Here is a 57,671-nt window from a genome sequence, read left to right on the forward strand (position 1 = left end):
CAAGTTGGGAAGTATTTCGGCATCGGTTACGTTAGATAAGCTCAGCTCTGCTGCGACTATTTCGTGGGTGCTAGTATCTACTGCGATATGCAGCTTACGCCAAACCCTACGCTTCCCGTCAGTACCATGCTTCTTGACCTTCCATTCACCTTCGCCATAAACCTTGAGACCTGTTGCATCAATGGCTAGGTGTTGTATCGCACCTCTGGTTTTAGTTTTAAATGAAACCTCAACTTCCTTAGCTCGACGGCTTATACAGGTGTAGTGCGGACAAACTAGCGGGGTGTTAGCCAGCTTAAATACCGAGTCTAGAAATCCTTGCAGTGCTCTCAACGGCATAGAGAATATGCGTTTCACCATCAGTGCCGTGGTAATGGCTAAGTCGCTGAATTGGCGAGGTCTGCCGCGCTTGCCTTGTTTGTTTTGCTTCCACTCAGCTATCGCTTCCTCATCAATCCAAAAGGTCAGAGAACCACGGTTTATTAAAGCTTTGTTGTACTGCGTCCAGTTAGTTGTTTTGTAACGAGGTTTAGGCATGAGGCTACGACGATTAATGGGTGTAGCCGATCAGATCGTAGCTTCTTGATTTAGTTCCATCGATTTAAGCAACAAAGCCCATGTGAGGAACAATATTTACTTCTCCTCCAAGCTAGAATTTACTTCAGCCATCAAAGAGTTTTTCGATGTAACGCTACCAGAAGTTGCAGGATCACTAGCATCCAGAATTACGGACAATTTTCAGATTTTGAAACCTGCATCTTCAAGTTGAACGGGTATATAAATCTAACTTTGAGCCATGCAACTCACATTGCATGGCTTTTCTATACTTTCATATCAACACTTCCTGCCATCACTCTCATATGATTTGTAAACGGTCCAGATTCACAGAAATGAGAAGTCAATATCAAAGTTACCAGTAACGTTATATCGATGTAGAATCTAACAGGCGTTTGAGCAATCTATATATCACCCACTCACAACACCATTAAGTAATACAATAACCTCAAAATTAAAAGAAAAAAACAACTTAAAACAGCATCTTAAATTCAATAACCCAGATAAATTTAAGTTGAAATGTATTATATAAACAGTATTCGACCCTCTCACCGAAACATTTTCTTTTGAGCCACACCACAAAAGCCGACCCCAGTCATAAAAATATAAAACACCCTTTCAAAAAACTGTAAATGTGATTTCGATCTTATATTTTTGTCTTTGTTCCGTCTAAATTACTCATCAAGCAAATGTGAGCAAAAAGTATCCATTAGAGAACGTTGCTCAGCTGGCAATATTTATTGGGAAGTCTATTTACCGACAAATATCAGCCATCATCAATATTGGTTGCCCACAGAGTTATAAGTTCACAAGAAGTTGTAATGTTCAGCGAGAAGGATGCTGTCATTCAACTCAATAAATTCAAATTACGAAATGCTGTCAAAGTATCAAAGGAGTTCAGGATGAATATCGATATGCTCGTGGTGGGCGTTTACTTTATCTTTATGATCGCAATTGGTGTGATCTTCAAACGATTTGCTGGTAGCAGTACCAGTGACTATTTCCGAGGTGGAGGCAAGATGTTGTGGTGGATGGTAGGTGCAACAGCCTTCATGACCCAGTTCAGTGCATGGACCTTTACAGGCGCTGCAGGTAAAGCCTTCACCGATGGCTTCCCTATCATGGTTGTCTTTATGGCCAATGCTTTTGGCTTCCTACTATCATGGGTATTTTTTTCGTACCGCTTCCGTCAAATGCGTGTCGTCACTCCAATTGAGGGTGTCAAACGCCGGTTCGGCACCACAAACGAACAGGTGTTTACATGGGCGACTATGCCAACAAGTATTGTCTACACCGGGATTTGGTTGAATGGCCTTGCGCTATTTGTGAGTGCCGTATTCAAAGTAGACATCGAAACAACGATTGTTGTCACTGGGCTAATTGTTCTGTTTATTTCCATTATTGGGGGTGCTTGGGGAGTGGTAGCATCGGACTTCGTTCAGATGGTAGTGATCATGGCTGTGACCGTCGTGTGTGCAGTCGTGGCATTATTTAAAATTGGCGGACCTAGCAACCTAATTGAACAATTCCCTGCCGAATCAATCATGGGTTCTAATATGAACTACCCTCTGCTGTTCGTCGCATGGTTCATCTTCATGTTTGTTAAGCAGCTGCAAAATATTAACAACATGCAGGACTCTTACCGTTTCCTAACAGCAAAAGATTCGACAAATGCGCGAAAGGCCGCACTACTCGCTTTCGTACTCATGCTGATTGGCCCTGCAATCTGGTTCCTACCACCATGGGTTACAGCCGTCATGTACCCAGAAGCCGCAACCGTGCACAGTGCTGAGCTTGGCAAAAAAGCAGCCGACGCCGTTTACCTTGTTTTTGTTGAGAAAGCGATGCCGGTTGGTATGGTTGGGTTACTCATGTCTGCAGTCTTTGCGGCGACGATGTCTTCCATGGACTCCGGGCTGAATAGAAACTCCGGCATTTTTGTCCGCAACTTCTACGCTCCTATCATTGATAAAAAGGCAGATGACAAAAAACTTTTGCGTGTAAGCCAAATCGTGACCGGATGTTTTGGTATTTTGATTATCTTAGTCGCTCTATTCATTAATTCGCTCAGAGGCTTGAGTCTTTTTGATGCGATGATGTATGTCAGTACGCTGCTTCAAATGCCTATTCTCGTACCTCTATTCTTTGGTGTCTTCATCAAGAAAACACCGGATTGGGCTGCTTGGGCAACACTGCTTGTTGGTGTATTTGTCTCTTACATGGTGAGCTTTGTAATTACGGCAGATGTAATCGCAAACTGGCTAAACCTAGACACGCCATTCACTGGACGTGAAGCGAGTGATCTTAAAGTGCTACTCGGTATCATTGGTCATCTCTTTATTACTGGTGGCTTCTTCTGCCTAACAACCAAGTTCTACAAAGAGCCAGCTAAAGCTCGAAGTGAAGAGTTACAAGCATTTTGGACAGATGTCGATACACCAGTAGTTGAAGAGCCTGGGCAAGATGAATATGACCGCCAACAACGCTTAATGCTTGGAAAGCTAATTCTGGTATTTGGTGTGCTCGTCACTCTAATGGCACTTATACCAAACCCAATGCTTGGCCGTTTAGCCTTTGTCTTCTGTGGAGCCGTTATTGTTACTGTCGGTGGCCTGTTGCTTAAGAGTGCCAGAGAGAACGAGACCTTCAATACCACCATGTCTGCTGGATGATGTTGTGATTCTTAAACACCAAAAATGTTGAGTTAATTCAAATTCACTAGAGCAAAGCCAGTTCTCCAACGCTATTCGCACATGCTGATAGTGCTGGTTTTGCTCGGCCTTAAGAAACACAAACAAGCTAAATACTTTAAATTCGCTGTTAATTTACTGAAGGAAATACAATGAAAATAACAAAGGTTTGTACTGCTATTTCTTTAGCCTTGCTGATTTCTACAGGTGCTCATGCATCGATAGATTTTATCTCATACGACAAAGAAGCACTCTCTTTCAATAAGTCGGAGCTCAGCAGTAAGCAAGGGGCATATGACGCTTTAATTAAAAAAGCAGATAAAGCGCTTAAAGCTGAAATTGATCCAGTGACAAACAAAACACTGTTACCTGCCAGTGGTGACATTCAAGACTATTTTAGCTTTGGCCCCTACTGGTGGCCAAACCCTGATACTGATGATGGTCTTCCATATGTGCGCCGTGATGGTGAGTACAATATGGCAACAAAAACAAAGGCAACGGACAAGCAACGTTTCATTCGCTTCGCCAATGACGTAAAACATCTCGGTCTTGCCTACTACTTTAGCGACAACCAAGACTACGCAGATAAAGCTATCGCTCAGCTTGATGCCTGGTTTGTTAATCCGAAAACTCGCATGAACCCAAACCTTAACCATGCTCAAGCAATCCCTGGAGCTGTTGATGGACGTGGCATTGGCATCATAGAAAGCCGCCTACTCATTCCTGTGTTGGACAGCGTCAATATTCTCAAAGAAAAAATGACGAGCGAGCAATATGACGCTGTCGTTGGTTGGGTCGATGAGTTTAATCACTGGATGCTAACCAGCCAAAATGGCTTTGAAGAAGACAATTGGCATAACAATCATGGTACGTGGTACGACGCACAAGTTGTCGCGTTTTCACTGTTTGTTGATAAACCAGAGATTGCCCAAAAACGTCTTCAGATCACTCAGATGCGCCGAATTGGTAGTCAGTTCAATATCGAAGGTGCACAGCATGGCGAACTGGAGCGAACGCGACCGTGGCACTACTCAAACTTTAATTTGGAAGCCTACAGCCTACTGGGCCATTTTGGCGAAAAAGTAGATGTGGATGTTTGGAATTATGAAGTCGACAAGCATGCACTATCTAACGGGTATCGCTTCGTTGCTAAATACGTAAACAGCCCAGATCAATGGCAATACAACGACCTCAAAGGCTTCGATGGTTCAAAAGCCTACTCCAATATTCTTTATGCCAACCGTGCCTACGATGACGCTCAAATCAAGCAAGCACTGGCGACATTGCAAAATGATGAATCCAACAAAAACAAAGTAGAAAACCTACTCTTTAAATAATGGTAATTAAGATGAAAAAACTAAACAAAAACCTTTTAACTGCTGCAGTGGTTATGTGTGCGAGTGCTTCTGTTTCTGCGGCTTCTCTCGACTTCAGACAAGAATACAAACATGACAGTGAAACCTATGCGAGTAGGGTGAAAATTGGTGGTGGTGTTGGTAACTATTACTTCGGTGTTGAAGCTATGCAAGAAGGCAAGCCGTTTTCAGAGTGGGAGTCTAAAGGCAATGAATTTGATTTTGGTTACAGACATAAAATTGATGACCATTGGTCAATTATTCCAGGCATGCCAATTACTTTCCTCAAGGGTCATGTCACATACAAACCCCAAGTGCGTGTGCAATATAAGTTCGATTCAGGTCTAACCGCTAAACTACGCTACCGTCATGAGTTTAGGGATTTTTCGGATGACCGTTCTAGTGAACAAAAGAGCAAAGTAACGGCAAACCTCGACTATAACTACAACTACTTCCAATTTGGCTTAGAGGGTAACTATGAGAAGGGGCTCGACGACCAGGTATTCTTTGACAACGGTGATTCAAACTGGGATGCCGTGTTTAAACTAGGCTACAAAGGTCAAGATTGGAGCTGGAGACCTTATGTTGAATTTGCCAATGTTTCAGTATCGAGCAAAAGTAGTGACCGCCAACTGAGGAGCCGTATCGGTATCACTTACAGCTGGTAAACATACTTCTGATAATCAAAAGCTAAGACGCGATTTACGCTCTTAGCTTTTTTGTCTCATCACCCAATGTGCTGGATAGACAACGACTTTATCTTCAAAACGCTATGGACATCCCATCAAACACAAACTAAAATGAAACGATGGTTTATTAATTTTATTGACGCATTCATTTTTATATAGCATTGCAATACAAGCAACAAGGTTCTACTCAAAATGACTAATCTTGGTTAATGCGGTAAATGGAGGAGTAGGCTTCCCCCTTTGGTTATTCTTTCATTTGCACCATTGAGGTAACTCAACAGCATTAGACAAAAAATCAGAATATTGCATATGCAATGAGCAATTTAGAGAGTGCAAACAAGAGTAAATACAATGATTCAGTACAAAATTGCCGTGTTAGGCGAATGCATGGTTGAGCTACAAAAGCGCGATGGTGAGCTCAAGCAAACTTTTGGTGGTGATACCCTCAATTCAGCACTTTACCTTTCTCGACTCACCAAAGCACACGACATCAGTGTTAGTTATGTCACTGCGCTTGGTCGTGACCCATTCAGTGTAGAGATGCTTCAAGCATGGCAGGAAGAAGGTATTGATACCAAGACTGTGCTCCAGATTACTGACAAGACTCCTGGCATCTATTACATCGAGACTGATGACACTGGTGAACGCAGCTTCCATTATTGGCGCAGCGATTCAGCGGCAAAATTTGTTTTTGACCAACCAGAATCCGAAGCGCTAATCAACAAGCTTTATGCCTACGACGCTATCTACATGAGTGGCATTACACTAGCTATTCTGACTGAGAATGGTCGTCAAAACCTCTTGTCTTTCCTCGATGCATACAAGGCACAAGGAGGCAAGGTGATTTTTGATAATAACTACCGTCCTAAGCTTTGGAGCAACGTTGATGAAGCTCAATCTTGGTATCTAAAAGTTCTCAAATACACTGATATTGCTTTGCTCACTTATGATGATGACCAACTTCTATTTGGTGATACTCAACTTGAACAATGTGTCGAGCGAACTTCAACCTTAGGTGTAAAAGAAATCATAATTAAACGTGGCAGCGATGCATGTTTAGTTGTTGAAGGCAGCCAACAAAATTACGTTGCCGCCAATAAAATCACTAATGTCATCGATACAACAGCAGCTGGTGATTCATTCAGCGCTGGTTTCATGGCAAAACGTTTCACTGGTGGCTCAGCCCAAGAGGCCGCATCCACTGGTCATCTTGTTGCTGGTACCGTTATCCAGCACAAAGGTGCGATTATCCCACGTGATGTCATGCCTGAACTATAATCCCATAACTTAGAGAGAAAATTTCAATGGCAACACTAAACGAACAACTTGCAAACCTTAAAGTCATTCCTGTTATAGCGATTAGCAAAGTAGAACAGGCTATTCCATTGGGTCGTGCTCTAGTAGAAAACGGCATGCCTTGCGCTGAAATCACGTTGCGTACTGAGTGTGCAATCGAAGCAATCCGCGTAATGCGTAAAGAGTTCCCAGAGATGCTGATTGGGTCAGGTACCGTTCTAACAAATGAACAAGTTGACGCTTCAATTGATGCTGGTGTTGACTTCATCGTAAGTCCAGGCTTTAACCCACGGACAGTTCAGTACTGCCTAGACAAAGGCGTTGCGATCGTTCCTGGCGTAAACAACCCAAGCCTAGTTGAGCAAGCGATGGAAATGGGCCTTCGTACTCTTAAGTTCTTCCCAGCAGAACCTTCAGGCGGCGTGCCTATGCTTAAAGCACTTACTGCAGTATATCCAGTAAACTTTATGCCTACAGGTGGTGTAAGCCTTAAAAATGTTGAGGATTACTTGTCTATACCTTCAGTACTGGCATGTGGTGGTACTTGGATGGTTCCGACCAACCTAATGGACGAAGGCAAATGGGATGAACTGGGGAAACTAGTGCGTGACGCCGTAACTTACGTAGCCTAACGATCCACTATCGATAATGCGTGGCCGACTCTCTTATCAGGCCACGTTTATTTTGGTATATACGTCACTGTCTTTCAGTATGTATTAACTAACCTCAATTTAACTCCCAGATCTTGCCCTACTTTCTCAATGTATTCATACGTATACTTAGATATCAATACACTCATTGCGAGAATGAGCAAAACTCCCATGTTATTCGTTAAAGTAGAGCCAAAATTCATATACTTCACATTGTCTACCACCGGCATAAGTTCTATCAAAGTAAACTCATCCATCACTGTAATAAATGCTCGAAAATATAGCAGTAAAACCCCATGAGTGAGATAAACAGAGTACGACAGAACACCTAAGGTTTGCATCGAACTTTTCATTAACAGGGATGAGAAAAAACCACTCTCAAACGCTAATAATAGTACGGCCAGCATAAACAAAACTGACACACCTATTGAGCGATACTCATATTTTGATTGAATCACAATGACTATCGCGCTCAACAAAGCCAACTCAAGTATTGTAGCCACTTTGTATGACAATCTGATTCGGCTCATTTTTTGATATACGCTGTAAAAAAACGCACCGCCAAAGAAACAAGACAATCCCCTTAACACCTCACCTGGTACTGCTACTGATTTTGTGTACAAAAGATAGAATGACAACAGAGATACAGCGATCCAAACAAAAACTCGATTCATTCGGAAAGCAAAGATTGAGAAAAACAGCAATGCATACATGTAGAACTCGATACTAATGCTCCAAGATGAACCATTGAAGCTGACACTATTGAAGTTCGAAGACCAGGATTGTATGAGTAAAAGATGAGGAGCTATTTCACTAACTGCATATTTCGCGGTGAATGGCTCAATACCAAAACTAATTCCCCAATTATTGACGGCAAGCATATGACAGAACTGGTAAAACACAACCAACATGAACATGGCAAAGTGGAGTGGATACAACCTAAAAAATCGCCCTTTCATAAAGCTAGCGAAACGAGAGGTACCTTTAACCGCAAAACGATGTGCTAGCACAAAGCCACTCAACACAAAGAAAAATTCGACAAACAGGAAGCTACCTCGGAAGAAATCAAGGCTGGTCACTGAATCTAGCCAGTCCATGTGAAAAACTACCACAGCTAATGCACATACACCCCGAAGTCCATCTAGAGCAAAAAATCTTTCTTTCATAAAGAGTTTGATACGACAAAAAGTAATACAAAATGATATTTCAATTGAAAGTATGGGTAAATCTCAATGCTAAAAAGTGTGGTTTAGCTCTAAGCCAGTTTTAATAGCACTTGAGCTAAAAACTTGGCTTTGTATAGAGATACTCATATCGCTGTTTCGACTATTTCACTGCTTGGGTTTGCAATTACACACTGATTCACTAAAACGCCCTTTTCTTTTACTCGCTCACACGCGATTTCTATTGCAGATTGCACTGCTGACACGTCACCGCTCAGCGTAACGACTCCTTTGCCACCAATTGCCATCGCTAATTGAATATCCATCAACACCACATCACTTGCCTTGACTGCAGCATCGGCCGCTTCGATGACAGCAGCCATCGAATAGGTCTCTATCACCCCAAAGGCGCCATGTTTTGTAACATCTGTTGTTCCAGATATGGCCGAAAATACATCGGAATGAATATTTGAGATAACCACATGGTCAATCACTTCACCTCGCCCTGCGACAAGACCATGCTCCACTGATGCACTGACAGCACCGATGTCACCATTAACAACGATTACAAACTTTCCCGGACAAGTGGTGCGGTGAAAAAGTATTTTTACATTTGCAGATTTGACCATCGCATCCGCAACCTCGTACCCTCTTGCGATCGAACTCAGCTCTACACAGCCGATTGCGTTATCCATAAACACTCCCTTTTGATTCTATCCTTAACAAAGGCTCTCAATCACAACCTGATGGTCAACCTTTACCACTTTGCCACTGACACTCGCATGCATCGCCACACTCAAACTATCTGAACAAGCCTGCGCGACAACATCCCCCTTGTTAACATTTTGCCCAACGGAGACGACGGCCTGCGCGGCCCGACCTATATGTTGCTGTAGCGGAATCGCCACGTGTTTAGGCATGGCGATATCGGCTTTATATTCGACCGTTCTATCGTAGTAATCTAGCACCTCAAGTCGGCGCATCAGGCGAGAAGTAGATACTCCACGATAGGGTTTGAGAGGATGAACCTCTTTGGTTTGAGCCTGTAATTGCTCTGCAGTACGGGACAACTTTTGCTCTGCAAGCCCGCGTTTGGCAAGACTGCAAACTCGCTGTGGATCAACACCTTCCGGACAAGACCACATGGTGCAAAGATTACATCCGCAGCACGCTTGCCCAGCAAGTGCATGCTCAGAGTCTGCGACTAAAACCACTCTCATGGTTTTACGTGGATCTACGGGATAGCCCAGCAAAGCCCTCGGGCAAAGTGCACTGCATTGTCCACATTGATCGCAAGCAGAACGGGCCATTTTGATTACTTGCGCGTCGCTACGTTGCTTGATCTTAGCGACTCTACTGTCGGCTTTTAATACCAATAAGCCGCTGGACACCTTCGTTAGCGGTTTATTGATGTCAGTCGTGACACTCCCCATCATCGGTCCGCCTTCAACAATCACAAAGTCATCACAAATTACTCCACCCGCTATTGCTAGTGCATCTGCATAGCTCATTCCTATCGGTAGCTTAGCGGTATAAGGCTGGGTAACTTCACCATGAACCGTCACCATCGTCCCTATCACGGGTTTATCAATACTGGCCCAATAAACATTGATAATTGACTCAACATTGTTCACCACGACACCAATATCTTTTGGCAGCCCACCTGCCGGTATCCGCATACCAGTGGCACGATAGATGAGTTCTGCTTCATCTCCCGCAGGATACGTATCTTCCATCTCTAATATCGAGATAGATTTTGGTAAAAGCGGTTTTAACGTCTGTATGGTCAAACTGTTTTTTTTCTTAATAGCAATGATACCCTGGGTTGCGCCAATGCAGTCCATTGCTATTTCCATACCTTTGATTAGGGCGTCACTTTCATGCTGCATCAGCATTTGGTCTTTATTTAGCAACGGCTCACATTCTGCACCATTCGCGATCAAAATATCGACGCTACAATTGAGCTTCATGTAGACCGGAAATCCAGCACCACCAGCTCCGACAACACCTGCGTCTTGTAACTGTTGCAAAAAAGGGGTCATTGGTTCACTCCCGTTTCGTTGGCTTATAGACAGAAAGCCGATAAAACCGGCTTCCTGTTCTCCTAGTTTCAGAGACTACAGTGACTCTAAATACAGAGCCATTACGTCATCTTCTGTCATGGCAACAGGGTTACCGCCTGCACAAGGATCTGCCATAGCACTTGGTACCCACTGTTTAACATCCTGCTCAGTCACGCCGAATTGACCAAAACCTTCAGGGATACCTACTCTTTTGCTCAAGTCGCGAATCGCTTGTACAGCGGCTTTACTGGCTTGCTCATCATCCATGCTGCTGATATCACACCCTAAGGCAACCGCTAACTTAGCAAACTCTTTAACTCGATGAGGACGGTTAAACTCACAAACAATAGGGAGCAATATGGCATTACATACACCATGAGGAAGATCTTTATACGCGCCACCAGGGTGTGCCATCGCGTGCACCATACCCAACCCAGCACTATTAAAAGCCATACCCGCTAAGAACTGCCCAAGTGCCATCATTTCACGGGCCTCTACATTTGAACCATCCTCTACGGCCATAGGTAGATAGCTCGAAATCAGTCGCACAGATTCATACGCCGAATGGTTAGTGAGGGTATGTGCCCCAACGGATACGTAAGCTTCTACCGCATGAGTTAAAGCATCCATACCCGTTGCAGCCGTCACATCTGCAGGTAAACCAAGCATTATGCTAGGATCATTCACCGAAATCTCAGGGATGATATTGGCATCGATAATCACACATTTCACTTTATTCTCTTCATCGGTGATTACCGCATTGCTAGTGACTTCTGCTGCGGTTCCGGCAGTCGTGTTAATGGCGTATAACGGCACGCCTGTTTTTTTCACCATTCCAATACCGGTATACGCAGTGATCGGTTGAGGATTTGCAGACAAAATCTTCACCGCTTTCGCTGTATCTATGGCACTACCCCCACCAAAACCAATCAAGTAATTTGCACCTGACTTCACGTATAGATCATAGGCTTTATCGACGACAGCAACCGTAGGGTTTGGAATAGTGTCTGTGAAACAGGTATACGCCAGCTCGCTTTGATCCAGTGCTTCACACAAGGGTGCCAACAATCCAAGTTTCTCTAGGGCTGCATCAGCAACAATCAACCCATGTCCGGATGTATCATCAGCAGCAATTCTTGCCACTAGCTCAGTAATTGCATTTTCACCGGAAATATTAATTTTGGGGAACGCTAAGGTAAAAGCCATGACAGCCTCCATTTGTTTTCGTTTAGATTTTAAAATTCATACAATGACGATTAATTAGAATTATTTGGTTCGCTTTGATGGGTGAGCACCCTAACGGTTTCTCTCGCAATCATTAACTCCTCATCTGTATTCACAATGAGTACTTTTATTTGAGAATCTGGTTGACTTAACACGCTATGATTCTGTTCATTACTTGCTTCACAATATCTAATTCCGAGATAACTAAGAGAGTCCAAAACTTGTTGACGAATATAGGCTGAGTTCTCACCGATTCCTCCCGTGAACACCAGTGTGTCCAATCCATCTAATACTGAGCAATAACGCCCTATGGTTTCTTTCACCTTGTTCGCAAACATCCGCAATGCAAGTGCTGCACGCTCATCTCCCTGCTCACTCGCTCTTTGAAGAACACGACAATCATCTGAAAGTTCAGATACCCCCAAAAGACCTGAAGCGTTGTTCATCATATTGGACACATCATTAATGCTCATAGGTGTATTCTGAGCCAGATAAAGTGGCAGTGACGGGTCAATGTCACCACACCGTGTCCCCATCATTAAGCCTGCCAAAGGGGTGTAACCCATCGTTGTTGCAACAGATTTTCCATCTTCAATCGCGCAAATGCTGGCGCCAGATCCCAAATGACAAGAGATTATTCGTTTGCTTTCAATTGGAGAGCATTGCTTTGCGACGACACTATTCACATATTGATGGCTCGTGCCGTGAAAGCCAAACTTACGTATCCCGTACTCCTCATAGAGTGTGTACGGCAATGGATAAAGGTATTGTTCCTGCGGTAGTGTTTGGTGAAAGGCTGTATCAAAGACCGCAACTTGGGGTACGCCAGGCAATCGATCTTCAAAGGCTTCAATACACAGTAGATTGATTGGGTTATGAATCGGGGCGAGCTTGGATAAGGACAGAATCGAGTTTTTTACCTGTTCAGTGATCATCACTGGTTGGGAATACTCTTCACCCCCGTGTGCCACTCGATGACCCACACAGTAAATTTCATCCACACTTTGAATGATTTTTTCCTCTTTCAAATACTGCATGAGAAAGTCGACCGCAGCAGAAAAATCCCAACCACCATTCACTTCAAATTTATGATTTTGCCTTGTGTTCACTTTGAATTTTGTTAATGCGGTTCGTTTACCTTCAAAAAGACCAGACATAATACAACACTCATCAGGCATCAAAATGAGTTGAAACTTAAGCGATGAGCTTCCTGCATTTATAGATAGAACAAACTTGTTCATGATACTCCCTTGTATTACTTACTGTTTTGGTTCACTGCACTTACCTGTGCATGACTTTTTGTTTAAACGCGTTAAGTTCTGGTTATTGGGCAGACAGCAAATTTCATTACATCCGTCAGGACTTCTCTCACATACCCCAAGGCATACTCTACCGACGAAACATCTCCCTTAAGCACAACCGAACCATTGCCCGTATCGACCTGTTGAAGAGATACCGAACCTGATTTCGTAGCGAGGTCCGCAGCAATGATGGCTGCTTCGCCAGGTGAAATGGTCATTAAGCCAATCGCATTCCCTTCAGAACTATAATTAAGACGACTCACAACCTCTGACCCTGGATTCGCGATAATGTGGATCAATGTCACTTCTTTTCCCGGTACATGCTCTTGGACAATACGCTCTTGCGAGGTAGCCGGCAGTGGATTTTGTAAGCGGTTATCTAACATTTTTACCTCCTGAGCGATTGCGCTATATTGCCTGTAATATCTGTGAAACCTCGTCGATACTTGGCTTTACAGGACTTGTTTTTATCGTGATATCTCCCAGTGCTTGCTGAGCCATTGTTTCAATTAAGTTGTGATCATGTTTATGGTTAAGTTGAAGCCTCGCACTCGTTGCTGAAATTCCTACTGATGCGATTAATGCCGCCGTTTCTTTGATTAACGCTTTGGCTCCAGTACGGCAATCTGTATGACGTGGGACAAACCCCAAGCAGCGTGCGATGACAGCATAAGTCTCTTCACTTCGCTTACAGCGACAGTTGTATTCCATCACTTCTGTCAGTAATAACGCGTTCGCAAGTCCATGAGGAATATGCAAAGACGCGCCTAATTGGTGTGCAATCGCATGAGTCAAGCCCAATCCAGCATGATTAAACGCTAAGCCTGCAAGGCATGAGGCGTTGAGCAATTTTTGCCGTGCTTTGAGGTTATTGCCATCTTCATAGGCTGGCTTTAAATACTTGAACACTAACGTAATGGCTTTTTCCGCCAAGGCATTACTAAAGTCGTCACTGTCGACTGAAACCATAGCTTCAATGGCATGCGTCAACACATCTATTCCAGTATTGGCCGTCACTGCGGGTGGAACAGTAACCGTCTGCATCGGGTCTAAAATTGCCACATCAGGCAGTAAAGCATCATCAACCAAAGGGACTTTGACTCCATACTCACTCACTGATATCACACTGATTTGTGTCACTTCAGAACCCGTGCCACTGGTGGTCGGTACAGCAATGAAGCGTGCCACTTCAATACCATGTTCGCGAGCGCAAAAGCGCACTGCTTTACTCAAGTCAATGGCCGATCCGCCACCGTAAGCAATCAGTACATCTGGAGAAAAAGCGGCTAATGCTTCCACCCCTTTAGCAACATCATCAGTACTTGGATCTGGGGTCACATCACAATACAAATCAACCTGATTTTCTAAACATAATTGATCGACTATGCGCTTTAATGCTTCGCTACCTGCAAGAAATTGGTCGCAAATAATGAGTATACGGCTTTGCACAATACTGCTCAGTTCATCTATGCTCGCATTACCACTGTATATCGTGGTTGGTATCGAAAATTTACGCATATCTGCCTCTTATCGAATATTAAATGCTTCGCTAAGCACACAGCGGCGAAGTCGAGCAAATGAACGGGCAGAAGTCGTGCCTTCTCCGGTTGGTGTAGCGATAGTAAAGGTGGTAAAGCCTTCATCCCCTGCACCGATTCCCGCGTAAGACGGGGCATTTTTGACAAAAATACTGGTACGCATTGCACGAGCAGCTCGGTTTAGATGGTCGATATTCTTAGAGTGCATAACCGCGGTATGTAAATTCCCCCCTTCAACTTCAAGGGCGATTTGTAGTGCTTGTTCGAAATCTTCCGCTGTTGCGACTGGAAGAAGTGGCATTAGCTGCTCAACAGTCATTAGTGGATCATTCGCTTCTACAGAGACAACAACAAGTTTGGGCGCACCGTTAAACTGCACTCCGGCGGCCTCTAAAATGGTTGACGGACTCTGGCCAACTAACGCTTTATTGGCTTCACCACTCTCTCCAATCGCGACCAGTCGCAGGCGGTCAATATCCGCTTTGTCTTTCACCCAACATGCCCCATGACTTGCAAAGGCGTTTAACAACTGACTCGCGACTGATTCAACAACCACAACCGCTTTTTCAGCAATGCATGGCAAGTTGAAATCAAACGATGCACCGCAAATAATATCTTGTGACGCTTTATTGATATCAGCAGTTTCATCAACAATCACTGGAGGGTTACCCGCTCCAGCTCCGATCACCTTCTTGCCTGTTTTCATTGCCATATTGACGATACCTGGACCACCTGTTACCACCAACAACGGTACATCAGCATGAGTCATCATTGCTTTTGTCGCATCAAAGCTCGGTTTTGCGACGCTCACCACCAAGTTGCGGATACCACAACAATCATAAATCGCTTGCTCCACCTTATTGATCAGCCAAGTAGATACCTCTTTGGCGCCAGGGTGAGCACTAAAGACGACAGCATTGCCCGCGGCAATCATTCCAATCGCGTTATTAATAATGGTTTCTGTTGGGTTAGTACTCGGTGCAATCGCACCTATAACACCATAAGGTGAATACTCAAACAGGGTCATGCCTCCATCCCCCGTCATGGCAGTTGTCGCTAAGTCCTCTGTACCAGGAGTATTGAAAAGTGCGATGGTGTTTTTCTGAATTTTGTCGGCAACGTTGCCCATCCCCGTCTCGCGCCATGCACGTTCAGCAAGCTCGGGAATGTCATCAGCTAGCACCTTACGAAGGGTACTCACAATTTGTTGGCGCACTGACATTGGCCCTGTATTTAACTGACTAAATGCCTGCTTTGCAGCCGCTACAGCAGCATTAACATGTTCAAAGCGGGCACCGCAGATAGGATCTGATGACGTTTGGTTCGATGTTTGCGCACTTTGCGCTAATATGTCTTTTACTAACAGGTCGATCTCTTGATTATTCATATCCTACTCAATTTCCTTGTATTCATTACAATTGGTCCATCTTCAACTCTCTGTGAACCTAATTAATTATGTTTAAGCAAGCACTCATACTTCACCGTTATCAATCGCAATTTATGCTGTCGACAATGCCGACAATCGCTTCATCGATGCCATTATTGGGTTCGTTAAAATAGATTCGTGCCGCGGTGCCCTGAGAGACAATGACAGTATCTGTTACACCAGCGCCCACTGCATCGACGACAACCTTTTGGAGACCAGATACGGCGGTCCCCTCTGTCGTTATGGGTTCAACCAACATTATTTTTTTTCCCACAAGTGCGGGAATTTTCTGAGGAACGACAGTAGAGCCAATCACTTTTGCTAAATACATATCACCTCCTTAGGCATGCCAGAGACACTTGATGTTCTTGTAAGTGCTCATTGGCTAAATCCGTGAGTCGCACATCTTTCCTGGTTACTAACCAGCAGTTAGCGTACAGCGCGACATCACGATAATTGAGCCACGGTTTGTCACACCAATAGACCTCTAACCCTTTATGATCTCGGATCGTCATTGGTAGTAGCCCTAAACGATCTGCACTGAGCAATGGAATCAACTGCCGGTGCACCACCAACACGGTTTTTAGCCCGATGGACCATGCCTCAAGTACGGTATTAACCGCTTTATGTGTACTATCAAATTCACACAGTGATTTTAGAAACGGCAGGTCAGGTAATACGATCTGTATTTCTTCAACACCACATTCCGGCGCACGGCTAATTACTCCAGACAGTCCGAGCTCTAGGTCACTGTGGTGCAGAGCGACAGCCCGTTGCTCTTGTGATAACGTTTTAGACATAGGCTTTACTTCGGCTTATTAAATACAATCTTTCCGCAGTCCTCTGAACCTTTCAATCCAGCTGCGTTCGCTTCATCTGTATCTAAGTGCATTTCGAGCACTAACGAAGGATCGACTCGAACAATAACGTCTTTAAACAACACTGCTCTTTCCGGCTCACCAGCCATCACATCCACCGTTTGCAAATCCTCTAAACCAAAAAGCAAAGCATCAAGACTGTTCATGTGAATATGGCGCTTAGCGATAATCACGCCTTTAGTTAGATTCACCGTCCCAAACTCACTAATGATTTCAATCCCCGGTGTCCCCTCCAAATCACCTGACATTCGAACAGGCGCTCTTATCCCTAGCTCTCGCGCTTGAGTGGCTGAAACTTCTACCTGACTATAAGAGCGCAGCGGTCCAAGAATACGTACCTTTTCGATTTGACCTTTTGGCCCTTTTAAAGTCACTGTTTGAGTCGCTGCAAAATGTCCTGGCTGCATTAAAGACTTTGCTACACCAATCTGTTGACCCGGAAATAGTTGAGCAAAGTCAGACTGAGACAGATGAACATGGCGGTTAGAGATACCAATAGGAATATCACGATGGCGCAGGCTGTCTACAACCTGCGCAGTAATCTGCTCAACGTCTATCGTGCTCATGCTTTACTACCTTCTTTATCTTCTATTTCAGCGACCGATTCTGAAGACGAACTGGTGGTTTTCTTTGGTCTAGACTTAGCAGTTGTTGTTGGTTTGGCTGCTTGAGCTTTTGTTGAAGTACCACTTTGTGCCGCTGAGGTTTTAGGCTTAGTTGTTGTGCGAATTGGCTTTTTAGTATTCGCAGCAGGAGCTTCATAAACTTTCAGTGGATTCCATAACGAACCTAACCCGTCTGCTGGACGAGCAATCACTTTGTGGCTTACCAAACCTTGTTGCCGCTGCGCCAGTGCTACACCTGATTCTACTGCCGCTGTCACTGAGCCAACATCACCTGATATTTTTATCAAAATCCAGCCAGACCCATTAGTTCTTTCCAATCCCAGGATTTCAATATTGGCAGACTTAGCCATAACATCCGCAACTGTGACTGCTAATGCAAGGCCTGCAACTTCAACCATTCCAAATGAGTTTTTCATTGTGTTTACCTATTACTTGTTTATTTTTCATCGAGCAGTGGGGTCAGGTTGGGTAGGAATACCGCCTACCCAACACAGTGCTTTTTTATGCTGTATCGACTTGTTCATTGTCTGATACAGGAGTGTCGTCTGTTTTTTCTGCAGGTTTGCAGGAATACAATGCTGCACCAGCACAGGCACCAAGGATTGGAGCGACGATTGGGATGATGAAATATGGAATAGCATGACCGCCCGTAAAGGCAATCCCACCCCAACCACTCATTGCGGTGAATACCTTTGGACCAAGGTCACGTGCTGGATTCATAGCAAACCCGGTTAAAGGTGCAGTTGCGGCTCCAATAACAGCGACCAACAAGCCAATAAGCAACGGGGCTAATGGCCCTCGAGGTAAACCATTTCCATCATCAGTGAGTGCCATAATCAACAGCATCAATATTGCAGTGATAACAAACTCAACGATGGCTGCTTGGAAGATACTGATATCAGCATGAGGATAAGTACTGAAAAGACTCGCCAGGCCCAAACTCTCTTGACTGCCTCGAGTAATCCCATTGGCCATTTCGTAGACATCAAATAGATTGTGATAGATGAGAAAAGCCAAGCCTGCTCCTGCAAACGCGCCTGCGGTTTGAGCTGCGATATAGGGCAAGACCTTTTTTTTATCAAAATTGGCAAAGCGCCAAAGAGCAATCGTAACGGCAGGGTTAAGATGTGCGCCGGAAACACCAGCACTTAGGTATATCCCAAGCGCAAAAGCGACACCCCAGACGATACAGATTTCCCAAAGGCTGAAGTTCATACCAGCGACGACTGACGCCGCTAGGCAACTGACGCCGAAGAAAATGACGATACCCAGCCCCAAGAACTCAGAGACACATTGGTGAAATAGTGTTTTATCTTTAAGTAGACTCATCTTCGTTTCCTTTATTTACCCACCAATGACACACTCGATACCAACTGATTCCACAATCTCTTTATATCTATTTACTTCTTTGTTTGGCGGGGTATTAAATCCATCGCAATAATAATCAACACCTAATAAATTATATTTACTTTGACCAAAATTATGATAAGGAAGCAAGTGCAATCTCGCTACGTTATCCATATGAGTTGCAAACATTGCGATTGCTCTAACGCTTTGCTCGTCACTATTAAAGTTCGGTATTAGTGGAACTCTGACGGAGACTTGTTTCGCTAATTTGGAGATAGTTAAAGCATTTGCAAGAACAACATCATTTGGCAAGCCAGTATATTTTTCATGTTGAACTCGATAGAAGGTTTTAATATCAAGAAGAACCACATCCAATAAAGGGATGATTCGGTTTAATACATCAGTGCTCGCAATACCTGTTGTTTCCATTGCGGTGTGAAGGCCACGACTTTTCGCCTCTTTAAGTAGAGCTTCGACAAAATCTGGCTGAGCTAGCGGCTCTCCTCCCGAAAGGGTCAATCCACCATTGGAACGACGATAATGAACTTCATCTTTGCACACCTCATCAAGCACTTCTTTCACTGTCATTGTTTTACCTGACAGCGTTAGTGCCCCTGTTGGACAGATTTCTGTGCAAGTGCCACAACCAACGCATTTTTGGTGATCAATACGACTATACCTTTCCAAGCTAATCGCTTGTTGCGGGCAAGATGCAGCGCATTTACCACAACCAATACACTTTTCTTTTTCAAAAAATACCGATGGCTTAAATTTTTGTGACTCTGGGTTACTGCACCACTTACAAGATAAATAACACCCTTTTAGAAACACGATCGTTCTTATTCCTGGACCATCGTGTAACGAAAATTTTTGGATATTAAATACAGTACCTTGAGTGTGACTATCTAACATAGGATAACCTTCTAGAACTTGATTTTAGACGCCTCCACATACAGACATATTTCGAAGCATTCAGCCTGCATGTGGAGTATTGAGGGTTTAAAACATATGTTCTGTACGCTCAATAATGTCGTCTTGGATACTCTTATCCAAAGAGATGAACTGTGCACTGTAACCAGCGATACGAATCACGAGATCACGGTAGTTGTCTGGCTCTTCCTGAGCTTTGACTAAGGTATCTCGGTTAACCACATTAAACTGTACGTGCATGCCCTTATGGTCAAAGTAACTTCGGATAAGCGCACCCATGTTGCTTAGACCTGACTCTCCCTGCAGTGCAGAGGGGTGGAACTTCTGATTGTATAAAGTACCGTTTGACGCGAGGAAGTGGTCCAATTTTGCAACAGAGTTCGTTGCTGCCGTTGGGCCACTGCGGTCCATACCACGGCTTGGAGACACGCCATCAGCCAAAGGCTCACCCGCCATACGTCCATCCGGTGTCGCACCAACAGCCGTACCCATAAGCACATTAATAGAGGCAGGATAGAGACCCGCTTGGAACGAACCTCCACGAGGGTTGGTGTATTTTTCAACCTCACGACAATAGATAGCTGAACCCTCTCGTGTGAGCAAGTCCACTTCATCAATGTCGTTACCAAATTTAGGCGCATCAATCAACATTTGGCGCACAGAGGTTGAGTTTCTATTTTGTGTCAACGCGACAACATCACGCTTAATTGCATCTTTATTGATGAGCGAAGCTGTTGTGGTTTCGGCCAGCACTTTCTTAACGGCATCCATAACCATGTCGTATGCTGGGTCGTCGTTAGCAGACGACACTGGTAGGCTGTCACCTTCAAAGTTACTATCAAGCGCTTGTTTCAATTGCGCCAAAGAAAGCTTACCCTCATCAAAAATGAGTTTCTTAATAGCAGCCATTGAATCACCAACGTTCGCTGCTCCAACCCCTTGCGGTCCACTAAAGTTATAGTGTGCACCACCTTCTTGCAGTGATTTACCATCCCCTATGCAGTCATCAACCATACATGACAAGAACGGCAATGGAGCACGCTCAGCGTGTGCAATGTCTACACAGTTATCTGCTGTGATTAAGTGGAATACGAAATATTCAGCTTGCTTGCGGTAGGCTTCCATCACAGCGTCAAAAGACTTAAATTCTGTCAATTGAGGGGTTACTGGACCTAATTGTTGACCTGATACCTGACCTCCATTAAGTGAAATTTCTAATAGCTTTCCTAAGTTGAAGAAAGCAGAGTCATGCCACCCTTCCGTCTTACCAGGGCATTGAGGCTCAACACAACCGATAATCCCATATTGGCGTGCATCTTGTAGTGTTAGACCACGGTTGACTAATGCAGTGACAATCACTTCATCGTTATAGAACGCCGGAACACCAAGACCTAAGCGGCTTAGCTCACACGCTTTAAGTAAGAACTGATCGGGCGTTTTTGACCAAACACGTACAGAGAACGAAGGTTGAGGTAAACGAACGTGTGCTGTGGCTTCCATACACATATACGACAAGGTATTCGTCGAATCTTCACCCTTGCTATCCTGACCACCCACAATCAGGTTTTGGAACATCGGATAACCACCAAACGCATTGGTTGAAACCTCATCACGCACTTTGTTGATGTCATTCAATTTCACCCAGATACAATCAATGAGCTCTTGAGCATCCTCTGACGAGATCTGCTTGTCCATCTCGAAGTATGGGTTCATGTATTGGTCAAAGCGCGTAGGTGAAATCGAGTGACCATTTGACTCCAAACCAATCATTAGGTGAACAAACCAGAATGACTGACATGCTTCATAGAAATTTGTTGCGCCCTGCTCTGGCACGCGACGGCAAGTTTCAGCAATTTTTAACAGTTCGGCTTTACGAGTACCAACCGCTGATTGCGCCAACTCTTCAGCTTTAACTGCATAACGGTGAGCAAACTGAATAGCAGCATTACAAGAGATAATCACCCCTTTGTAGAACTGCTCCTGCTTAATGTAGTTAGGGTCAGTTTTGTCCGCCGCAATCATATGTTCCGCAACTTCTTTGATGATGCCTTGGTAGCCAACTTTCAGTACCTTGGCATAGTCGACAGAAATATGACCAACACCATTCATGTAGTAGTTGCCGACGGTGAATACACCTGCATCCATACATGCCTGAGTTTCATTAGACATATAAGATGTGGCTAATTCACTCGTTGTTTTTCCTTGCCAGTAGGGGAAAACCTCACGAAGTTGCTGTTTTGACTGCTCCGAAATTTGGAAAGAGTCACCACTGCGCTGACCAACACGCTCAAATTCATCTTGAATCCATGTATTGGAAAACTCGGGATAGATCTGCGAAGAACGTGGCTCGATGGTTGCACTGCCGACCACTAGTTCACCATCACGGATCACAACAGGTAGCTCTAATAAAATACGCTCGAATGCCTTAGCACGGCGAATGATCGCTGGTTGACCTTCCGTTTCTTTATATGAAGCAGTAATCGACATTGCTCGTGCGGTTTCAATACATGGTACCGCATCTAAAATTTGATTTCGTAGTGACTCTACACGGTTGGTAGGCTCACTAAATCCTTGGGATACAGGTTTCATTGTTTTTATCCTTCTACGGCCTAGATATAAGGTTTCGTCGCTGATGGGGCTGGGCCTGCCATGGTTTCAAGCAAACTCACACCGGTGTCTCTCGCGGTTGAAACCGCTTGTCGCACCGCTCCAGAGTCACCGGAGATAACCAAAATAGCTTCATTAGAGAAGCTTGTGCCGTTCGAAGGTGAGCTGTACGCTACGGTGTTGACATTGGCCGCTTTCAAGGCACTGTCTGCCATCAACACACCAATTGATGCTGGAGCACCAACGATGACACCGCAAGCACGACCTAAAGGTGCACCAAACGCTTTCTCTAACGCATAACTGGCACGAGCACTGTATTGAAGTTCGATATGCCCAGCATCATTGGCATAAACATCACCAAATGTTCTATCCAACTGGCTTAATGCAACCTCTACCGCTCGCTTGACATCAGAGACATCAGAGCCACCAAAAATAATCAGTGAACCGTGACCTGCTCCACCCTTGGTATCGCGAGCTAGCTCGATTTTTACCACTTCTGTATTGGTTGCTTTTACCGCTTCATCTGCAGCTAGAATATGAGGTCCAGCACCTGTTCGAGCACCTAAAATGCCAATTGAGCGATATTTCTTATCGAGATCCATCACGTCTAAAAGCTGGTTGTCGACATTAGCAATCACAAGTCCAATGGTGTCGCCAATCGCTGTACCTACAAACTCTGTCATCGCACTTTTTTTTGTGCCTCTGGAATAGCCTGGAACAACATCCGGAACAACGTTGGCCGTTTCGACCGGAACCATCACCGTTTCCCCGTGTTCACCAACTTTCTCCAACACATCAGAGATAATTTGATCTACTGTCGTAATTGTCGTCATAGCGCATCTTCCTTAAGCAACGGTTGCAGGAAGAGCAGCAGGTAAAACAGCTTCAACATCAGTATGTGGACGAGGAATAACGTGAGTAGCAATCACCTCACCAACATTACTCGCAGCACAAGCACCTGCATCGGTTGCGGCTTTAACAGCGCCAACATCACCACGCACAACCACAGTAATTAATCCTGAACCGATTTTTTCGTATCCAACTAATTGAACATTTGCTGATTTGACCATTGTGTCAGCTGCTTCAATTGCTGCTGTCAAACCACGTGTTTCTACCATTCCTAACGCTTCTTGTTGCATGAAATTCACCTCGTCTCAGTAATTAATAAACAGCTTTATATCAATAACCAAGCTTGCTCTAGAACGCATGAAATAATAGAACCATCATCAATAGAGTTATTTCATAGCAATGTCAGGACCGACATAACCTTTCGCTTGGTTAGAGGTAATATTAGCGATAACCAATCAAACAATGTTGCTCTCCCCACAAAATAAAAAACAATAATCTATTGTTAATGAGCAATTATTTTTCATTTACAAAGCACCTACACCGTCCGACATGGCGTTATTGATAGCAATTTATTGCCAATCTAAATATCTTAAAAACATCTACTATGTTAATTAGATCAAATTTAAAATCAATTAGGAAACGTTTGTTAATATTTTCATCTGGAAAATAAAACTTCATTGCTATAGAAAAGCAATAAAGTTATATAGTATCAATGGTGATAACAGATTTATTGTCATCACGATTTAAAGATGAGTCACAAGTCAAACATTTCAATCAATGTCAGTGTTAAAGTTTCTTGGGCCTATCACAGCTCCAAACAAACATGTACTAAGGAGAACAAGATGATATCGAGTGATGCAATCAAAGAGATCGCTTATGACTTTGCTATGGCTACTGGGTTTGCAGTGCTTGTCGTCGATCTTGATGGGAACGAGATATCACCACGATTCAACTTTACGCCTTTATGTAAGCATGTAAGAACGAAAGATGCACTGTTTGAGATTTGCAAACGATGTGACAGAGTGGGAGGACTCACCGCGCTGCAACAAAAAGAAACGACATTCTATCGATGCCACATGGGGTTAGTGGACTTTTCAATTCCCTTGATTGTTGGAGGTAGCCTACTCGGTTTTGTGCAATGCGGACAAGCGAAAATCGCTGACGCACAGCAGATTCCGGTCATCACTCAACATAAACACGACTGGCAACACAGCAACGAGATCCAGCGTATGTACGATGACCTACCTAACGTTCGTTTACAAAAGATGCAGTCATCATCTAGCATTTTAAAAGCACTAATTGATAATTACCTTCCCAGTAAACTTATCACCGATCCTGAACTTGCCAGTAGCGAAGCCTCCATTGCTCGTCCGTCATCAAAAAACCAATTGCGTATAGAGCAATCCATTGAATTTATTGAAAGAAACTTGTCAGCACCACTCACTCTAGATTGTGTCGCTCACCATGTTGACTTGAGCCCATTCTATTTTAGCCGTTTGTTTAAGGACCACCTTCAGGTTGGTTTTAACCACTACCTCAATAAGCAGAGAATCTCAAAATCGAAGCAACTACTCGCCAACAACAACAAGCCTATCAGTGACATTGCACGAAGTGTTGGTTTTAACAACACCAGTTACTTTATTCGCCAGTTTAAGAAGCAGTGTGAACTAACACCTTTAGAATTTAGGCACAACAACTCAACGCTTCCTTCAAAGATTTTTTAGTCTATCTCCATCAAGTTAATCATCACACACCACGCTAAGCACCCAGGGTGAGATCGTGAACGTTTTTTAATCAAAACCACGATCGATTTGACGATCACATTTAGCTGTGATCATATACTCCCCTTTTAGGGAGAGCATTATGCACATTGACCACTTCAAAGAACATTTTCAAACGATTATCGACCAACGCCAAAGTGCAAAGGTCACATATTGCCTGTTTGATGTCCTTTTTGGCTCGCTATGTGCGGTAATTGCAGGCGCGAAAGGCTGGTTTGATATTCGTGAGTACATTCTCGGCCATCATGATTGGTTTAAGCGTAATGATTTGTTTTTGAATGGCATTCCTGCAGATGACACGATTGCTCGTATCATTTCTACTATTGAACCTGAGCAATTTCATGAGTGTTTCGTTAATTGGATGTCGTCAATACATACTCTTACCGAAGGTCAAGTGATTGCGATGGATGGCAAGACACTTCGCGGCTCATATAATCGTGAAGACAGGGCGAGCACCATTCATATGGCCAGCGCCTATGCGTCGTCAAACAAGCTCGTACTGGGACAGCTAAAAACCGAACAAAAAAGTAATGAAATTACAGCGATCCCTGAACTGATTAAGATGCTCGATATCAAGGGACCCCTAGTAACCATTGATGCTATGGCCTGCCAAACCAAAATTGCTAAAGCCATTGTAGAGCAAGGTGGAGACTACTTGCTTGCTGTAAAGAACAACCAAGGAAAACTCCGACAAGCAATAGAAAAGGCATTCTCTTCTCAGCGAGCCAATGTAGCTGATGACATCTCTCTTGAGCAAGGGCATGGCCGTATAGAGTCTCGCTAATGCTATGTCCTTGATAGTAAAAACTTGAAGGTAACTTTGCTCGCTGGAAAGGCTTAAAGAGCATTGTAATGGTTGAAAACTTTCGCCTTGAGAAAGGTAAATCTGTCGACCTAGAGTACCGTTATTACATCAGCTCCAAAGAGCTGAGTGCAGAGCAAGCTGCGATGGCAGTCAGAGAGCATTGGGGCATAGAGTCAATGCACTGGGTGCTTGATGTCACCATGAATGAAGATGCGTGCCAGATATACAAAGAACCTATCATGCCTACGTCATATGAGTTTAAACATGCTCCGAGAAGAGCCAACCAAACTAAGCATAGTAGGGAAACAAAAGCGATGTATGATGAATACGTCCATGCTAGAGGCGGTATTAAATGCAGGTTTCAGTCAAGTGGTGAAAAACTAGACACTCATGCGGTCGCCCTGGCTAAGCACCGTCGTCAACTGACACATTAGGCATTGCTAATGTATACGCTACCACTTCTAGCCAACCCGACAGAACACGCTAGGCAAAATATGTTCGATAGTGAAGCAACATAAGACATTTTCATTTAAACCTATGATTTGTAGAATTAATTTAAACTTGATGGTTGATACGTGACTGTTAGTTTTTCCATAGTGAAATGAAACAAACCTCACAGGTAAAATAATGAAAAAAATAAATAACGCTTTGCGTAAAAATGTTTTGATCGGCTCAATGTTATTGATGCCAATGGGAATGGTTAATGCATCTGTAGTATTAGAAAGTGAAGTGCAAATAACTCAAGGTGCGTTGCATTTTGATGGTAAAAAAGTGGCTCGCTTTGCTGAAGATAACGGAACTGAAACTTATGACTACTTCTTCGGGCCTCATATCTCAGCGCATGGCGATAGTATAAAGAAATATAAAGACTACATATTCCTTACTTGGTACAAAGGCGGCAAACAAAATCGAGAGGTGATGCTTTCTCGTTACAATACAAAAACTGGCACAATAAAAACCATTGAGTTTCCACATCGCCACACCGGCTTCCTGGGTCAAAGACATATCGGTGAATCACATAACTACATTTCCGTCGCGATTAGCCCTATCGATGGTACTATTCATATGCTCTATGATATGCATGCCTATGGAACTGATCGTCCTGCTGATGGGAGCTTTAGCAATGACTATTTCCGTTACTCATACACAGTTCCTGGTGCTGCAGATGTATCAGATGATGAGTTCACGTTAGATAAGTTTATTAAAGATACCTCACCTGTAGCTGAAGGTCCTGACGATTATAAGCACCTCAGCTTGACTGGTGAAATCGATTACGACAACTACTCTGGATTAACATACCCAACATTCTTTACTAATGCTGACGGTACCTTGTTGGTATATATGAGAAAGGGCGGCAATAATAACGGGGGGTACGTTTTCTCACACTATAATGCCGATGAAAGTAAGTGGACAGAATGGAACCAATTCAATGTACTTGACGCAAAGTCACACGGCAATGACTATAATTGGGGCCTTTACGGCAGCATGAAATATGTCAACGATAAGCTTAGAGTTGGCTTCCAGCAACGTGCTAAACGTGATGACAAATACGTGTACCAAAACGGTGTATTTTATGCCTACTCAGACCACCCAAGTGGCGAAGGTAACTGGAAAAACCACAAAGGGGAAAGCATGTCTTTTCCTCTAATCAATACTGATGAAATTAAGGTATTTGAGCCAGGTGACTATATCTCTCACACCGAACAAGATTCAGTTCATATCGTCCAGAACTTCGACTGGACTGTAACAGAAAAAGGTGACATTCATATCATTAGTCGCGTTAAATCTAGAGACAACAAACGCCCAGATTTTGAGATGGTTCACCTTCATTCGTATAAACCTGCTGGTGCGCAAGACTTTATCATCAGTGATGACTTTGCTGGTGCAACCAACATTCATACCGCTGGGGATGATATTTATATCATTGGCTTAAATAAACAAGGTCGACCTTACGTTGAAAAAGCGAAAGGCGGTACAAATGACTTCGAGAGAGTTTATGAGGCTGACTCAGGCAAGCAGTTTAGTCACGGTAAAGTTCACATTAAAGATGGCAAGTTATATTACTACTTAATGGAGCGTTCTGAAGGCACGTCTCGCCCACTTCATCTACAAGTGATTGATCTAGACATCTAAGTTTATTTCCTAAGCCAGTCAGGTGTTACAACCCGACTGGCTTTTTTATCATTCTTTAAATCTAATCTTGTCAAGAATTACGACATGTATTGCCCGCCATTGATATGCAGGATCTGCCCTGTCACATAACCAGACATAATATGTGAAGCAAGGTAACCAAATGTTGGCGCCATCTCATCTGCCGTGCCCAACCGCCCCATTGGAATCCCTTTACTCATTCGTTCTTTATCAGCATCATTTTTGTCTGCATGAAATGCAGTATCAACCGTACCTGGTGCAATAATATTAAAACGCACATTATCCTTAGCATAGTTCTTTGCCCAAGAACGGTTCACTGTATGCAACCAGGCTTTTGATGCGGCGTAAAGTGATGCTCCAGGGCCACCACCAGAATACGCAGCGATTGAACCAACACTAATCACTGATGCAGACCAGTCACTTGTTGAAGCCGATGTTTTCAGGTGTGGCAAACACAAACGAACCATATCCATAGCTGAACGCATGTTTAGGTACGCAACATCATCAAAAAATTCAGCATCAATGTCTTCTAATTGCTTCCTATCAACCAAACCGCCAACATTATTAATTAGAACATCAATACCGCCATGCTGGTCAACAAACATAGCCACAAATTCTTCGCAGGCTTCAGCATTAGAAAAATCGACCTGATAAAATTGAGCTCGTCCACCCAGGGACTCTATCTCAGCAATTGTTTGTTCAATGTTGTCGTGAGGTCGATATGAGGTCAATGTGACTAATGCACCACTAGAAGCGAGAAATTTTGCCGCTGAAAGACCGATTCCACTGGTTGATCCTGTAATAATGATGCGTTTATCTTTTAAATCACTGAACATTTTATAACCCCTGTAAAAACAAAAAAACACCATATCACAAAATTGAAATGGTGTTTTATTAAATTTTTGAATGAATACTCAAAGCCGTTAGTCACTCATAGAGTGAGCTAACAGATCATTATGCTCCTAAAGACTCAACGTACAGATTAAGTACATCATCTGCAGTCATCGCTACTGGATTACCACCAGCACATGGATCCGCTAGCGCGCTCTCTACCCACGATTCAAGATCCTGCTTAGTCACACCAAACTCTGCGAAACCTTTCGGAATGCCGACTCTTTCACTCAGTTCACGAATAGCTCTAACAGCCTCTAAGCTCGCTTGCTCTTGCGACAAACCTTCTGTTTTGCACCCCAAAGCCGATGCCAAATTAGCAAACTTTTCTACACGGTGAGGTCGGTTGAACTCACATACAATCGGTAACAAAATCGCATTACAAACACCATGTGGAAGGTTTTTGTGTGCACCTGCTGGGTGTGCCATAGCATGTACCATCCCCAAACCAGCACTGTTGAATGCCATACCTGCTAAGAACTGCCCTAGCGCCATCATTTCTCGAGCTTCGAAGTTTGAACCATCTTCCACCGTGTGTGGGAGGTATTTACTAATAACACGAACAGATTCTAATGCTGAATGGTCAGTTAAAGTATGCGCACCAACAGAAACATACGCTTCAATAGCATGAGTGAGAGCATCCATCCCTGTTGCAGCAGTAACGTCTGCTGGCAAACCTAGCATGATTGAAGGATCGTTAACTGAAGCATCTGGAATGATGTTGCTATCGATAATGACACATTTCACTTTATTTTCTTCATCTGTAATTACAGCGTTGCTAGTCACCTCAGCAGCAGTACCAGCAGTCGTATTGATTGCATAAAGAGGTACACCTGGGTTCTTCACATGACCAACACCAGTATAAAGTGTAATTGGTTTTGGGTTTGCTGTTAGAATCTTCACCGCTTTCGCTGTATCAATGGCGCTACCACCACCAAAACCGATAATGTAATCAGCACCTGAAGCCTGAAACGCTTCAAAAGCGCTATTTACAACACTAACTGTCGGATTTGGAACAGTATCCGTAAAACAACTAAAAACGAGTTGATTCTGGTCTAGCTCTTTAAGTAGTGGTTCTAACAAACCTAGCTTTTCTAAAGCTTGGTCAGCGATGATGAATCCATTTCCACTGTTTTTGTTCGCTAAAAGTGCCACGAACTCCTTGATTGCCTCTTCACCAGAAATATTGATTTTTGGAAGTGCTAAAGTAAAAGCCATATCATTTTCCCTAAACAATTATAATTAAAAACTTCAAAATCACGACTTTGAATCATGGACAGACAAAATACAGAACGTTCAAGTTTACAATTAACAACATTTATGTTCTTTACTCGCCGGCCATGATTCAGATTAGAATTTACAATGCGATATAAGAGAATAAACTTACTGATATCACTAACATAGTTGCCAAATAAACATGGCTTTCTGACATGTGTTTCATTAAGTGTGCTGCAACGGGTACACCAACAAATGAACCAACAAAGAATAAAATGGCGGTATGGATATCAGATTGCCCACCGCTTGCATACCCAACGGCAGCAATAGAAGATAAAAACAGGGCGAGAACAACCGAAGAGCCAATCGCCTTTTTAATATCTACATGAAGAATGCTATTCAGAACCGGCAGCAACAATACACCACCACCTACCCCAGTAGAGCCCATTACCGAGCCACAAAACATACCAGACACAATCGCCTTTTTGGGGTTAGGCTTAGCGTCAGTTGGAGCAGTTGAACCACTTTTATTGCTTCTATATTTAGAAAATACCGAAATTAATGACCCAACCATCACGACAGTCACCAACCAAGCAATCGTTGTTTGAGTTACGTCTGAATAAAAGGGGTGATCATTAAAATAAACAACGACTTGGGTAACCATTAAAGTAACCGGGACTGCACCTAAGAACAACAGGATGATCTTGTTCCAAGAGACATTTTTCGCCTTAATATGAAGAAATGAGGCATTAATCTTCACCATTGCAGAAATCATGCTGGCCGTTCCCACAGCAAGAACTGGGGACATCCCACAAAAGAGTTGTAACATTGGGATCAAGAGAACTCCGCCTCCAACACCTGTCAGCCCAAGGCAAAGCCCAAAGATACTTCCAAGTACTAATTTTAGTAGTACGCCATCTGACGCCCACACGCTCATTAACAACTCAAAAACACTCATCCTATCCCTCACCAAAGACCAAACAAAAACATTGTTTCAATAAATGTAATCTACCGTACCATCGTGTTTTTAATTTATGGCTTTGATCATATTTTGGATTATTTATTTCAAGTACAATAACTCTGTAAGTAAGGGAGTTAGAACAAATCAATGAAACCTATATCTCAGTATTCGTTACGCAGTAAGAGCAGTTTGCTAGACGTGAGTAAAAGAGAGGCTGTTTACATCAGCAATGCTGAGTCTTCAGGCTTCTATTACGTAGAGCAAGGATTCATCGGGTTGTACCAAGTTGCTGATACAGGCAAAGAGTCACTTCTCAGACTCTATGGGCCAGGATCTTTTTTTGGGTATCGTTCTCTGTTCACAGGCCAACGTTATCCGGCAACATCTCGGGCAATGGAGGCAAGCAAGATAAGGAAAATCGTCGTTAGGGATTTTGACTGTTTGCAACAATTATCCCCTGAATTGGCTAAGGACTTAGCTATTGAGGTTTGTCAAGAACTCGGCGATGCAGAAAAGCGCCTCGTTCAGTTCAGCGCCTTCAACGCAAAAAATAGGATCATTGACACAATTCATCATTTTTTTACCTACTATCCTCAATATCCTTGGACCTATCGAGAAATCAGTGAATACAGTGCAACTGATGTAACAACGGTCATTCGCTTTTGCAAATCACTCAAAGAGTCCGGTGTCTTGTGTAAGCAACATCGCAAACCCCACCCTTTAGACCTCAGCAGGCTTGACCGCTATCGAATTAAATCAAAGGAAAGTGCTTTGTGAAAAAACTGTACTCTAGAAACAGCAAAAGATGGAGAGATGAAGGCACAGCGCCGGACTATCGTTTTTCGCTCGCTAACGAGCGAACCTACCTCGCTTGGATTAGAACTTCACTTGCGCTGCTCGCTGGGGCAATTGCCTTAGACCAGTTAACACCTGATTTAGCCAACCCAACAATACGCTTGATCATCTCATGTTTTTTATGTCTCTGCTCCGGTTTAGTCGCTATCTATGCTTATCGTCGATGGTCTCTCAACGAGCAGGCGATGCGCCACAATAAGGAACTTCGATACACCTCAAACATGAAACTCATGAGCGCAATACTTTTGATTCTCACCATCACCATTGCCTTGGCTATCACTATATGAATCCGGTCAATGGACTCCAAAAGGAGCGAACGGCTCTTTCTTGGTTGAGAACACAACTTGTTCTGTTTGGCATTGGTATCGTATTGTTCCGATTCGCTCTTGCGCACCCGAGCCCTATCATCTGCGTTACAAGTATTTTCGCTATGCTTATAGCGTGTGCTTGTACGCTATGGCGCTCAGACCTCACCAAACTCCTCGTTTCAATAATAATATGTCTACTAGCATCAACTTACGTCTGGACAATGCTAGGTAAAGTTATTTCATAGGGTAACAAATGAACACAATAACCAACTGTCATGTCATGGCAAAACCATCAGGCTCAGTATGTAACATCGACTGTGAATACTGCTTTTATCTTGAGAAAGAAAAGCTTTATCCAGAAAGACAGAAAAACTGGAGAATGAACGAAGAAACCCTAGAAGTCTTCATTCAACAATACATAGACGCTCAGAGTGGCGACAACGTTCAATTCGCATGGCAAGGCGGAGAGCCGACCTTATTAGGCATCGATTTCTATAAAAAAGTCATCGAGCTTTGTGAAAAATATGGCAGCGACAAAACTATATCACATGCCTTTCAAACCAACGGTATCGTCATCAACGATGAATGGTGCGAACTATTCAAAAACAACAACTTCCTCATTGGTGTCTCTATCGATGGGCCTGAAGACCTTCATGACGCATATAGAACCAATACCAGCGGTCGAGGGACACATGATAAAGTAATCAAAGCGATCAAATTATTGAAGCAACACAACGTCGAGTTCAATACACTCACGGTCGTCAATGACAAGAACGTCAAACACCCCTTAAGAACCTATCAATATCTAAAGAGCATTGGTTCAAACTTTATCCAGTTTATCCCCCTTGTCGAAAGAGAAGCTTCAGATGTCAACAATGAAGATACCTGGTTAGTCACCCCAGACGAAAAACACGGAAAAGTCACCAAGTGGTCCGTCAAACCGGGCGAATACGGTGAATTTCTTAATGAGATATTCGACTATTGGGTAAAAAATGACGTTGGCCAAGTATTCGTTCAGCAGTTCGACGCGACCTTATCGACTTGGGTAGGACAACCAAGTCCAATCTGTGTTTTTGCACCACGATGTGGACATGCTTTTGCTGTTGAAGCCAATGGTGACCTTTACCAGTGTGACCACTATGTCTATCCGGAGTACAAGCTAGGTAACATCCACAGCACTGACATTACAACGATGAATAACAGTGAAGAAGCGATTGAGTTCGGTATGAACAAATCACAGCTACTCAATAGCAAATGCCAGTCTTGCCGTTATCGTTTTGCTTGTCATGGTGGTTGCCCTAAACATCGTTTCTTACCGGGCCCTAACGGAAAATTGGATCACAATTTCTTGTGTGAGGGTTACTATCGCTTTTTTGACCATAGTCAGCATGCTATGGCAATGATGGCGAAACTAATTAAAAATGGCCAGTCACCTGCACTCATTATGCACTACCAAACTGAGCAACAGGCGAATCAAAAGGTTAGCCGCAATGCTTTGTGTCCTTGTGGTAGCGGCAACAAATACAAACGCTGCTGTGCATAAATGAAAAAAGGTCCAAACACATCTTTGTCTTTGGACCTTTTACAGCATTATCGTTGTAATTATCGAAGCGAAGCGTATTTAATCTCTCTTGCTATGTTAATTTGCTGAGATGCCTGTTCGCGAAACTCTGTTTTACGTTTCTTTCTCGTTAACTCACGTAAGCAATTGATTTTTTGGATTCGCTTTCTCGTTTTTTCGTCGCCTTGCACGCTCATAAGAACTCCTTTGCACTTGCCATAGCTTAAGCCCCTACTCTTGTTAAGACTCAAACTATGGCGAATGCCGATGCTAATTTACACTGGGGGAAAATTAAGCTTCTATTATTTCTGGGCGAGTACCCTCAATTCTGTATATCTCGTCCAACAACAGTTGCTTGAGTTTTGCTTTCACATCATTAAGATCGGTGTTTGCAATCAAGTTTTCTAGCTGATTCGGGTCATCAGCAAGGTTATACAAAAACTCTTCTTGATAAACATCACTATCTTTTTCCAATAGACCACTCTGATCTGGCGCAGATACCGAGTAAGTCCACTGCTCAGTACGAATCGCACGACCTACTTGAGATTCACTGATTTGGATAAAGCTCACGTTCTCTTTTGAAGCTTGATCCAGGTACAGATCTTGCAGTGGTTGTCCTTGCATGTAATTTGGAACCTTGATGCCAGCAGCTTTAAGAAGCGTCGGCACGACATCAATAATACTCGCATGGTCATCAATAACCTGACCCGCTTTAGCACGTGGATCATAAATCACAAACGGAATACGGATAGAAGAGTCATGACACGAACGCTTATATTCACCATTTCGGGTCTTGAAGTGCGAACCGTGATCACTTAGATAAACAATAACAGTATTATCGTCTAGTCCCTTGTCCTTAACTGCTTGACGAATTTTACCTACGTTTTCATCCAAGTTATGACAACAACCCAAGTAATCTGGGTACTCTTCTGCCCAATCACCATTAACAAACGGTGCTAGATCACCAGGAACTTTGAAGTCACTCCATTTATCTTTCGAACCGTGAGGGCCTTCATAGGTTTTTCTGTCATTCTGATGATGAGGTTCAAGGTAAGATAAGAACAAGAAGAATGGCTTTTCTTCTTCGAAGTTCTTAATGTAGTCTGTCGTCAAATCAGTTAGGAAGTCTGCGCGATACACATCTTCATCCCAGCTGACTTTATTGCCATCAATATCAAACATATGGCCACCGTAGCCATGCGACGTTCCTTCCAAAATATCCGACGCTACCCAGAAGTCTTTATAGCCACCACGATACTGTTTTGGGATCGCCGTAAAGCAGTTGTCGATCGTCTCACCAGAACTTTCTGTTGGAGCTGCAACAACAAAACCTTCATGAGCAGTATTGTTTGATGCTAAGTGCCACTTGCCGACATAACCAACACTGTATCCTTCATCAGATAAGAAGTGTGCAACTGTTTTTTTGTCTTCAGGCAAAAGAATGTCATTTCTAAAACAGCCTGTCTCTGTAGGATACAGACCCGTCTGCATCGTAGAACGCGTTGGACCGCATACAGGGTTGACGGTAAATGCGTTTTCGAACATCACACCATCACGAGCGAGCTCGTCTAGGTTTGGAGTAACAGGCAACTCTTGACCGTAACAGCCTAAAGTGTCCCAACGCTGTTGGTCACTAAAAATAACAATAATGTTAGGCTTCTTCATAATTTCCTCTTGATACTTTCTGCGTTTCTTCTCTGGTCATCAGATAACTATGCAAGATAGAACATCTCTTGCAGCTCGGTGGACTTAGGGCTCATATCTGGATTCGTATCCATGATATCGTCCATGTACTTCCACCACTTCTGACATGCCTCAGATTTTGAAACGCCGTTCCATTTTTCGACAGATTCTAGCTCCACATACCCAAATAGGCAACCGGTTTCATCGTCTAGAAAAATAGAGTAATTTTTTGCACCTGCGGACTTAAGCTCCTGCACTAACTCAGGAAAAACATTGTCATGGCGCAATTTATATTCTTCAAATTGTCCTTGATTAACTTTTAGCTTAAACGCTTTTCTAATCACTTAACGCCTCCTTAAGCCAAGACTTTCTCATTGAGTTTTACGTTAAATGCAGACTCTAGCTCTTTAAACTCTTGAGGTTGAATCGTCTGACGTTTGCCGCCCATTGCGAGTACTTTCACTAAGATTTCCGCCGCTTTTTCCACTGTGTCCATCAAGCCAAACGCTAAGCTCATGTCTTCAGCTGAGCAGAACGTGCCATGGTGAGCCCAAATCGCAACATCATATTTTTTCATGAGTTCGCTGGTATGCTCAGCAATCGCTTTACCACCAGGAACCATCCAAGGAACAATACCAACACCATCAGGGAACACGACTGGACATTCGGTTGCCATCTCCCATAACTCGCGGGTAAATGTCTCGGCCTCAAGTGGCAAAACAAATGTCAGAGCAATAAGGTTCGTTGTGTGTGAATGCATCACAACACGATGCTGACCACCTGTTACATCAAACTTCACTGAGTGGTTCATTAGGTGAGCTGGTAATTCACTCGTAGGTTTTGCATTATTTTCAAGCCCCCACAATACTTTGTATTGACATCCATCTGGAGAAACTTGAATAACACCCGCGTTTTCTTCAATGCAAACTTCTACATTTCGAAAGTACTTGCCACTGCCTGTTACGATAAAGTACTGATCCGCTAGGTTTGGTACTGCAACACCAATATCGATCCAAGTGTCAGACTCAGAGAAAAATGCGCTTGCTTCTTTCACCTCAGCATCAGTCAGTCGGTAAGACAAGTTACCGCCATTACGTTCATGCCAACCTTTTAGCCATGCATCTTGAGCTGTTTTCTTGAATTCTTTTACGAATGCTAACTGTTCCATTACTGACCTCGCTTAAGCAAAACTTCTTCTTCATAAATCTCAACTGCTCTAAACCAATCTTCGTTCGCAGGAACATCATTGATTTCACAGAAGTAATTCCAAATATCACCGAGTGGATATGTTTTTAGCTCTTCCATCAGAACGAGACGCTGAGTAAAGTCACCTTCGTTTTGTAGCTGAGTCAGTTTTTCATTTGGCATTAGCATCGCTTCTAGTAATGCTTTTTGCATATTGCGTGTACCTAAAACCCAAGCAGCTACACGATTGATGCTCGCATCGAAGAAGTCTAAACCTAGGTAAACTTTGTCCAGGCTGTCAGTACGAACAAGCTCTTTAGCGATTTCCTTCACTTCATCATTGAACGTTACTACGTGATCGCTGTCCCAACGTACCGGGCGAGTTACGTGTAGAGCCAACTCGTCTTGGTAAAGCAACATTGATGAAATCTTGTCAGCAACAGACTCAGTTGGGTGATAGTGACCGTTATCAAGCAAACACAGTTTATTGTTAGCAATCGCGTAACCCATGTAGAACTCATGAGAACCTACTGTGTATGACTCTACACCAATACCGAATACTTTCGATTCAACAGAGTCCTTGTTGTACTTCTCATCAACTTCTACAGCGAAGATTTCGTCTAAAGACTCTTTAAGACGTTGACGAGGCTCGAAACGATTACTTGGTGTATCTTTGTAACCATCTGGAATCCAGATATTAGTTAAACATGTTTGATCTAACTCTTTGCCTAGGTATTCACCAATTTTTCGTGAAGCGATACAGTGTTTTACCCAAAAATCACGCACTTCCTTATTTGGGTGAGAAAGCGTCAAGCCATCACTAGCTTTAGGGTGAGAGAATAGGCTCGGGTTAAAATCTAAACCTAAGCTACGCTCTTTCGCCCATTCAACCCAGCCAGCAAAATGCTCTGGCTTTAATTCATCACGCTCTACCACTTCACCATGAGTTTCTGCGTAAAGTGCGTGAAGGTTAATTTTATGTGTACCAGGAATTAGGCTTAGTGCTTTATCTAAATCAGCACGCAACTCTTGAGCATTTGTTGCTTTACCTGGGTAACTACCTGTCGCAGAAATACCGCCTGACAGTTCATGGCGAGCTTCTTCAAAGCCCGTGACATCGTCACCCTGCCAACAGTGAATAGATACCTTTACACTCTTTAGTTTTTCTAAAACAGCATCAACATCAATTCCCCATTTTGCATATAGAGATTTGCTTAATTCATATCTATCTTTCAAAGTGTTTTCCATGATCATTCCTACTTATATACTATTCTTTACGTAGCTTTTCGCTGTTTCTAAACTATTAATCTCACCCATAGATAACATCTGAACCATGATATTACCCATACCTGTAGCCTCTACTGGACCAACTACAATTTCTTTTCCTGTTTCTTCTGCTATTAATTCATTTAGCAGCTCGTTTTTACTTCCACCACCAATAATATTAATCTTGCTGATTTTTTTGCCTGTAACCTCAACCATTTCATTGATAAATTCTGAATAACATTTAGCCAGACTGCGATAAACACAGATGCAAATCTCACCGATTTCAGTTGGATATTGCTGACCTGTCTCTTTGCAATAATCTACAATTTCTTCGATCATGTTTTCACTAACAAAAAATCGTTCATTATTTACGTCAATAACCGAAGTAAAGTCTCTCGACTCTCGCGCCATTTGAGCCAGTTCTGCGTATGAGAATCTGTAATCAAGGATTCTGGACACTTCTTGAATAATCCATAGGCCCATAATGTTTTTTAAGAAGCGGAATCGTTTGTCGTATCCACCTTCATTGGTAAAGTTGTTATTTCTCGACATATCTGAAACGATAGGCTTTTCTACTTCTTTACCTAATAGTGACCACGTACCGGAACTCAGAATTACCCCTTCCTCTTCGATGTCAAACACGCTAGCAATAAAAGCTGAACCAGTATCATGAGTCGCTGGTAACACCACCTCACAATCAAAACCAATCTTCTGTTTAATGCTGTCTTTGAGACGTCCAATACAGTGTCCTGGGAGTTGAGCCTGACCAAAGATATCGGACTTAACACCTGCAACTTCTAAAAGGTCCTTGTCCCATTGACCGCTATTGACATTGAACATCTGGGTTGTCGTTGCGTTTGAGTACTCATTAACTTTCTTACCAGTGAGTAGAAAGTTAAGGTAGTCAGGAATCATAAGAAAAGAATCAGCGCGTTCTTTATCTTCACGAGCCATTGAACTAAGTTGATATAAAGTATTAAAGCTCATAAACTGGATGCCAGTTTTATTGTAAATCTCTTTACAACCGACCTGTTCAACTATTGATTCCATTATTCCTTTAGTGCGTTCGTCACGATAGGAAACCGTATTACCAATAATATTATCTTGGTTATCCAGTAGAACATAATCAACACCCCAAGTATCAATACCAATGCTCTTGGGGATTTTGTTTAGCTTCGTACACTCTTCAAGACCTAAAAGAATATGTGAAAAAAGTGATTCAAAATCCCAGCAAAGCTGACCATCTTTTTCTGATAACTTATTAGAAAATCTGTAAATCTCTTCGAGAATGATTTTACCGTTATTCAGGTAACCTAATAAATGCCTACCACTAGAGGCACCTATGTCAACGGCTAGAAAATAATTCATAACAACCTCCGATTTGATAATTAAATAATACCGAAAGTCCAATTTTCTAAAATGCCCTAATCTGCCCTAAAGAGTGTCATTTTTTGCAATTGGACAACGCTTTTCATGGAACCACTTCTAGACAACTGTCTCGACTAAAAGCCATGTAGAAATAAGCGAGGAGGTACCAAAACAGGTACTAGAAGCAACACTCTTTTTGACTCTAGGGAATATTGATTTTAGGGGGGGGATGATTCTAGGAGAATGGGTTGTTTAAAAATGGCCTAGTGATGACCGTGGACATGGATAGGCACAAGTTATGACTGAACATTCCTACATCGTAAGAGCGTAAAATTTACAAAATCGTAGTTGGTAATGTGATAGTCGACGTTATATCAATTGGTCATCATCCATAAGAAGGGAGCGCTTTCGAGTAAAAAACGCCCCCCTTTTTTGTCACCTTGAACACAACTTTGTAGCGCAATAAGTCCAACTAGAAAAATAGGGAACATATCTGCGAAAAGAAAGTCACTTTGTGAAGTGCTCCCCTCTACCGATACAGCTTACTTCAGCCATTCAATCTGGTACTTCTGTACGGAAAACGAAGGAATTGTATTCGTAATCTTAATCATACTACCTTCAACACCTTCATCAACAACACTTGAGGTCTTCCACTCACTCCACTTAAGTTCATTCACACCATCATATTTATCTTTGACACTATTAAAGAACTTACGGCCTTCTTCATTCAGCGCGTCATTCACAGGTGCTAGAGTGTGCACGTCATCATTTCTCCATCCTCCCTCACTAGAAGATTGTTGAGATTTCGGAAACTCTGCAAAAAACATCTGCTCTCGGTTATTAGACCGATCGAACTGAGCAACGCGGTATCGATATTTTGTATTTTTAGGTTGATCCACTTTTAGCTCAACTGCGATATTTTCATCATCCTGATAGCTAAAGTCATCTTTGTTAAAGCTAAACATCAAAAGGTCAAAACCAGAATCATCGGCCTTGCGGGTAAAAATACCATCAATGAGGTTACCTTCTGTCTTAGGCTCTCCCTCTACATTGCTTTGGTATAACTCGTTTCCTACCATATCAAAAAGAGCTGACTGAGTGAGTGCTTCTGAGTTATAGGTACCATCTCGCTTTACATTACCCCACTGGAATAAGCGACCGACATTTTTTTCTAACATCATTTTTGAGAACAGAGCAAAAAACGCAGAACCGTGGGAGGATTCAACACTTGAAAATCCTGCACGCTTCATTTTCACAATATATTTGAACTCATGAATTTCAAAACTGGCATCTGAGTTGTAATCTTCATGCTCTAGAATTGGTGCCATGTGATTTTGATAGACCGCATCCATATCCATCTCTTCTGGGTGTGTGACCATCGGATAGTAAGAGATCGCTAAAAAATCATAAGGCACATTGTTCTCTTTGGCCCAACTGACAAAATGAGTGGCGTACGCATCTTCTTTTTCACCGGTATAATCAACATACTGGCTAACAAAAGCGGCTTCCCTAAAGTGAACGCCAATCGCAGCTTCAGGTAACACAGCATGAACTGCCTCTACTGTATTTTCATAGTGATCGAAGAACTCTTGACGAGTTGCAGACCAGTGCTGTGGTCGAGTATCAATCTCTGATCCGACTCTAAATCGCCATGATTCTACTGTTTCTTTGCCATATTTATCGACAAGGTGACCAATAAATGACTGAATGTAGGTATTCCAAGCTTTAGGGTCTTGAGGCGGTAGGCCGTTACCATAGACTCCGACACGGTCTTTCGCTAAGTAATGAACACCATCCGGCTCTTCTACAAAGTTATAGCCCTCTTGGAAAGCCCAAGGAGGATTATCTAAAACAATTTGGAATATATCCCAATCATTTTCAATCCAGTGGTCGATACGACGAGTCGCTGCCTCAAAATTATAGGTAAACTTTTCGCCATCCCATAAATAGGTATCACCAGAAAGGTCTTGGTTATACCAGCCACCGAGCATACGCACCGTGTTTACTTTGGCATTACGGCCAAATCTCGCTGGCTTCTCAACAGGATTACCTCTCTCAGTTCGTACACTCACATCGAAGAAATCATACACTTCACCAATGTGATTACCGGAATCAGTATAATCACTAGAAATAACCTTAATATTATCCGCGTAACTTCCCGCAGACAATGAAACAATCATAGCGGCAAAACATGACCTGAACAAACGATTACTTTTCACTTATCGAACTCCTAAATTACAAATAGACTACCGCAATAGAATCAAGCAACTAATTGAAGCCAACCTATGTTGGGCAGTCTATTAAAGACAAATAACTCAATGATTTTTAATTTAAACTTTCTTTAACTTCTTTTACGCGCTTTTCAGTCAGTGGGTAGAAATTAACCATAGCGGCTACGGTGATAAAAATAGCACCTGGAATGAGTGTATATAACGCATTAATCATTGTAAGAGCGCTAACAGATTGAACCTCTGCACCTCCAACATACCCACCGAATGCTAACAGCCAACCTAACATGGCCCCACCTAGCGCGACACCAAATTTTATTGAAAATAGATTTGTTGAGAAAACCACACCACCTAAAGAGCGTCCTGAAAGATGTTTTTCATAATCAACAACATCAGACATCATGCTCCATAGGAATGGACTTGCTGCCATTTTCAAAAAGTTAACAATGATCATCAGAGCAATGAGCAAATTAATTTGGTGACTTGGTATGAAGAACATTAATACAGCGAACATGCCCATTAGATAATTGATAATCTGATATGATTTTACTTTATCAAGCTTTCCAAACAGAGGTATCGCACACATGGCACCTAGTACACCCGCCAATTTTCCTAAGACCATAAATAGTGTCACTAAATCAGGTCTTTCCAAAAAGCTCACCACATAATAGATAATGACGGCATCTTTCAGCACAAAGCCAACTAACATGATGATATTCTGAATAAATAGTACTCGCCATGCAGGATTCTTAGACAAGTGTTTCAAGTCATCTTTCAAGTTACCACTTTTAGTCTGTCTCACATCATGCTTCTCTTTGACATTAAAAAAGCAGAACAGGAATAGAACAACAGATAGGCTTGACATAACCGACATTGCGCCGATATAACCCAGACGTAAATCACCACCACCGATGTAATCGACAAGTTTCATTGCAAGAACGACAATCACCAAGCCTGCAATTGAGGTCATCGTAAATCGATATGACTGCAAACTCGTTCTTTCGTTTGAATCGCTAGAAAGCGTATTGGCCATCGCACAATAAGGTACATTGATCATTGTGTACATTAAAGTGAGGAATATATATGATGCATAGGCGTATATGAGTTTGCCTGTTTCGCCAAATTCCGGAGTATAGAAAACTAAGATACAAGAAATTCCAAACGGCACAGCAACCCAAAGTAAATATGGGCGATAACGACCAAATTTGGAGTTTGTACGATCTGCCAACGAACCAATCAGAGGGTCAGTTATTGCATCGAGAATTCTTACGATTAGGAACATTGTCCCCATGTGGGCAGGAGACAAACCGTACACATCCGTGTAAAAAAACGCCAAAAATAGCATCACGGTTTGCCATACAAATGCGCAACCCGCATCACCGGCACCGTAAGCTATCTTTTCTCTTACTTTTAACCCTGTCATTACTTCACCTTATTATTCACAACCTAGCACTATAGATGTTAGCGATAAATTAGTTTCTAAAGATATTTGTTAACGACCAGTTTAATGTAATTACACTTATTAATTAGTGAGCAAAACCTCAACTTCATAGTATATAAAAACGACAAAAACACTTATATTGCATTTACCGTTATTAATAATCAGCAAACTAAGCTCGCCATACGATTTTAATAACCATCAAACCTTGCCAATCAATAGGGTTATTTTTGCCATTAGGAATTATTATCATAATACTTCCTTAAAGCATCCAAAATCACACTAACTGTCTGCTGAGGTTTTCCAATTTTAAAGGCCTAACTTTGTAGTTTAGTAAGCAAAAAAAAGGCCTATTTGGAGGCCTTTTAAATTATATCTTTTGTTTACTCAAATTTAACTTATATAAGACGGTTATTATAACTACGCATTAACTTCTTGCTTGGTCACTGTTGTTGTTTCAACCGAGCGCTTAGATTTAACCAGAATAAAACCAACAAGAGCCAGAATCGCTGAAATGATAACAAATAGCATTCTACCCCACATAGGATTTGGTACTAACGTTAAGGTTAAGATGAACAGTGATGCGATCAGAACCATCTTACCTAATACACCATTCTGGCGATTATCCATTGCAATACTTTGTGGTGTATCTTCCACAATCACTTCGGTATCAACGTTCGAGAAGAACTGATCGATTTCTTTTTGTCTTTGCTCAGAATGACCTTTGTAGAAATACTGAGACAGTACAAAGAATGGCAGCGTGATACTCATATGACCGATCAAGCCTAAGGTCACTGACTTCATCTCGGTGTACTCACGTGAAGTAAGCGGCTGTTCCAAATTAAGAATCAACTCAATCACTTCAGGAGTCATTCCGAACGCAATGGTAGCGGAGACCATCATACCCACTAAAACTGTACCCCAACCGGCCCAGTCAGGCGTTTTTCTAACGAAGAAGCACATGATCGAAGGAATCAAAATTGGGAAACCGATGAGCGTACTAATGAGCATCGTCAAATCAAACAAGCCAAACTCTTTAAGCGAGGTCAGGAACAGAGCAGCAATGATGATAACGATACCAAACATCGCGGTTAGCAACTTACTAACGAAAATAAGATGCTTTTCAGAGTGATTCTTACAGAAGTATGGTTCGTACACACTCTTAAGAATAATACCCGCATTTCTGTTAAGAGCAGAATCCATCGAAGACATTGTTGCCGCAAACATCGCTGCGAGCATCAGGCCTACCATGCCGACTGGCATCTCACGACTAACAAACATAAAGTAGGTTGCATCCGCCACTTTATTACCAAGACCAGCAAGGCCCCATGTGCTTGTGTCAGGGTAATGCGCTGCAACATACCATGCTGGAACGAACCAAAGTACTGGACCAATCAGCATTAACGTACCTGCTAGCATCGCCGCTTTACGTGCGTTCTTAGTGTCTTTAGCAGAGATATAGCGATAGGAATCGACCATGTTGTTTGTACTGAAGAACTGTTTGATGAACATGAAAATGAACCAACCAACAAATAGGTAAGTGTGGTTATATCCATCACCTACAAATGGCTGCTCAGGGAGTCCAGCTTCCATAAGCGGCATAAAGCCGCCAGATTTCCAAATTGCGACAGCACCTGTGACAAGCGTCATTGTAGTCAGAATGATCATTTGCATGAAATCTGAAGCGACAACTGCCCAACTACCACCTACAAGAGACATAAATAGCACGACACAACCCGCTACTACGATCGTTTGCTCCAATGGAACACCGATAACTGCACTTGTGAAGACCGCCAGAGCATTAATCCAAATGGATGCTTGTAGTACGCTTAATGGTACATTGGCCCAAGTGAATATCTGTTCATTTAAAGGACCAAGACGCATACGTACACCTTCTAACGGTGTCACTACTCGCATCTGACGTGCTTTTGCGGCGAAGAACAAGTAGTTGCATAAATAGCCTAGTGCATTCGCATAGAACACGGTTGTCGCAACCGCAAAACCACCGGTTAGCGCTTTTCCCATGTGCCCAGTAAAAGTCATTGCACTCACTGCCGTCATAAACGACGTGGAACCGACCATCCACCAAAGCATCTTACCACCACCACGAAAGTAATCACTCGTAGACGAACTGAAAGATTTAAACGCCATACCAATAGCGATTAAAAAACCAAAGTACACAATGACAACCGCAATATCTACCATAGGGCCACCTTTTTACATTTGACTGTATTCATCTTTTGTTCACTCATATATTTATTATTTTACGCATTGAAATTTTCAATGATTTACTTAAAAATGCAATCTACATCACATATTAACCTCGCCTGAAGTCAATTAATTTTTTGACTAGCATCACACAATTAACACATTCTAAAAATTAACAAACCACAAACAATTAAACATAGATCACATTATTAAAGGTTTGTACGGCAATTAGTTCATTGCAATTAGTTAGCTTGAGCCAGAAACCTAACACTTTAATATTTAGCCCTTGAGCAAGATCACAAATGAACCACTGTTTCGATTTACTAAAATCATAATGATTGTATATTTATTGCCAATAGCAATTAATGGCTATTTTTGATGCCTCACAGGGCAAAATTTGCATCAACGTAATTAGAATAATAACTCTATAGGTGGTGAGCGATGAGTACAGGGTTGAACAGAATTGCCGAGTACATGAAAGACAACAATGCTGAAGAACAAGGAATCCTCGACCATCAAAACAGCATTGATATGTCTATCTTCAAGGATGTAGGACTAACGACGATCTCTTTTGATAAGGTTTCAGCCAAAGGCAAGATGATCTCTATTAGGAAGCACACACGTTACATTCATTATCCAGCGCACACCCATGATTATGTCGAACTATGTTATGTATTGCAGGGAAAGTCTGAACAGCATATTGAAGGGAAAAAAATCAGACTAAACAAAGGTAACATTCTGTTTATGGGGCCTGGCGCTGTTCACGAGATATTACCATCGGCCAAAGATGATATTGTCATCAACTTCATCGTCCACAAAAAATTTTTCAATTACATTTTCGAATTTATCGATGACAGCAGCAGCCTTTCTACCTTCTTTATTGATGCCATTTTTAAAAATAGCACTTCTAAAGCACTGATATACGATACGTTGGGCAAGCAACCTATTGAAAACTTGTTAGATGACATTATCGAACAGTTAACCAATAAAGAACGGTTTATGGAAGCAAAAATCAAGTTTCTTCTTGGTTTACTGGTCATCGAGTTGATTCAAGATAGCCCCCAGATCATCGATAAGAAATCGTATGAAAGTAAGGTTCTGACACAAGTCATCGGTCATATTGAAAAAAATTTGCAACAGGCTAACCTCAACACTATTGCTGAGCAGCTTAATATGAAAAACTACAACCTTTCTAAGTTAATTAAGAAAGAAAGTGGCAAAACCTTCAATGCGCTATTGCGTGATATTCGTTTTACCAAATTTTGTGAGTTGATCAAAGTCACAAATGTGAGTATTAACGAACTCGCTATCGAAGTTGGATTCTCTAACACAAGTGATTTTTATAGAAAATTTCGAACTAAGTTCGGTATCTCACCCCGTGAATATCGCAACATGTCTGACAGCGCCAGGATGTTTTAATCATCTCAGTCAATATTCTCGATGTAGCAAAAAATGCCCTTAAAGATACCAAAAATCGACATACTTCTTAGAGGCAACTGACATTAACTTATAAAGTACATTTAGAGTTTTAACTAAGCACCGGGATGTAATGTATGTATAACGATTTATCATGGGTAGACAACGCATGGTCAGATATTGTAAACAAAGTTAAACTAACAAGTGATGAGTTAACGGTAAATTTTCCGTCAATGACCACTGATGGCCAATATTGTGATACTCATGCTCCTTGGGCTTGGGTTGTCGGGTTCTGGCCTGGCCTTTTATGGTTACTGTACGAAAAAGAGCACTACGAACCATTTAAAACTATCGCGATAAATCGTGAAGAATTAATGGATCAACCGCTGGAGGAATACGTAAATATCCATCACGATGTCGGTTTTATGTGGCAACTCACTTCGATCAAACAGTATGAACTACTTGGGAATGAAAAATCGCGAACACGTGCTTTGACTGCAGCTAGTCACTTAGCAAGTCGTTTTAACATTGGGGGTAATTTCCTTACTGCTTGGAACAAGAATGACGTTAGCAGTGCCGACCCTCGCGGCCTAAGTATCATCGATAGTATGATGAACCTGCCAATTTTATACTGGGCAGCAGAGCAACTCAATTCACCACGTTTTGCCTTGATTGCTAAAGCTCATGCCGATACTGTTTTAAAAGAGTTTATCCGCCCAGATGGTTCAGTTCGACATATGGTTGAATTCAACTATCTGGAAGGTGGTGTTAAAGCCTATCATGGTGGACAGGGTTATTCTGAAGACTCAGCTTGGAGCCGAGGCGCGTCATGGGCGATACACGGATTTGCGTTGAGTTACAAGTACACCAAAGAACGTAAGTATCTCGACGCGGCAATGAAAACAGCTGACTTCTTTTTGAGTTACCTACCTAATGACCATGTACCACATTGGGATTTTAGAGCACCAAAAGATGACACAACACCTCGAGATACTTCTGCTGCTGCCTGTGCAGCGAGTGGCATGCTGTTGATTGCTGATTTAATTAACGACAAGAAAGCTGCCGATAAGTATATACAAGCAGCAAACAACATTCTTCACAGCTTACATCAGAGATATACGACATTTAATCAGCCTGAAGAACAGGGTATTTTGACTGGCGGCGCATTCAATGTGCCAAAAGGCTTAGGTGTTGACTGTTCACTCATTTATGGTGACTACTATTATGTGGAAGCTATTTCAAAGCTCGTTGACAAAGTAAGAATGACTGACAAAAATCAAGTACTAGACACTGAGTATTGTGAATAATATTTATGCAATTTAAAATTACGGCGGGAATGACATATTCACGCCGTTTTTTATACCAATCACATTTTTAATAGTAAATTCCAACAGCACAATCAAGTGCAACTTTTGACCCTTATAAATCCAAATTATCCTCTTAGTTTAAACACAGAGCTCATAGTATTGTTAAGTTAATAGTTCTTTTACTAATTTACACCACAATAACCATCAAGTAAAAAAAGTATTTCTCAAACTTAACCTATTTGGGCATTGCCTATAAACACTAAAGGAATAATGATGAAATTTGGTCAAAAAAATACCCTACAAAAAACTTTTTTCAATTCATCAAAAAGTATTGTAAAAAAATCCTTATTGGCTCCTGCAATTTCAGTCGCGATGTTATCAGCAGCATTTGGCAGTCATGCAGCGCAAGAGGCAGACGGACAAAAGGAAATGGTTGATTATTTTGCTGATAACGGGTTTGGCAACCCTCTTGCTGTAGTACAAGCGCCTGCCGGGATTCACGAAAACGGTGTTACTTACTTAACTTATCAAGGTACTTTAGAAGATCCTTACGTTGTTGCTTACGACCATAACAGTGGCGAATGGCAAGGTCCTATCAAAGCAGGTTTCAGCGAACTCGGTAAAGACAACTACTGGGCTCCATCTGGCCGTCCTATTGATAACCATGGCAAACCAACCATGATCATCGATGATTTAGGCTATATTCACATCTTTTTCGGAGGACATGGTGGTAGTGCGCGCCACGGTGAAAACCCACTCGGTGATGTCCACGATGGCAAAAATAAACACATCGTATCCAAGAAGCCTTACGATATTTCGGCATGGGTAGAGTTAGATAATATTCCACCTTTCGGTAACTACAATCAAGCCGTTAAGATGGACAACGGTGATATTTACCTATTCTACCGTCACGGCGCTCACGAAAGTGACTGGGTTTACCAAAAATCGACTGACCATGGCCGTACATTTGACGCACCAATTTCTTTCTTAAAACATAAAGAACGCGAGGATATTGAAGCCGTTGATAGCTGGTATGCTTGGGCTACCAAAGGAAATGGCGATGATATTATTATCACTTATGACTACCACCCTTGCTGGAAAGTGCACGCAAACAATGGTCGCGGTCATACCACAGAACGCCATAATGCCTATTACATGGTTTTCAATACTAAAACCGGTAAGTGGAGTAACATTAAGGGCGATACATTTGAACTCCCTGTCACTCGTGAACTTGCTAACGAAAAAACACTCGTGTTAGACACTGGTGACAAATGGACATTCAATGGTTCGGTACACTTGGATCAGAATGGGTACCCTCATATCGGCACTAACATTGGTGTTGATCTCGGAGTGAAGAAAACAGGCGGGCCTAAGCAAACATCTCACATCCGATGGACAGGCGAAGAGTGGGTTGGCGGTACTCCAGTAAACCCAGCTGCAGTTAACTGGGGCGTTGATACACGCGGAGATTTCTTTATCAACTCACCAACAGATATAACCTTTGCTCTCGGTTACAAAGAAGAAGGTGAAGGTGTTGTGGCTTACTTCAACTCCAAAGATGGTGGAGAAACTTTCGAAAAACAGAAAGAGCTCCTTCGCAAGGGTCAATCCGGCTGGGCAATGTCTGCAATGATCACCAACGCACACCCAGATGCTAGATTTTTTGTAGCGGAAAAGCCTAAAGGTGAGAGGGAGTGGAGAAACCTCTATCTTCTTGGTGACAATGGCGCAGTAATGCGTGCACAAGAAGACGCAGACGTTAGAGTCAAATAAAATCTAGATTCTATGCAATAAGAAACGCCTAACCAAATACCTGTTAGGCGTTTATGCATAGGGCGTAAAATTTGGACAAATAAAACGAACTTCGTAAGATCGAAACCTAGGTGTCCAAGCGCAGACTTAATAAGACATATCAATGGCTAAATCTAAGTCAAACTCGTACTTACTTTCCATCGCGATCTCATTGCACTGTTCCGCGCTTAGAGACCACGTTTTATTTTCTATGCGGGACTCCATTTCAGACATGAACTCGACTCTACCTTTATCACTGTTTGAAGCTAAAGCTACACCATAAGCTTCACACACTTCTTTGTCAGTCATTGCAAATGCACTCAAAGACATCGCTGCAGCGATACAACCCACTAATAATCTCATCTTCACTTCTCCTCTGTTTTGTTTGCTTTCGACGTAACCCTAGATCAAGTCACATAATTCGCAAGATAATTTTTCTTAATCTAATGAAACCACGCCAATATGCGCAAACATCACTCTATTTCAAGTAGTTCTTTGCCCTACCCCCAACAACTCCAAAAGACACATCACAAAACAACCCAATAACTATGCAAAACCAAATATCACAATTGACATAACTAAAAAGATAAAACAGTGACGCAAGGCTAGTGAAACACGTTTTCACTTAGAGAAAATCTCATCGTTTATCAGTGAGCTTTTTAGCTACCTATGCACATTGCAACCTTTGACCTTCATGAAAATGAATATCGACGTCAAATCCCATTCAAACCAAAGGTAAAATATTACTATCCCTCTGTTTTTATTAACAATATGGGTTACTACAACTAGTGATTTATTAAGTACTTTTAAGATAAGGAATAACCTAAAATGAAGAAAAAATACACTCTCCCCTTTCTGCTCGCTTTATGCATATCTGCGTACGCTGGTGCCAATGAGGAAAATACAGAAAAACAAGAGCATGTTGATATCTCACAATTCTATCAACAAGATGGCACTGACCCCACTTGGTCACAAGTATTAAGTACCGATGCTTTAAAACCCCTACAAACCTTTACGTCGGAGGGTGTTGAAGGTTCTCGCATTACGATCAATCGTGAGAAAGTAGAAACCGGCCCGTATGGGAGCCGACCAATCAACAGTGAAGAAAATCAATATCGCATACATACCGTTGGCCACCCGTCGATTACACAAGACCAGTTTCATTTGTGGAGCCGCTGGTATCAAGAAGACGGGAATACACAAATCTTCCGTTTATTTAAAGATGAAGAAAATGTCAGTAACAAGCGAAAACTGGCTGCTCGAGTTGAAGCGTTTAGCCGTGAAGCGCGTTGGTTACCAGAACCTGGAGTTTGGCACGAGTTTTCTGCTCGGTTCAATGTTCTAAAATCTGCAGGTTGCTCTACAAAACCAGGGAAAGAACATTACTGCTCTCTATTCCAAGCGAAAGGTAATAACGTAGATCACTGGTCAGTCATGCTAAGAGTGCACGGTGATGGAAGCCTGTGGTTCTACCCACGTGGTGGTAAGCACACTAAAATTCATGATAACGTGATTGGCCAACCGTTTGATATGAAGGTTCGTGACAATGGTTTGGACTATGAAATGTATATCGACGGCGATTTAGTGGGGACGGGTCAATTTTTACGTACCGAAGAAATCGGTTTCAGATGGGGCATTTATGTTGGTGCAACTGAGGTTCTTGATGACATTCTAGTTTTAGTCACGGGCGTTAACATGACGTAAGTCTTGTTCGCTATTACACTCGCCCGTTTAATTTAGATAACAGCATAACAAAAGAGAACAGAGAGACTTACTATCGCCAGTATATGGACTCAATTAGTTACCTCTGTTCTCTTTTAGCTTCTCACTTTTTAACGATGAAGTAATAACGATTTAGCGCTGTTCGAGCAACTCCTGCCTAGCTTCTAATGTCAAGTTTTTGAAATATGGATTCCCTGTATAGAAGGAAACGGGAGACCAATTTGCGTTGTATTTGGGTAGTTTATCAATTAACTCATTTTTGATTGCCGTGTAGTTTGGATCACCAGCCAAATTCACCCACTCGTTAGAATCGACACTATGGTCGTAAAGCTCCTCAGAACCGTCAGCATATTGAGTGTAACGATAGCGTTCGCTCTTAACACTATGGTTATTTGGACCAAAGGTTGTTGTCGCAACATATGGCCAATCTCGGTCAGGGTCCAAAATTAACGGCGTAAGATCGTTTCCTTCATTGTGGCTGTTTTTCGGTAATCCGCTAATACTCAATAGCGTTGGGTAAATATCCAACAAACTGACTGGCTTGTCTATAACTTGGGGTTTGTTGATATTGGGTACCTTGATGATCAAGGGTGTACGAGTCGCTCTCTCCCATAAAGCCATCTTGGAAAACTTACTTTTTTCACCCAGTTGATACCCATGATCTCCCCACAATACAATGGCTGTATTGTCAGCGTACGGACTTTGCTCTAATGCATCCAACACACGTCCTATACAGGAATCAACAAATGACACACAGGCCAAATAGCCTTGAACAATATATCGCCACTCATCATTTTCTATCGCCCATTCTGTGGTTGGCATTTGTGGATAGTCTGAAATCAATTTTGCCAATTCAGGTACATCATCTAAATCCGTTGGCAAATAAGGAGGAAGCTCAATGTCTTCTACTGGATAAAGGTCAAACCATTTCTGCGGTACATGCCAAGGTACATGGGGTCTTATGAACCCGCCAGCCATAAAGAAAGGTCTTTCGTGATTCATTTGTAATTGTTCAACTAACCATTGCGCATACTCATAATCTGGCATTTGTTCATCAGAATCAGGAAATGCCCCCCAATCCGTGCTGGTTCCTTGTTTGTGCCATTTCATCGTTTTTTCTGGATAAGGCCCAAAACCGTTGACTCTGCCACCATAATTTTCAAAGCTTCCAGTCGCAACTTTTTTGTGGAACAACTTTCCAACGCCAGCAGTATAGTAACCGTGCTTTCCAAAATACTCACTTAGAAATATCGCACTGCTAGCCGTATCATTTGCACTTTTTATGTCATCATCTTCAACATGACCATAGATTCCTGTTGTCGATGGAGCAAGCCCTGTCATAAGACTTGCTCGTGAAGGCCCACATAATGGTGCTGATGCATGAGCGTTGCTAAATACTGTTGCCTTAGCCGCAAGTCGGTCAAGGTTAGGTGTTTTTGCTTGTGGATGACCACCGAGTGGCCCGATCCAATCATTCAAATCGTCAATTGCAAACATAAGAACATTGGTGTTCGAATTTTGAATTGTTTTCAGCCATGCTGTGTTGGGAAAGGTACTGGCAGCAACCAAACCGGCTGCACCCGATAAAAACTGTCTTCTATTAATCATAAACCTACCATCATTCCATTTTAAAAGAGTTCTGAAAAATTCAGTTAATCATTCCTGTCAAAAACAGGTCGAACATTGAAAGACGGAGCGTCTACAGGATATTGTTCATGAAGTTTATTGGTCATTTCTTCCTGTATTAATTCGTACTCTGCAATATCAATGACATTGCTTGTCGCGATGTCAGACTCAGCGTGCAAATACAGTTCTCTCGACAAAATTTCTTGCGTTTCTGACACCCTCCATTCAGAGTATCTCCACGTGCCATCAGTTACCGTAACACCCATCTTTGTTGTCGCTTCTTTGGCAAAGACACTGTACGCCACATCTTTTACCTCTTCATTCGGGTCATCAACTATTGGCAAAAGGCTGACGCCATCTATGTTAGGCATGGGTAACCCTGCAGCATCGATAACCGTCGGGAATATGTCGACATTTTCTACTATTGAGTTTGACTGCTTACCTACTGCTGCACCCTTGTGGTTAGTTTCTCGACTAATTATCAACGGAACTCTCGCATCTATTTCCATATTGCTGTGCTTGTTCCACGCCCCATATTCCCCAAGCTTGTACCCATGGTCACTCATTAATACAACGATAGTATTTTCTCTTAGCCCCAAGTCATCTAAAGAGGTCATCACCCTACCCAATTGCGCATCCATATAGCTTACCGTCGCGTAATAGGCATGAATGAGTGTCTTGGTCAGTAAATCGTCGGTATAGCCTTCTTTGGGTATACCTCCATAGCTTCTTAGTTCATTCCAATTTGTTAATGACAAGGCTGGCATATTGTCAGGCACTGCCCTTGATGGCACAACAAACTGTTGACGGTCATATAAATCCCAATACCTTTTAGGCGCATTGAAAGGAAGGTGTGGTTTACTAAAGCCGACAACCATCAAAAAAGGATCATCTTTTATTTCATTCAGTGCACGCACTGCATCTCTAGCGACTTGACCATCTTTATAAAAATCATCATCAACATCACCCGCATCATAAGCAAATTTGTTGAGCTCTTTTTCAGGATCTGAATAAAAATTAGGCAATTTTTCTATATGAGTGGTCCACTGATCTACATCATCTGTCGAGTGGTGGAATACTTTACCAATACTTATTGTCTTGTAACCGTGTTCTTTGAATAACTGTGGCATCGAAATCAAATTCGGTTGATTTGGGCGCAGTCTCCCCTGCTTATTGATAGTGTAAAGGCCTGTAGTTTCAGGTCTAAGACCAGTCAAAATACTCACCCTTGAAGGCCCACATATCGCTTGTTGAGCGTAGGCCTTATTAAATTGCATACCTTCCGATGCTAATTTATCAATGTTAGGGGTTTGTACTTGATTATGACCATAGCTACCGATATCAACTCGAAGATCATCAACCAAAAAAACTAATACGTTTATTGCTGGTTCTGAAGCAACTGATATATCGGCTTGTAAACCTAATGCAAGAGCAGCACATAACAATACAGTACTGTTTTTCCTCTTTGGTAAGTAAGATATTTTTCCCATATTTATTTTTATACCTTATAACAAAAGGCCACTAATTAATTGCAATTAGTGACCTCAAATACAAACAAGATAAAACTACCCATTAGAAGCTATACAGCAACCCTAAACGTGTTCTCAATTGATATTTGTCAGATTTATTTCCCTCAGGCACCCCTGCGAAAGTAACAAAAGGAGTCAAACCACGAGCAACACGATAATAGGCTTTAAGCTCAACTTCTTGTTTAAACTCTCTATCATTGTAAAACTTTTGCCCATCTAAAGCTTTATGGTAATCATATTGAATACCAAGCCTTAAGGCATCTTTAGCGTAATTTAGACTAAGTTGATACTGACTTGTTTGTTTCGTATCATTGTACTCACCATCTTTTACACCAACATGGAATTTATGCTTATACAATGGCTGTATAGAAAACCCCCCACCAAGTTTATAATCCACCGCTGCCATAGGGGTATATATAATACCACTGCCAACAGCGGTTACTTGTAGTTGTGGTATCACTCTTAGATCTTCGTTGACACTATAGCGATGGCCAAGTTGCATTTCTGTACTACCAAGAGTGTAGCTGTTGAGGTGCTTACCTTTATGGATTATTTGAGTCCCAATAAAAGTATTTCCAATGCTACCACCAATTTTAACAAGGGTAGCATTTGTATTGGCATCATTTTGATCGTTTGACTTATGCTCTTGACGAAGCATCAGTGTTGCTGCCGAAGCTGACGTGCTGATCACCATCGTTGTCATTGCCAATGCAATAAGTTTTTTGCTTTTCATTATTATTCCTTTCACTGCTTACATAAATAAAAAGTTATTGATAAATTAGCGAGTAACTAAATAACCGATATAAAAATGATATTATAAAACCACTCAAAAAACCCCTATTAAAACGAGATACTGTGGTCTTGCTCAGAAATTAAAACTTACACACAAAAACAAATAAAAATAAAATTCAATCAAGGCAAAATACTCCCTAAGACATGGCAAATATGCGCCTTGATTATTTATATAATATTGGAAATCATTTATTTTGCAACAATAATAACACCATGAACATCATAGCGTAAATTATTATCCATTACACCAATTAAACAGTTGCCATATTAAAATACATATAAAACATTAGAACTGTTTCGGACCATCATAATCATAAGTGAAATTTTCCACATCGATATACCCAGCCTCTTCTTTTTCGTTCCAAGTAAAGAAGCCGATACGGTCGCCAGTCCAGTTTCCGAACTCAATATCAAATTTCTGACCAAAGAATTCATAGATATCACCATCTAAGCTGTACTCGAAGAAAGCACTATTACCATTATTTGTGGTTCTGATATACAAGGTATCAGAGTCAACAATCGCACCTTCAATCTGCTCATCATTCGAGTTGATAAACACTAACTGGCGAACACCCGAAGAGTTAACCTTCACTCCCATCAGATTGTATACCCCTCCAAAGCGTGCTAACCCTCCAATTTGATTTGGTTTCATGCCACTTAAATCAAATTTGGCCTCAGCGATACCGTGAGTATCACCCATAATACGTTGGCTCAACGTATTACACGCTCGCCAAAAATCAGAGCTCGCTCCATCAGAGTTTGTCCATTGATTCGTTTTAGGACCATGGCCTTCTTTGTTTGGTACTAATCTACTCGCTTTAAGTCGAAGAGAACCCGGTTTTTCTGTCAGTGACCAGTGCGAGTCTCTTGGGTTATGGTTCCATTCCCACTGTAGACCGAGCGTCTCTGAACTAAAGTCATCATCGCTTAGTGGCGCTTGAACAGGGTAACCATTAATAGGTTTACGGAAACGTTTAACCGGCTCACCTATCCCATCACCATTTTCATCAATGCCGATGATTGGCCAATCATCGATCCACTCAACTGGCTCCAAACACTGAACTCGGCCTTGGAACGGATCAACGTCATTCTGAACCAATTGGTGCATATACCACCATGACTCGTCTGGCGCTTGCAGCAATGCCCCTTGGCTCGCACTTCTGTGACCAAAGTGGCTTCCTTTCTGCATCACGACTTTTTTCTCGTAAGGACCATAGATACTTTCAGATGATCTCAACACAACTTGCTTACGGTCGTTTTTCTTGTTGATTTTTCCAAGGCCTGTCGAGCTGTCGCCAATCGTCCATTCAGCCAAAAATACATACCAGTATCCATTAAACTTATAGATTTTGGCTGCCTCAGCGCCGATCCCCGAATACACCTCCTGACCATCATCGATAATTGATAAGCCATCCCAACTCATCTCATATATCACGTTAGTATTCACTGGTGATGGTTCATCAGCGTGCTCGGCTTTTACACCTGCGTTAACGATGATGTATGCCTTACCAGTTTCTTTATCCCAATAAACGGCAGGGTCATCCATAACGTATAAGGTGTCTAGCATAATCTTTGGTTCACTCCACGGGCCCGCAATATCCTTCGCCGTGGTCACCATCAAGCCATGGTTATAATCTATTTGATAGATGTACCATGTCCCATCGTTGTATGCTAAATCGCCCGCCCAGACACCAAAAGAGTAGCCATTCATTCGGTCCCAGTTATATTCAGGTGCCCATGTTAATCGATTAAATCCAAATCCAACATTTGTCCAATTGACCATGTCTTTCGATGACAAGATAGGCATTCCTGGTGCCATATGTTGCTTTGATGTAATCATGTAGTAGGTATCACCCACTTGTTCGATATCTGAATCAGGATAATCGGCATTTAAAACCGGATTAATATACGTGCCATCGCCTTGATCGCCCCAACTTCCAACGTTGTTTTTTAACATACTTATTTCCTAAAAATTTTTCTTAAATACAAGCGACTTCTTTAACCGTCGCCATCAATTCGATCGTGTAATGACCAGAGCCCAATTTAATTTCTTCACTGTCGTCAATGCTATTGCCATCGACAGTCGCAATCGAGTAGCCCTCGACGCTGACGATGGCAGAAGAGTTAAATGGTACTTCTATTTCGAGACGGAAATGTGTTGCGTCGAGTTTTTCCCAACAAGACTTAACGTCACCATAAGCAGTGCAATAAGAGCCTGATGCATTGTGCAGTTTTTCAGTTAATCGTGGACTGATACGGAAGGTTTGGAAACCCGCTTTCGACTCAATGGGCCTTATACCCAAAATATTACTGTATAACCACTGACCTACAGCACCATAAGCATAGTGATTAAACGAGTTCATACCTGGATCTCTCAGTGCACCGTCTGCTTGGATA

At 42.3% G+C, this 57,671-nt stretch carries 50 protein-coding genes and 2 pseudogenes (2 of these 52 running past the window's edge); 17 read left to right on the forward strand and 35 right to left on the reverse strand.

From position 1 onward, the window contains the following. Window positions 1-537, reverse strand: partial view of an IS5 family transposase gene (locus tag QWZ05_RS03430; RefSeq protein WP_290296545.1) — the 5' portion only. The gene continues 384 nt to the left of window position 1, outside the view; 537 of the gene's 921 nt are visible here — the first part of the coding sequence; its start codon is at window positions 535-537; its stop codon lies beyond the left edge, outside the window. Between the two features lie 79 nt (window positions 538-616). Between QWZ05_RS03430 and QWZ05_RS03435 the strand changes: the two are divergent. The 6 genes and pseudogenes from QWZ05_RS03435 to QWZ05_RS03460 all read left to right on the forward strand — a co-directional run. Next, window positions 617-769, forward strand: a pseudogene (locus tag QWZ05_RS03435) (IS630 family transposase); the annotation flags it as partial. Between the two features lie 688 nt (window positions 770-1,457). Further along, complete coding sequence (locus QWZ05_RS03440; protein ID WP_290296546.1) at window positions 1,458-3,227, forward strand: sodium:solute symporter family protein; 1,770 nt, start codon at window positions 1,458-1,460, stop codon at window positions 3,225-3,227. A gap of 170 nt (window positions 3,228-3,397) precedes the next feature. Continuing rightward, window positions 3,398-4,582 (forward strand): alginate lyase family protein, encoded by a 1,185-nt coding sequence (locus tag QWZ05_RS03445; RefSeq protein WP_290296548.1) that lies wholly within the window; start codon window positions 3,398-3,400, stop codon window positions 4,580-4,582. A gap of 11 nt (window positions 4,583-4,593) precedes the next feature. Continuing rightward, window positions 4,594-5,268 (forward strand): oligogalacturonate-specific porin KdgM family protein, encoded by a 675-nt coding sequence (locus QWZ05_RS03450; RefSeq protein ID WP_290296550.1) that lies wholly within the window; start codon window positions 4,594-4,596, stop codon window positions 5,266-5,268. Between the two features lie 372 nt (window positions 5,269-5,640). Next, complete coding sequence (gene kdgK / locus QWZ05_RS03455) at window positions 5,641-6,567, forward strand: 2-dehydro-3-deoxygluconokinase (RefSeq protein WP_290296552.1); 927 nt, start codon at window positions 5,641-5,643, stop codon at window positions 6,565-6,567. 26 nt (window positions 6,568-6,593) lie between these two features. Further along, window positions 6,594-7,217 (forward strand): bifunctional 4-hydroxy-2-oxoglutarate aldolase/2-dehydro-3-deoxy-phosphogluconate aldolase, encoded by a 624-nt coding sequence (locus QWZ05_RS03460; RefSeq protein ID WP_290296554.1) that lies wholly within the window; start codon window positions 6,594-6,596, stop codon window positions 7,215-7,217. Window positions 7,218-7,291: 74 nt separating this feature from the next. Here QWZ05_RS03460 and QWZ05_RS03465 read toward each other — a convergent pair whose 3' ends face one another. From QWZ05_RS03465 to pduA, 17 genes are all read right to left on the reverse strand, one after another. Then, window positions 7,292-8,401: an acyltransferase family protein gene (locus tag QWZ05_RS03465; protein ID WP_290296556.1), complete on the reverse strand. Its 1,110-nt coding sequence runs from the start codon at window positions 8,399-8,401 to the stop codon at window positions 7,292-7,294. 143 nt (window positions 8,402-8,544) lie between these two features. Further along, window positions 8,545-9,093 carry a BMC domain-containing protein gene (locus tag QWZ05_RS03470; RefSeq protein ID WP_290296559.1) on the reverse strand — a complete coding sequence of 183 codons (549 nt, stop codon included), beginning with the start codon at window positions 9,091-9,093 and terminating at the stop codon, window positions 8,545-8,547. A gap of 24 nt (window positions 9,094-9,117) precedes the next feature. After that, window positions 9,118-10,440 carry a 4Fe-4S dicluster domain-containing protein gene (locus QWZ05_RS03475; RefSeq protein WP_290296560.1) on the reverse strand — a complete coding sequence of 441 codons (1,323 nt, stop codon included), beginning with the start codon at window positions 10,438-10,440 and terminating at the stop codon, window positions 9,118-9,120. Between the two features lie 75 nt (window positions 10,441-10,515). Continuing rightward, window positions 10,516-11,667 carry an iron-containing alcohol dehydrogenase gene (locus tag QWZ05_RS03480; RefSeq protein WP_290296562.1) on the reverse strand — a complete coding sequence of 384 codons (1,152 nt, stop codon included), beginning with the start codon at window positions 11,665-11,667 and terminating at the stop codon, window positions 10,516-10,518. A gap of 50 nt (window positions 11,668-11,717) precedes the next feature. Next, on the reverse strand, window positions 11,718-12,926 hold the full coding sequence (locus tag QWZ05_RS03485) for an acetate/propionate family kinase (RefSeq protein ID WP_290296564.1): 1,209 nt from the start codon (window positions 12,924-12,926) through the stop codon (window positions 11,718-11,720). A gap of 71 nt (window positions 12,927-12,997) precedes the next feature. Further along, on the reverse strand, window positions 12,998-13,372 hold the full coding sequence (locus QWZ05_RS03490) for a BMC domain-containing protein (RefSeq protein WP_264876498.1): 375 nt from the start codon (window positions 13,370-13,372) through the stop codon (window positions 12,998-13,000). Between the two features lie 22 nt (window positions 13,373-13,394). Further along, window positions 13,395-14,504 carry an iron-containing alcohol dehydrogenase gene (locus QWZ05_RS03495; protein WP_290296567.1) on the reverse strand — a complete coding sequence of 370 codons (1,110 nt, stop codon included), beginning with the start codon at window positions 14,502-14,504 and terminating at the stop codon, window positions 13,395-13,397. A 9-nt stretch (window positions 14,505-14,513) separates the two neighbouring features. Beyond that, window positions 14,514-15,911, reverse strand: a complete 1,398-nt coding sequence (locus QWZ05_RS03500) for an aldehyde dehydrogenase family protein (protein WP_290296569.1) — start codon at window positions 15,909-15,911, stop codon at window positions 14,514-14,516. A 100-nt stretch (window positions 15,912-16,011) separates the two neighbouring features. Further along, a complete protein-coding gene (locus QWZ05_RS03505) occupies window positions 16,012-16,281 on the reverse strand; it encodes a EutN/CcmL family microcompartment protein (protein WP_290296572.1) in 270 nt (89 codons plus the stop codon). Between the two features lies 1 nt (window position 16,282). Continuing rightward, window positions 16,283-16,750, reverse strand: a complete 468-nt coding sequence (gene pduM / locus QWZ05_RS03510; RefSeq protein WP_290296573.1) for a PduM family microcompartment protein — start codon at window positions 16,748-16,750, stop codon at window positions 16,283-16,285. A gap of 5 nt (window positions 16,751-16,755) precedes the next feature. Beyond that, window positions 16,756-17,394 (reverse strand): phosphate propanoyltransferase, encoded by a 639-nt coding sequence (locus QWZ05_RS03515; RefSeq protein ID WP_290296574.1) that lies wholly within the window; start codon window positions 17,392-17,394, stop codon window positions 16,756-16,758. Then, window positions 17,391-17,870: a BMC domain-containing protein gene (locus tag QWZ05_RS03520; RefSeq protein WP_290296575.1), complete on the reverse strand. Its 480-nt coding sequence runs from the start codon at window positions 17,868-17,870 to the stop codon at window positions 17,391-17,393. Before QWZ05_RS03520 ends, QWZ05_RS03515 begins: the two co-directional genes overlap by 4 nt. Before the next feature lie 85 nt (window positions 17,871-17,955). Continuing rightward, window positions 17,956-18,783, reverse strand: coding sequence for an MIP/aquaporin family protein (locus tag QWZ05_RS03525; RefSeq protein ID WP_290296576.1), 828 nt, complete (start codon window positions 18,781-18,783; stop codon window positions 17,956-17,958). Window positions 18,784-18,798: 15 nt separating this feature from the next. Then, a complete protein-coding gene (locus tag QWZ05_RS03530; RefSeq protein WP_290296577.1) occupies window positions 18,799-19,713 on the reverse strand; it encodes a glycyl-radical enzyme activating protein in 915 nt (304 codons plus the stop codon). Between the two features lie 87 nt (window positions 19,714-19,800). Further along, complete coding sequence (locus QWZ05_RS03535) at window positions 19,801-22,320, reverse strand: glycyl radical protein (protein ID WP_290296579.1); 2,520 nt, start codon at window positions 22,318-22,320, stop codon at window positions 19,801-19,803. Window positions 22,321-22,340: 20 nt separating this feature from the next. After that, window positions 22,341-23,171 (reverse strand): propanediol utilization microcompartment protein PduB, encoded by an 831-nt coding sequence (gene pduB / locus QWZ05_RS03540; RefSeq protein WP_290296581.1) that lies wholly within the window; start codon window positions 23,169-23,171, stop codon window positions 22,341-22,343. 12 nt (window positions 23,172-23,183) lie between these two features. Then, entirely contained in the window at window positions 23,184-23,477 is a 294-nt protein-coding gene (pduA, locus tag QWZ05_RS03545; RefSeq protein ID WP_164650344.1) for a propanediol utilization microcompartment protein PduA, read from the reverse strand. 552 nt (window positions 23,478-24,029) lie between these two features. On the opposite strand from pduA, the gene QWZ05_RS03550 reads away from it, so the two are divergent. From QWZ05_RS03550 to QWZ05_RS03560, 3 genes and pseudogenes are all read left to right on the forward strand, one after another. Next, window positions 24,030-24,911, forward strand: coding sequence for a PocR ligand-binding domain-containing protein (locus QWZ05_RS03550; RefSeq protein ID WP_290296584.1), 882 nt, complete (start codon window positions 24,030-24,032; stop codon window positions 24,909-24,911). 139 nt (window positions 24,912-25,050) lie between these two features. Then, window positions 25,051-26,157 (forward strand): annotated as a pseudogene (locus QWZ05_RS03555) (ISAs1 family transposase). Between the two features lie 243 nt (window positions 26,158-26,400). Beyond that, window positions 26,401-27,906: a BNR-4 repeat-containing protein gene (locus tag QWZ05_RS03560; protein ID WP_290296586.1), complete on the forward strand. Its 1,506-nt coding sequence runs from the start codon at window positions 26,401-26,403 to the stop codon at window positions 27,904-27,906. 77 nt (window positions 27,907-27,983) lie between these two features. On the opposite strand, the gene QWZ05_RS03565 is transcribed toward QWZ05_RS03560, so the two are convergent. From QWZ05_RS03565 to QWZ05_RS03575, 3 genes are all read right to left on the reverse strand, one after another. After that, window positions 27,984-28,760 carry an SDR family NAD(P)-dependent oxidoreductase gene (locus QWZ05_RS03565; RefSeq protein WP_290296588.1) on the reverse strand — a complete coding sequence of 259 codons (777 nt, stop codon included), beginning with the start codon at window positions 28,758-28,760 and terminating at the stop codon, window positions 27,984-27,986. A gap of 118 nt (window positions 28,761-28,878) precedes the next feature. Next, window positions 28,879-30,033 carry an iron-containing alcohol dehydrogenase gene (locus QWZ05_RS03570; RefSeq protein WP_290296590.1) on the reverse strand — a complete coding sequence of 385 codons (1,155 nt, stop codon included), beginning with the start codon at window positions 30,031-30,033 and terminating at the stop codon, window positions 28,879-28,881. Window positions 30,034-30,172: 139 nt separating this feature from the next. Beyond that, the gene (locus QWZ05_RS03575) at window positions 30,173-30,988 is read right to left on the reverse strand and encodes a sulfite exporter TauE/SafE family protein (protein WP_290296592.1); all 816 of its coding nucleotides are present in this window, start codon (window positions 30,986-30,988) and stop codon (window positions 30,173-30,175) included. 150 nt (window positions 30,989-31,138) lie between these two features. Between QWZ05_RS03575 and QWZ05_RS03580 the strand changes: the two genes are divergently transcribed. Genes QWZ05_RS03580 through QWZ05_RS03590 form a run of 4 tightly spaced genes read left to right on the forward strand, consistent with a single transcriptional unit; the run spans window position 31,139 to window position 33,697 of the window. Further along, window positions 31,139-31,768 (forward strand): Crp/Fnr family transcriptional regulator, encoded by a 630-nt coding sequence (locus tag QWZ05_RS03580; RefSeq protein WP_290296594.1) that lies wholly within the window; start codon window positions 31,139-31,141, stop codon window positions 31,766-31,768. Next, on the forward strand, window positions 31,765-32,133 hold the full coding sequence (locus tag QWZ05_RS03585) for a YidH family protein (RefSeq protein ID WP_264876514.1): 369 nt from the start codon (window positions 31,765-31,767) through the stop codon (window positions 32,131-32,133). Before QWZ05_RS03580 ends, QWZ05_RS03585 begins: the two co-directional genes overlap by 4 nt. Beyond that, window positions 32,130-32,399, forward strand: coding sequence for a DUF202 domain-containing protein (locus tag QWZ05_RS22285; RefSeq protein WP_353958873.1), 270 nt, complete (start codon window positions 32,130-32,132; stop codon window positions 32,397-32,399). Before QWZ05_RS03585 ends, QWZ05_RS22285 begins: the two co-directional genes overlap by 4 nt. Before the next feature lie 8 nt (window positions 32,400-32,407). Further along, window positions 32,408-33,697: an anaerobic sulfatase maturase gene (locus tag QWZ05_RS03590; RefSeq protein ID WP_290296597.1), complete on the forward strand. Its 1,290-nt coding sequence runs from the start codon at window positions 32,408-32,410 to the stop codon at window positions 33,695-33,697. A 309-nt stretch (window positions 33,698-34,006) separates the two neighbouring features. On the opposite strand, the gene QWZ05_RS03595 is transcribed toward QWZ05_RS03590, so the two are convergent. The 8 genes from QWZ05_RS03595 to QWZ05_RS03630 form a co-directional block, all read right to left on the reverse strand. Beyond that, entirely contained in the window at window positions 34,007-35,380 is a 1,374-nt protein-coding gene (locus tag QWZ05_RS03595) for a sulfatase family protein (RefSeq protein ID WP_290296599.1), read from the reverse strand. Between the two features lie 47 nt (window positions 35,381-35,427). Then, on the reverse strand, window positions 35,428-35,742 hold the full coding sequence (gene rhaM, locus QWZ05_RS03600) for an L-rhamnose mutarotase (RefSeq protein WP_264876517.1): 315 nt from the start codon (window positions 35,740-35,742) through the stop codon (window positions 35,428-35,430). 11 nt (window positions 35,743-35,753) lie between these two features. Then, window positions 35,754-36,566 carry a rhamnulose-1-phosphate aldolase gene (gene rhaD, locus QWZ05_RS03605; protein ID WP_264876518.1) on the reverse strand — a complete coding sequence of 271 codons (813 nt, stop codon included), beginning with the start codon at window positions 36,564-36,566 and terminating at the stop codon, window positions 35,754-35,756. Continuing rightward, on the reverse strand, window positions 36,566-37,831 hold the full coding sequence (locus QWZ05_RS03610; RefSeq protein ID WP_290296603.1) for an L-rhamnose isomerase: 1,266 nt from the start codon (window positions 37,829-37,831) through the stop codon (window positions 36,566-36,568). The genes rhaD and QWZ05_RS03610 overlap by 1 nt, the downstream gene beginning before the upstream one ends. A gap of 12 nt (window positions 37,832-37,843) precedes the next feature. Then, window positions 37,844-39,217, reverse strand: coding sequence for a rhamnulokinase (gene rhaB / locus QWZ05_RS03615; protein WP_290296604.1), 1,374 nt, complete (start codon window positions 39,215-39,217; stop codon window positions 37,844-37,846). Between the two features lie 542 nt (window positions 39,218-39,759). Further along, entirely contained in the window at window positions 39,760-41,436 is a 1,677-nt protein-coding gene (locus QWZ05_RS03620) for a GH39 family glycosyl hydrolase (protein WP_290296606.1), read from the reverse strand. Between the two features lie 106 nt (window positions 41,437-41,542). Next, complete coding sequence (locus QWZ05_RS03625) at window positions 41,543-42,868, reverse strand: glycoside-pentoside-hexuronide (GPH):cation symporter (RefSeq protein WP_290296608.1); 1,326 nt, start codon at window positions 42,866-42,868, stop codon at window positions 41,543-41,545. 435 nt (window positions 42,869-43,303) lie between these two features. Then, window positions 43,304-45,088: a sodium:solute symporter family transporter gene (locus QWZ05_RS03630; RefSeq protein ID WP_290296610.1), complete on the reverse strand. Its 1,785-nt coding sequence runs from the start codon at window positions 45,086-45,088 to the stop codon at window positions 43,304-43,306. Window positions 45,089-45,565: 477 nt separating this feature from the next. Here QWZ05_RS03630 and QWZ05_RS03635 point away from each other — a divergent pair, with 477 nt between their 5' ends. From QWZ05_RS03635 to QWZ05_RS03645, 3 genes are all read left to right on the forward strand, one after another. Beyond that, the gene (locus tag QWZ05_RS03635; protein ID WP_290296612.1) at window positions 45,566-46,510 is read left to right on the forward strand and encodes an AraC family transcriptional regulator; all 945 of its coding nucleotides are present in this window, start codon (window positions 45,566-45,568) and stop codon (window positions 46,508-46,510) included. 134 nt (window positions 46,511-46,644) lie between these two features. Continuing rightward, window positions 46,645-47,814: a glycoside hydrolase family protein gene (locus tag QWZ05_RS03640; protein ID WP_290296614.1), complete on the forward strand. Its 1,170-nt coding sequence runs from the start codon at window positions 46,645-46,647 to the stop codon at window positions 47,812-47,814. A gap of 273 nt (window positions 47,815-48,087) precedes the next feature. Beyond that, complete coding sequence (locus QWZ05_RS03645; protein WP_290296616.1) at window positions 48,088-49,587, forward strand: BNR-4 repeat-containing protein; 1,500 nt, start codon at window positions 48,088-48,090, stop codon at window positions 49,585-49,587. Window positions 49,588-49,713: 126 nt separating this feature from the next. Here the strand turns inward: QWZ05_RS03645 and QWZ05_RS03650 are convergent, their stop codons facing one another. Then, window positions 49,714-49,968: a hypothetical protein gene (locus QWZ05_RS03650; protein ID WP_290296618.1), complete on the reverse strand. Its 255-nt coding sequence runs from the start codon at window positions 49,966-49,968 to the stop codon at window positions 49,714-49,716. 465 nt (window positions 49,969-50,433) lie between these two features. On the opposite strand from QWZ05_RS03650, the gene QWZ05_RS03655 reads away from it, so the two are divergent. After that, a complete protein-coding gene (locus tag QWZ05_RS03655) occupies window positions 50,434-51,309 on the forward strand; it encodes a hypothetical protein (protein WP_290296620.1) in 876 nt (291 codons plus the stop codon). A 150-nt stretch (window positions 51,310-51,459) separates the two neighbouring features. On the opposite strand, the gene QWZ05_RS03660 is transcribed toward QWZ05_RS03655, so the two are convergent. From QWZ05_RS03660 to QWZ05_RS03680, 5 genes are all read right to left on the reverse strand, one after another. Continuing rightward, the gene (locus tag QWZ05_RS03660; RefSeq protein ID WP_290296621.1) at window positions 51,460-52,935 is read right to left on the reverse strand and encodes a sulfatase; all 1,476 of its coding nucleotides are present in this window, start codon (window positions 52,933-52,935) and stop codon (window positions 51,460-51,462) included. A 44-nt stretch (window positions 52,936-52,979) separates the two neighbouring features. Continuing rightward, complete coding sequence (locus tag QWZ05_RS03665) at window positions 52,980-54,443, reverse strand: sulfatase (RefSeq protein WP_290296623.1); 1,464 nt, start codon at window positions 54,441-54,443, stop codon at window positions 52,980-52,982. Between the two features lie 82 nt (window positions 54,444-54,525). After that, window positions 54,526-55,215 carry an oligogalacturonate-specific porin KdgM family protein gene (locus tag QWZ05_RS03670; protein WP_290296624.1) on the reverse strand — a complete coding sequence of 230 codons (690 nt, stop codon included), beginning with the start codon at window positions 55,213-55,215 and terminating at the stop codon, window positions 54,526-54,528. Between the two features lie 345 nt (window positions 55,216-55,560). Then, window positions 55,561-57,231, reverse strand: coding sequence for a glycoside hydrolase family 43 protein (locus tag QWZ05_RS03675; RefSeq protein ID WP_290296626.1), 1,671 nt, complete (start codon window positions 57,229-57,231; stop codon window positions 55,561-55,563). A 22-nt stretch (window positions 57,232-57,253) separates the two neighbouring features. Continuing rightward, window positions 57,254-57,671: the final stretch of an alpha-L-rhamnosidase gene (locus QWZ05_RS03680; RefSeq protein WP_290296628.1), read on the reverse strand. Its footprint extends 2,252 nt past the window's final position; 418 of the gene's 2,670 nt are visible here — the last part of the coding sequence; the start codon falls outside the window, past its right edge; it ends in the stop codon at window positions 57,254-57,256.

This window comes from Vibrio agarivorans (assembly GCF_030409635.1).
GTDB classification, from domain to species: domain Bacteria; phylum Pseudomonadota; class Gammaproteobacteria; order Enterobacterales; family Vibrionaceae; genus Vibrio; species Vibrio agarivorans.

Excerpts from the sequence above, each read along its gene's own strand:
- QWZ05_RS03550 (WP_290296584.1), top strand. The coding sequence starts at position 24,030 with ATGATATCGAGTGATGCAATCAAAGAGATCGCTTATGACTTTGCTATG.
- QWZ05_RS03625 (WP_290296608.1), bottom strand. The coding sequence starts at position 42,868 with ATGACAGGGTTAAAAGTAAGAGAAAAGATAGCTTACGGTGCCGGTGAT.
- QWZ05_RS03485 (WP_290296564.1), bottom strand. The coding sequence starts at position 12,926 with ATGAACAAGTTTGTTCTATCTATAAATGCAGGAAGCTCATCGCTTAAG.
- QWZ05_RS03480 (WP_290296562.1), bottom strand. The coding sequence starts at position 11,667 with ATGGCTTTTACCTTAGCGTTCCCCAAAATTAATATTTCCGGTGAAAAT.
- QWZ05_RS03440 (WP_290296546.1), top strand. The coding sequence starts at position 1,458 with ATGAATATCGATATGCTCGTGGTGGGCGTTTACTTTATCTTTATGATC.
- QWZ05_RS03635 (WP_290296612.1), top strand. The coding sequence starts at position 45,566 with ATGAAAGACAACAATGCTGAAGAACAAGGAATCCTCGACCATCAAAAC.
- rhaB (WP_290296604.1), bottom strand. The coding sequence starts at position 39,217 with ATGAATTATTTTCTAGCCGTTGACATAGGTGCCTCTAGTGGTAGGCAT.
- QWZ05_RS03565 (WP_290296588.1), bottom strand. The coding sequence starts at position 28,760 with ATGTTCAGTGATTTAAAAGATAAACGCATCATTATTACAGGATCAACC.
- QWZ05_RS03575 (WP_290296592.1), bottom strand. The coding sequence starts at position 30,988 with ATGAGTGTTTTTGAGTTGTTAATGAGCGTGTGGGCGTCAGATGGCGTA.
- QWZ05_RS03495 (WP_290296567.1), bottom strand. The coding sequence starts at position 14,504 with ATGCGTAAATTTTCGATACCAACCACGATATACAGTGGTAATGCGAGC.
- QWZ05_RS03535 (WP_290296579.1), bottom strand. The coding sequence starts at position 22,320 with ATGAAACCTGTATCCCAAGGATTTAGTGAGCCTACCAACCGTGTAGAG.
- QWZ05_RS03570 (WP_290296590.1), bottom strand. The coding sequence starts at position 30,033 with ATGGCTTTTACTTTAGCACTTCCAAAAATCAATATTTCTGGTGAAGAG.
- QWZ05_RS03525 (WP_290296576.1), bottom strand. The coding sequence starts at position 18,783 with ATGAGTCTACTTAAAGATAAAACACTATTTCACCAATGTGTCTCTGAG.
- QWZ05_RS03670 (WP_290296624.1), bottom strand. The coding sequence starts at position 55,215 with ATGAAAAGCAAAAAACTTATTGCATTGGCAATGACAACGATGGTGATC.
- QWZ05_RS03460 (WP_290296554.1), top strand. The coding sequence starts at position 6,594 with ATGGCAACACTAAACGAACAACTTGCAAACCTTAAAGTCATTCCTGTT.
- QWZ05_RS03650 (WP_290296618.1), bottom strand. The coding sequence starts at position 49,968 with ATGAGATTATTAGTGGGTTGTATCGCTGCAGCGATGTCTTTGAGTGCA.
- QWZ05_RS03520 (WP_290296575.1), bottom strand. The coding sequence starts at position 17,870 with ATGAAAAACTCATTTGGAATGGTTGAAGTTGCAGGCCTTGCATTAGCA.
- QWZ05_RS03580 (WP_290296594.1), top strand. The coding sequence starts at position 31,139 with ATGAAACCTATATCTCAGTATTCGTTACGCAGTAAGAGCAGTTTGCTA.
- rhaD (WP_264876518.1), bottom strand. The coding sequence starts at position 36,566 with ATGGAACAGTTAGCATTCGTAAAAGAATTCAAGAAAACAGCTCAAGAT.
- QWZ05_RS03490 (WP_264876498.1), bottom strand. The coding sequence starts at position 13,372 with ATGTTAGATAACCGCTTACAAAATCCACTGCCGGCTACCTCGCAAGAG.
- pduB (WP_290296581.1), bottom strand. The coding sequence starts at position 23,171 with ATGACGACAATTACGACAGTAGATCAAATTATCTCTGATGTGTTGGAG.
- QWZ05_RS03665 (WP_290296623.1), bottom strand. The coding sequence starts at position 54,443 with ATGGGAAAAATATCTTACTTACCAAAGAGGAAAAACAGTACTGTATTG.
- QWZ05_RS03505 (WP_290296572.1), bottom strand. The coding sequence starts at position 16,281 with ATGTATTTAGCAAAAGTGATTGGCTCTACTGTCGTTCCTCAGAAAATT.
- QWZ05_RS03590 (WP_290296597.1), top strand. The coding sequence starts at position 32,408 with ATGAACACAATAACCAACTGTCATGTCATGGCAAAACCATCAGGCTCA.
- QWZ05_RS03475 (WP_290296560.1), bottom strand. The coding sequence starts at position 10,440 with ATGACCCCTTTTTTGCAACAGTTACAAGACGCAGGTGTTGTCGGAGCT.
- pduM (WP_290296573.1), bottom strand. The coding sequence starts at position 16,750 with ATGTCTAAAACGTTATCACAAGAGCAACGGGCTGTCGCTCTGCACCAC.
- QWZ05_RS22285 (WP_353958873.1), top strand. The coding sequence starts at position 32,130 with ATGAATCCGGTCAATGGACTCCAAAAGGAGCGAACGGCTCTTTCTTGG.
- kdgK (WP_290296552.1), top strand. The coding sequence starts at position 5,641 with ATGATTCAGTACAAAATTGCCGTGTTAGGCGAATGCATGGTTGAGCTA.
- QWZ05_RS03465 (WP_290296556.1), bottom strand. The coding sequence starts at position 8,401 with ATGAAAGAAAGATTTTTTGCTCTAGATGGACTTCGGGGTGTATGTGCA.
- QWZ05_RS03610 (WP_290296603.1), bottom strand. The coding sequence starts at position 37,831 with ATGGAAAACACTTTGAAAGATAGATATGAATTAAGCAAATCTCTATAT.
- QWZ05_RS03655 (WP_290296620.1), top strand. The coding sequence starts at position 50,434 with ATGAAGAAAAAATACACTCTCCCCTTTCTGCTCGCTTTATGCATATCT.
- QWZ05_RS03515 (WP_290296574.1), bottom strand. The coding sequence starts at position 17,394 with ATGAGCACGATAGACGTTGAGCAGATTACTGCGCAGGTTGTAGACAGC.
- QWZ05_RS03450 (WP_290296550.1), top strand. The coding sequence starts at position 4,594 with ATGAAAAAACTAAACAAAAACCTTTTAACTGCTGCAGTGGTTATGTGT.
- QWZ05_RS03640 (WP_290296614.1), top strand. The coding sequence starts at position 46,645 with ATGTATAACGATTTATCATGGGTAGACAACGCATGGTCAGATATTGTA.
- QWZ05_RS03645 (WP_290296616.1), top strand. The coding sequence starts at position 48,088 with ATGAAATTTGGTCAAAAAAATACCCTACAAAAAACTTTTTTCAATTCA.
- QWZ05_RS03675 (WP_290296626.1), bottom strand. The coding sequence starts at position 57,231 with ATGTTAAAAAACAACGTTGGAAGTTGGGGCGATCAAGGCGATGGCACG.
- pduA (WP_164650344.1), bottom strand. The coding sequence starts at position 23,477 with ATGCAACAAGAAGCGTTAGGAATGGTAGAAACACGTGGTTTGACAGCA.
- QWZ05_RS03470 (WP_290296559.1), bottom strand. The coding sequence starts at position 9,093 with ATGGATAACGCAATCGGCTGTGTAGAGCTGAGTTCGATCGCAAGAGGG.
- QWZ05_RS03560 (WP_290296586.1), top strand. The coding sequence starts at position 26,401 with ATGAAAAAAATAAATAACGCTTTGCGTAAAAATGTTTTGATCGGCTCA.
- QWZ05_RS03630 (WP_290296610.1), bottom strand. The coding sequence starts at position 45,088 with ATGGTAGATATTGCGGTTGTCATTGTGTACTTTGGTTTTTTAATCGCT.
- QWZ05_RS03660 (WP_290296621.1), bottom strand. The coding sequence starts at position 52,935 with ATGATTAATAGAAGACAGTTTTTATCGGGTGCAGCCGGTTTGGTTGCT.
- QWZ05_RS03445 (WP_290296548.1), top strand. The coding sequence starts at position 3,398 with ATGAAAATAACAAAGGTTTGTACTGCTATTTCTTTAGCCTTGCTGATT.
- QWZ05_RS03500 (WP_290296569.1), bottom strand. The coding sequence starts at position 15,911 with ATGAATAATCAAGAGATCGACCTGTTAGTAAAAGACATATTAGCGCAA.
- QWZ05_RS03595 (WP_290296599.1), bottom strand. The coding sequence starts at position 35,380 with ATGAAGAAGCCTAACATTATTGTTATTTTTAGTGACCAACAGCGTTGG.
- QWZ05_RS03530 (WP_290296577.1), bottom strand. The coding sequence starts at position 19,713 with ATGTTAGATAGTCACACTCAAGGTACTGTATTTAATATCCAAAAATTT.